At 63.5% G+C, this 45,111-nt stretch carries 35 protein-coding genes and 1 tRNA gene; 20 read left to right on the forward strand and 16 right to left on the reverse strand.

The window, feature by feature from the left end; all coding sequences use genetic code 11:
* Positions 1 to 125: 125 nt before the first annotated feature.
* The gene (locus tag F3H95_RS25535; protein ID WP_149748026.1) at positions 126 to 1,853 is read right to left on the reverse strand and encodes a hypothetical protein; all 1,728 of its coding nucleotides are present in this window, start codon (positions 1,851 to 1,853) and stop codon (positions 126 to 128) included.
* A 318-nt stretch (positions 1,854 to 2,171) separates the two neighbouring features.
* On the opposite strand from F3H95_RS25535, the gene F3H95_RS25540 reads away from it, so the two are divergent.
* The 11 genes from F3H95_RS25540 to F3H95_RS25590 all read left to right on the forward strand — a co-directional run bounded on the left by F3H95_RS25540 (position 2,172) and on the right by F3H95_RS25590 (position 14,387).
* Positions 2,172 to 2,495 (forward strand): STAS domain-containing protein, encoded by a 324-nt coding sequence (locus F3H95_RS25540; RefSeq protein WP_149748027.1) that lies wholly within the window; start codon positions 2,172 to 2,174, stop codon positions 2,493 to 2,495.
* Positions 2,496 to 2,497: 2 nt separating this feature from the next.
* Complete coding sequence (locus F3H95_RS25545) at positions 2,498 to 2,866, forward strand: response regulator (RefSeq protein ID WP_143125150.1); 369 nt, start codon at positions 2,498 to 2,500, stop codon at positions 2,864 to 2,866.
* On the forward strand, positions 2,863 to 4,956 hold the full coding sequence (locus F3H95_RS25550) for a chemotaxis protein CheA (protein WP_149748028.1): 2,094 nt from the start codon (positions 2,863 to 2,865) through the stop codon (positions 4,954 to 4,956). Before F3H95_RS25545 ends, F3H95_RS25550 begins: the two co-directional genes overlap by 4 nt.
* Positions 4,953 to 5,465: a chemotaxis protein CheW gene (locus F3H95_RS25555; protein ID WP_143125152.1), complete on the forward strand. Its 513-nt coding sequence runs from the start codon at positions 4,953 to 4,955 to the stop codon at positions 5,463 to 5,465. Before F3H95_RS25550 ends, F3H95_RS25555 begins: the two co-directional genes overlap by 4 nt.
* Positions 5,466 to 5,486: 21 nt before the next feature.
* Positions 5,487 to 7,163, forward strand: coding sequence for a methyl-accepting chemotaxis protein (locus tag F3H95_RS25560; RefSeq protein ID WP_149748029.1), 1,677 nt, complete (start codon positions 5,487 to 5,489; stop codon positions 7,161 to 7,163).
* A gap of 68 nt (positions 7,164 to 7,231) precedes the next feature.
* Positions 7,232 to 9,142 (forward strand): methyl-accepting chemotaxis protein, encoded by a 1,911-nt coding sequence (locus F3H95_RS25565; RefSeq protein ID WP_149748030.1) that lies wholly within the window; start codon positions 7,232 to 7,234, stop codon positions 9,140 to 9,142.
* Between the two features lie 155 nt (positions 9,143 to 9,297).
* Positions 9,298 to 11,112: a methyl-accepting chemotaxis protein gene (locus F3H95_RS25570; RefSeq protein ID WP_149748031.1), complete on the forward strand. Its 1,815-nt coding sequence runs from the start codon at positions 9,298 to 9,300 to the stop codon at positions 11,110 to 11,112.
* 2 nt (positions 11,113 to 11,114) lie between these two features.
* A complete protein-coding gene (locus F3H95_RS25575) occupies positions 11,115 to 11,603 on the forward strand; it encodes a chemotaxis protein CheW (protein ID WP_143125156.1) in 489 nt (162 codons plus the stop codon).
* A gap of 13 nt (positions 11,604 to 11,616) precedes the next feature.
* Entirely contained in the window at positions 11,617 to 12,471 is an 855-nt protein-coding gene (locus F3H95_RS25580; RefSeq protein ID WP_149748032.1) for a protein-glutamate O-methyltransferase CheR, read from the forward strand.
* Between the two features lie 3 nt (positions 12,472 to 12,474).
* Positions 12,475 to 13,554, forward strand: coding sequence for a chemotaxis response regulator protein-glutamate methylesterase (locus F3H95_RS25585; protein WP_149748033.1), 1,080 nt, complete (start codon positions 12,475 to 12,477; stop codon positions 13,552 to 13,554).
* A 140-nt stretch (positions 13,555 to 13,694) separates the two neighbouring features.
* The gene (locus F3H95_RS25590; RefSeq protein ID WP_149748034.1) at positions 13,695 to 14,387 is read left to right on the forward strand and encodes a ParA family protein; all 693 of its coding nucleotides are present in this window, start codon (positions 13,695 to 13,697) and stop codon (positions 14,385 to 14,387) included.
* Positions 14,388 to 14,424: 37 nt separating this feature from the next.
* On the opposite strand, the gene ccoS is transcribed toward F3H95_RS25590, so the two are convergent.
* The 4 genes from ccoS to ccoG are packed head-to-tail and all read right to left on the reverse strand — an operon-like array spanning position 14,425 to position 18,957.
* Positions 14,425 to 14,577: a cbb3-type cytochrome oxidase assembly protein CcoS gene (gene ccoS, locus F3H95_RS25595; RefSeq protein ID WP_143125160.1), complete on the reverse strand. Its 153-nt coding sequence runs from the start codon at positions 14,575 to 14,577 to the stop codon at positions 14,425 to 14,427.
* On the reverse strand, positions 14,574 to 16,874 hold the full coding sequence (locus F3H95_RS25600) for a cation-translocating P-type ATPase (RefSeq protein WP_149748035.1): 2,301 nt from the start codon (positions 16,872 to 16,874) through the stop codon (positions 14,574 to 14,576). The genes ccoS and F3H95_RS25600 overlap by 4 nt, the downstream gene beginning before the upstream one ends.
* A complete protein-coding gene (locus F3H95_RS25605; protein ID WP_149748036.1) occupies positions 16,871 to 17,365 on the reverse strand; it encodes a FixH family protein in 495 nt (164 codons plus the stop codon). Before F3H95_RS25605 ends, F3H95_RS25600 begins: the two co-directional genes overlap by 4 nt.
* A complete protein-coding gene (ccoG, locus tag F3H95_RS25610) occupies positions 17,365 to 18,957 on the reverse strand; it encodes a cytochrome c oxidase accessory protein CcoG (protein WP_149748037.1) in 1,593 nt (530 codons plus the stop codon). Before ccoG ends, F3H95_RS25605 begins: the two co-directional genes overlap by 1 nt.
* A 230-nt stretch (positions 18,958 to 19,187) precedes the next feature.
* Here ccoG and F3H95_RS25615 point away from each other — a divergent pair, with 230 nt between their 5' ends.
* Positions 19,188 to 19,409 (forward strand): hypothetical protein, encoded by a 222-nt coding sequence (locus tag F3H95_RS25615; protein ID WP_149748038.1) that lies wholly within the window; start codon positions 19,188 to 19,190, stop codon positions 19,407 to 19,409.
* 1 nt (position 19,410) lies between these two features.
* Here F3H95_RS25615 and ccoP read toward each other — a convergent pair whose 3' ends face one another.
* Genes ccoP through ccoN form a run of 4 tightly spaced genes read right to left on the reverse strand, consistent with a single transcriptional unit; the run spans position 19,411 to position 22,811 of the window.
* On the reverse strand, positions 19,411 to 20,274 hold the full coding sequence (gene ccoP, locus F3H95_RS25620) for a cytochrome-c oxidase, cbb3-type subunit III (protein ID WP_143125166.1): 864 nt from the start codon (positions 20,272 to 20,274) through the stop codon (positions 19,411 to 19,413).
* A 2-nt stretch (positions 20,275 to 20,276) separates the two neighbouring features.
* Positions 20,277 to 20,429, reverse strand: a complete 153-nt coding sequence (locus F3H95_RS25625; protein WP_143125167.1) for a cbb3-type cytochrome c oxidase subunit 3 — start codon at positions 20,427 to 20,429, stop codon at positions 20,277 to 20,279.
* A gap of 12 nt (positions 20,430 to 20,441) precedes the next feature.
* On the reverse strand, positions 20,442 to 21,173 hold the full coding sequence (ccoO, locus tag F3H95_RS25630) for a cytochrome-c oxidase, cbb3-type subunit II (protein WP_143125168.1): 732 nt from the start codon (positions 21,171 to 21,173) through the stop codon (positions 20,442 to 20,444).
* A 12-nt stretch (positions 21,174 to 21,185) separates the two neighbouring features.
* Complete coding sequence (gene ccoN / locus F3H95_RS25635) at positions 21,186 to 22,811, reverse strand: cytochrome-c oxidase, cbb3-type subunit I (protein ID WP_149748039.1); 1,626 nt, start codon at positions 22,809 to 22,811, stop codon at positions 21,186 to 21,188.
* A 259-nt stretch (positions 22,812 to 23,070) separates the two neighbouring features.
* Between ccoN and F3H95_RS25640 the strand changes: the two genes are divergently transcribed.
* Entirely contained in the window at positions 23,071 to 24,648 is a 1,578-nt protein-coding gene (locus tag F3H95_RS25640; RefSeq protein WP_244618142.1) for an EAL domain-containing protein, read from the forward strand.
* Positions 24,649 to 24,696: 48 nt separating this feature from the next.
* Here F3H95_RS25640 and F3H95_RS25645 read toward each other — a convergent pair.
* Positions 24,697 to 24,773: transfer RNA gene (locus tag F3H95_RS25645), tRNA-Pro, on the reverse strand.
* A 290-nt stretch (positions 24,774 to 25,063) separates the two neighbouring features.
* Here F3H95_RS25645 and F3H95_RS25650 point away from each other — a divergent pair.
* The 3 genes from F3H95_RS25650 (at position 25,064) to F3H95_RS25660 (ending at position 30,885) form a co-directional block, all read left to right on the forward strand.
* A complete protein-coding gene (locus F3H95_RS25650; RefSeq protein WP_149748040.1) occupies positions 25,064 to 26,254 on the forward strand; it encodes an AGE family epimerase/isomerase in 1,191 nt (396 codons plus the stop codon).
* 50 nt (positions 26,255 to 26,304) lie between these two features.
* Complete coding sequence (locus tag F3H95_RS25655; protein WP_149748041.1) at positions 26,305 to 27,723, forward strand: phosphomannomutase; 1,419 nt, start codon at positions 26,305 to 26,307, stop codon at positions 27,721 to 27,723.
* Between the two features lie 237 nt (positions 27,724 to 27,960).
* Positions 27,961 to 30,885 (forward strand): PAS domain S-box protein, encoded by a 2,925-nt coding sequence (locus F3H95_RS25660; RefSeq protein WP_143125171.1) that lies wholly within the window; start codon positions 27,961 to 27,963, stop codon positions 30,883 to 30,885.
* A 40-nt stretch (positions 30,886 to 30,925) separates the two neighbouring features.
* Here the strand turns inward: F3H95_RS25660 and F3H95_RS25665 are convergent, their stop codons facing one another.
* Together F3H95_RS25665 and F3H95_RS25670 are read right to left on the reverse strand one after the other, a co-directional pair.
* Positions 30,926 to 32,293 (reverse strand): sigma-54 dependent transcriptional regulator, encoded by a 1,368-nt coding sequence (locus F3H95_RS25665; protein WP_149748042.1) that lies wholly within the window; start codon positions 32,291 to 32,293, stop codon positions 30,926 to 30,928.
* Positions 32,290 to 34,107 carry an ATP-binding protein gene (locus tag F3H95_RS25670; protein ID WP_244618143.1) on the reverse strand — a complete coding sequence of 606 codons (1,818 nt, stop codon included), beginning with the start codon at positions 34,105 to 34,107 and terminating at the stop codon, positions 32,290 to 32,292. Before F3H95_RS25670 ends, F3H95_RS25665 begins: the two co-directional genes overlap by 4 nt.
* 258 nt (positions 34,108 to 34,365) lie before the next feature.
* Between F3H95_RS25670 and F3H95_RS25675 the strand changes: the two genes are divergently transcribed.
* Positions 34,366 to 35,694, forward strand: coding sequence for a dicarboxylate/amino acid:cation symporter (locus tag F3H95_RS25675; RefSeq protein ID WP_188134489.1), 1,329 nt, complete (start codon positions 34,366 to 34,368; stop codon positions 35,692 to 35,694).
* A gap of 99 nt (positions 35,695 to 35,793) precedes the next feature.
* Here F3H95_RS25675 and F3H95_RS25680 read toward each other — a convergent pair whose 3' ends face one another.
* Positions 35,794 to 36,366, reverse strand: coding sequence for a DUF922 domain-containing protein (locus F3H95_RS25680; protein WP_149748049.1), 573 nt, complete (start codon positions 36,364 to 36,366; stop codon positions 35,794 to 35,796).
* A 159-nt stretch (positions 36,367 to 36,525) separates the two neighbouring features.
* The gene (putA, locus tag F3H95_RS25685; RefSeq protein WP_149748044.1) at positions 36,526 to 40,218 is read right to left on the reverse strand and encodes a trifunctional transcriptional regulator/proline dehydrogenase/L-glutamate gamma-semialdehyde dehydrogenase; all 3,693 of its coding nucleotides are present in this window, start codon (positions 40,216 to 40,218) and stop codon (positions 36,526 to 36,528) included.
* A 133-nt stretch (positions 40,219 to 40,351) separates the two neighbouring features.
* Between putA and F3H95_RS25690 the strand changes: the two genes are divergently transcribed.
* A complete protein-coding gene (locus tag F3H95_RS25690; RefSeq protein ID WP_149748045.1) occupies positions 40,352 to 40,813 on the forward strand; it encodes an Lrp/AsnC ligand binding domain-containing protein in 462 nt (153 codons plus the stop codon).
* 297 nt (positions 40,814 to 41,110) lie between these two features.
* Here F3H95_RS25690 and F3H95_RS25695 read toward each other — a convergent pair whose 3' ends face one another.
* On the reverse strand, positions 41,111 to 41,284 hold the full coding sequence (locus F3H95_RS25695; protein WP_143125176.1) for a DUF1328 domain-containing protein: 174 nt from the start codon (positions 41,282 to 41,284) through the stop codon (positions 41,111 to 41,113).
* A 311-nt stretch (positions 41,285 to 41,595) separates the two neighbouring features.
* On the opposite strand from F3H95_RS25695, the gene F3H95_RS25700 reads away from it, so the two are divergent.
* Positions 41,596 to 42,516, forward strand: a complete 921-nt coding sequence (locus F3H95_RS25700; RefSeq protein WP_188134490.1) for a DMT family transporter — start codon at positions 41,596 to 41,598, stop codon at positions 42,514 to 42,516.
* A gap of 3 nt (positions 42,517 to 42,519) precedes the next feature.
* On the opposite strand, the gene F3H95_RS25705 is transcribed toward F3H95_RS25700, so the two are convergent.
* Positions 42,520 to 43,674: a fumarylacetoacetate hydrolase family protein gene (locus tag F3H95_RS25705; protein WP_149748050.1), complete on the reverse strand. Its 1,155-nt coding sequence runs from the start codon at positions 43,672 to 43,674 to the stop codon at positions 42,520 to 42,522.
* A gap of 408 nt (positions 43,675 to 44,082) precedes the next feature.
* On the opposite strand from F3H95_RS25705, the gene F3H95_RS25710 reads away from it, so the two are divergent.
* Entirely contained in the window at positions 44,083 to 44,835 is a 753-nt protein-coding gene (locus F3H95_RS25710) for a DUF4261 domain-containing protein (RefSeq protein ID WP_188134491.1), read from the forward strand.
* Positions 44,836 to 45,111: the final 276 nt, after the last annotated feature.

Consider the following 45,111-nt stretch of genomic DNA (forward strand, 5'->3'; position numbering starts at 1 on the left):
CTGCGAAGATCATCGCTGAAAGCGCGGGTCATATTGCCTCCGACCAAATCACCAGTCGGATCATGGAATCAGAAATTGCACCGTAACGGAATCCTTAATCCGATTCCGAGTTCAATGGACGTGCTCTAGAACAGCGCGGCGTCCAGATCATCGTCGGAGAGCACCGTCAGCGGTGCCTCTTCCGGCGGCGGCGTGCCGAGCACGCTGGCATGCAGCTCGCGCTCGGACACCATGGTGTAAACCCGGTTGATGCGCGGACCGATGACGGCAAGCGCTTCGTCCAGCCCGTCGAAGGAAATGGTGACATCGGGATCGAAGGCGATGTCATCGGCGCATTGGGCAAGCAGCGCGCCAAGTTCCGCGTGAAAATCCAGCCGGGCCAGAGAGGCATTCATCTGGTTCACGCCGGCCTGGCCATCGGCCGCCATGCCCTTCAGATCGGCCTCCATGCTGTCGCGGACGGCGCGGATGCGCTCCAGCGCGCGCTGCAGGCGGGCATCGAGATCATCGTCCTCGCCCGCCGCATCATCGCGCTCGGCCAGCAGAAGCCGGGCAGCACTTTCCAGCGTATGCAGTTCGGCAAGAATCTTCTCGGCCGCCTCGTCCAGATGGCCGGCGAAGATGCGCAGTTCCGCGGTCACAACATTGATGGCCTTGCCCTCCTCGCCGATCTTGCCGCAGCGCAGATTGGTGTTGAGTGCCATGTAATGGATGTCGCCGCGCACGACCTGCACGAGGCTGATGCCGTCCAGCAGGTCTCGCACGGTGGCGACCGTCGTCTCGCTCATGCGGGCCGCAGCGCGGGCGAGATCCTCGATCTCACTGACAGCCGCGCGGGCCTCGGCCACGCCCTCCTCCAGCTCCCGCAAGGCCGACTGGCCCTCGCCGCCGCCGGTCATAGAGCCCTGGATATCGTTGATATGCGCAAGGTCGGACTTGAAGCTTGCGATCGTCGCGACGATCCTGGCGGTGTCGCGTTCAAAATCGGTGCGCGTCGCCTCCAGCTGCATGGCAACGAGACGCTTGATGATCTCCTGCAGACGGCCGCGCTGCTCGGCGGAGAGGCCGGCACCCTCGGATGTCGCAAGATATTCGTCGAGGATCTGGAAGCTGGACTGGCAGTGCTCCACGCGCTGGCGGGTGATGTCACCGACCTGAAGGGCCGAAAGGGTCGAGGCAAGCTTGTTCTGGATCTCGCGGGCAATGCCCGAGACCTGCGCCGCCTTGTCCATCAGCAGCCGCCGCTGCGCGCCGATCTGGCCGGCGCCATGCGACAGGCCGGACACGATCTTCGGCACGGTCTGGCGGAAACGCTCCAGAATGGAATCGCCCTTGACGATGACCGGACCAAGTCCCGTTCCGAGCTCCTGCAGTTTGTCGGAAAAGCTGTTGACCTGCTGTGCACCTTCCTGAATGCGCTGCAGGATTTCCTCGGCAAAGCCGGCAAAATCGGCAATGCCCGCACCGGTGATCTTTGCCGTCACGGCGAAGGTGCGCAGATAGCGCAGGGTTTCCTGCATGCTGGCCACGTGCGGGCGCAGGACGCGCTCGGTCATTGCAATGTCGCGGAAGCGGGCCTGACGCGCGGCCTCCGTCTCGGTCAGCACAGTGATGGCCGCCACCGTCGTGTTGAGTTCATCCACCGTCTTGCTGGCGGTGCCCTCGTCCAGCGAGCCGGTGAGATTATCCAGCGACGTGATCATCTTGTTGAGGATGTCGAGGACAGACAACAGCACGGCACCGCCATCCAGAAAGCGCTGCTCGATGCGCGAGCGGGCATCCTCCATACGCCGCAACGAGGCGGACACCCCGTGAACCGCCGTTTCCTGTGCCACCCTCATTGCCAATGCCACGATGCCTGTCTCCATGCTGATTGACGTACCCGGCCACGGTTGGGCCTGATCCCGGCCGCCCGGACGGCCTGCAACTCCTAAGCGATCAGCGAACGTCGCGTCTTGCTGCCTTCTGTTGTGAAGACCTGGCGTTAATGTCGGAAAAACAATGTCTCACATTTGTTTCTTCTGGTTAATTTTCTCTCTCTTCTCGTCCTGTAGAAATACATGGTGATTCTTTCCACCTGAGAACTAGTCCCTGCGAATTAGGCCTTCCTTAAGCGCTGCATCACAGAGTTGCAGGAGTGTCCGCACATTCTGGGGGTTTCGAGGGTCATCATGCTAACCGACACGGCAGACACGTGCCGCATACGGCTTCCCGACACGTTGACGATCCGCACGATTTCCACGGTGCGGGACGATCTACTTCAAGCACTTCAAGACCGGAACCACGTCGAAGTCGACATCTCGACCGATGCCGAGGGTGATCTCAGCCTGCTCCAGCTTCTGGAATCGGCCCGCATCTATGCGGCAACCGCTGGCAAGACGCTGACCCTTGCCCGGCCAGCCGGCTCGCGTCTTGCCGACCTCCTGTCGGCAGGCGGTTTCAGCGAGGCGATGTCCGCCAACGACGCCAAGTTCTGGTTTCATCAGGGAGACTAACAATGACCGCCAGCATCCTGACCGTGGATGATTCCGCCAGCATTCGTCTGACCACGCGGGTGGCTCTGTCCAACGCCGGATACCAGGTGACCGAGGCCGTGGACGGCCTGGACGGCATCTCGAAACTGAAGGGCGGACGTTACGACCTGATCGTGACCGACCTCAACATGCCGGGCATGGACGGCCTGACCATGATCCGCGAGCTGCGCAAGCTGCCCGCACACATGGGCGTTCCGGTGATCTTCCTCACCACCGAGTCCGACGCCGGCATCAAGCAGGAAGCCAAGGCCGCCGGCGCGACCGGCTGGCTGACGAAGCCCTTCGACCCGGAAAGCCTGGTCAAGATCGTGAGAAAGGTCCTCGGCAAATGAGTTTTCCGGATCCGATTGCCGTCTTCCGCACAGAAGCGGCCGAGCTGCTGGAACAGATCGAAGCCGGCCTTCTGGATCTGAACCACGACCTTGCCGACAAGGAACAGGTCGATGCCGTCTTTCGCGGACTGCACACATTGAAGGGCTCCGGAGCCATGTTCGGCTTCGAGGCCCTTGCTGCATTTACGCATCATTGCGAAACCGCCTTCGATCAGGTGCGCAAGGGCATCGTGCCGGCAACCCATGATCTCGTCACCGCGGTCCTCAACGCCACCGACCACATGCGCGCGCTGATCGAGACGCCCGATGGCGATCACGAGGCGATGAGCGAAGCGCTGCTGTCGCGCCTGCGCGCTGCCGTTTCGGCGGCCGGCCTGCCGGCTGAAGCAGCAGCAAGCCATGCGGCACCCGCCGCAGCTGCCCCGGCGGCATCACCGGCCACCACAGCACCGACGGGTGCCACCACCTATCGCATCCGCTTCTCGCTGCCGGCCAATGCCATGGTCAACGGCACCAACCCGATCGGCCTTCTCAACGAACTGCGCGACCTCGGCACCTGCGCGATCCGCGCCGACCGCTCCCGCCTGCCCGCCCTCGATGATCTCGTGGCCACCGATCTCTATGTCCGCTGGGATGTGGACCTGGTGACGGAACAGCCGCGCGCCGCGATCGACGACGTCTTCATCTTCGTCATGGACGAGATGGAACTGTCCGTTGAAACGGTGGATGCCGTTCAGGCCGAAGCCCCCGCAGCCCAGCCATCGCCCCAGCCGGTAGCCGCATCCGTTGCCGCTCCGGCAGCAGCAACGCCGACCGCACGAGCAGAACCCGTTCATCCGGCACCGGCTGCCGTTGCCACACCGCCCGCGCCACGCACCACGCCAGCACCCGCCGCCGAGAGCAAGCAGGCAAAGTCGACAGAGAATGTCCGCGTTCCCGCCGAACGCCTGGACGAACTGATGGACCGCGTCGGCGAACTGGTCATTGCGCAGTCGCGTCTCAGCCAGCTGGCCAATGCCAGCGTGGACCTGCAGCTGCGCGCCGTCTCGGAAGACGTGGAACGCCTCTCCGGCGAACTGCGCGACACGATGATGGTCCTGCGCATGGTGCCGGTGGCACAGCTCTTCAGCCGTTTCCGCCGCCTGGTGCACGACCTCGCCATCGAAACCGGCAAGAAGATCGAGCTGATCACCGAGGGCGAAACCACCGAAGTGGACAAGAGCGTGGTGGAACGCCTTGCCGATCCGCTCGTGCATCTGGTGCGAAATTCCTGCGACCACGGCCTGGAAACGCCGGAAGAGCGGCTCGCGCAGGGCAAGCAGGCCGCCGGCCGCATCTTCCTCTCCGCGCGCCAGCAGGCCGGCGAAGTGATCATCACCATCAAGGATGACGGCCGTGGCATCAACCGCGACCGTGTGCGCGCCAAGGCGGAAAGTTCCGGCCTCATCGCCCCGAATGCCGTGCTGTCCGACCAGGATCTGTTGCAGCTGATCTTCCAGCCCGGCTTTTCGACGGCCCAGCAGGTCACGAACCTCTCCGGCCGCGGCGTCGGCATGGACGTGGTGAAGCGCACCATCGATGCGCTGCGCGGCACGATCAACGTCGTCAGCCATACCGGCCAGGGATCGGAAATCTCGCTCGCCATTCCGCTGACGCTTGCCATCATCGACGGGCTTCTGGTGCGCGTCGGCTCTGGCCGCTACGTCATCCCGCTGTCGGCGGTCGAGGAATGCCTCGAACTGTCGATCGAGGAAGACATGCGCTCGCGCGGCCGCAGCTTCATCTCGCTGCGCGACAGCCTGGTGCCGTTCATCCGCCTGCGCGATCTCTTCAAGACCGGCACCAAGCCGGACCCGTTCCAGAAGGTTGTCGTGATCTCGACCGGCGCCGAGCGGGTCGGGCTCGTCGTCGACCAGATCATCGGCGACCACCAGACCGTCATCAAGGGCATGTCCAAGCTGCATCATGACGTGGCGACCTTCTCCGGCGCGACGATCCTCGGTGATGGCGGCGTGGCCCTCATTCTCGATGTCGGTCACCTGGTCACCGCCGGCCAGCAACAGGAGGCGCAATTGCGCGCGGCAGGATGAGCGAAGCAGTGAGAAAGATACCGGAAGACCTGTGGAGCGGCCGCGAGGAACTGGAGGTGCTGACCTTCGACATCGCCGGCGAAATGTTTGCGCTGGAAGCCGTCAAGGTTCAGGAAATCCTGGACCTCCTGCCGGAGACCACCGTACCGGGCGCCAAGCGCTTCGTCGGCAGCGTGATCAACTTCCGCGGCAAGGTCATTCCGCTCGCCGATATCCGCGTCGCCTTCGGCATGGAGGCGACGAAGACCACCATCGACAGCCGCATCATCGTGATCGAGCTGGAGATCGAGGACGAACCGACGCTGATCGGCCTTCGCACCGACAAGGTGAACGAGGTGACCACCCTCCTGAAGGCTGCCGGCGAGCCACCGCCGAGCGTCGGCATGCGCTGGCGTCCCGATTTCATTGATTGCCTCGTCCGTCGCGACGGCGAATTCATCATTATTCCGAACCTGCAAACCATTTTCTCGGCCCAGCACGAGCGGCCGCACCAAGCAGTACAGGCTTAAGGCCGACAAGAGGGGACCATCATGCGCGCTACGATCAAACTCAAACTGGCACTGGCCTTCGGCTTCATCATCGTGATGCTCGTCGCCGTTGCCACGCTCGGCACCATCAGCCTTGCGAATCTGAATTCGACGCTGGAAAACGTGGTTGAGGGGCCCGCCGCGCGTCTGAATCTAGCGCAGAACATGAACAATGCGCAGCTGCAGCAGCTGCGCCAGCAGAAGAACATGCTGCTGGCAACCGACCAGAAACAGGTCCGGGATTATGCGGCCACGGCAGAAACCTACCGCAAGGAATTCGACACCGCCTACCAGGCCGTTCTTCTGCTCGCGACCGAACAGGGAAAGATCCTGTGGAACAAGCTGAACGCGCTGGAAAACGAGTACCGCAAGCAGGACGACCAGATCAGAAGCCTCATCCTGGCAGGTGATCGCGACGGTGCCCTGAAGATCTCCACCACGGAAAACCGTGCGACGGTCAACGAGATCGACAAGCTTCTGACGGAAATCGTCGACCTTGAGACGGCCCGCCTCAACGAAGCCAAGCTCGCTGCGGGCGACGACTATCGCCAGACCCGGCTCATCGTTCTGGCCGTCGCCGGCACCGCGCTCATCATTGCGGCCGTGGCGGCGGTCTGGATCGCACTGTCGATCAACCGCGGTCTGAAAAGCGCCGTCGTTGCCCTGCAGAACGTATCGGAAGGCGACCTTACCTCGACCGTTGCGATCAGCACGCGCGATGAAATCGGCGAACTCCTCGGCTATCTCAACACGATGATCGAACGCCTGCGCGGCGTCGTCGGCGATGCAATCTCTGCCGGTGACAACGTCTCGTCGGGCAGCCAGGAGCTGTCGGCGAGCGCCGAACAGCTGTCACAGGGCTCCACGGAGCAGGCTGCGGCTGCCGAGCAGGCGTCCGCCTCGATGGAAGAGATGGCCTCCAACATCAAGCAGAATGCCGACAATGCCGCCCAGACGGAAAAGATCGCACGCCAGTCCTCGCGCGATGCGGAGCTCTCCGGACAGGCCGTGTCGCGCGCGGTCGGCGCCATGCGCACGATCGCCGAGAAGATCTCCATCGTGCAGGAAATCGCCCGCCAGACCGATCTGCTCGCCCTGAACGCCGCCGTCGAGGCCGCGCGCGCCGGCGAACACGGCAAGGGTTTTGCCGTCGTCGCTTCCGAAGTGCGCAAGCTTGCCGAACGCAGCCAGGCGGCCGCCGCCGAAATCTCCTCGCTGTCCGGCGAGACCGTGCAGGTCGCGACCGAAGCCGGCGAGATGCTGAACCGTCTGGTGCCGGATATCCAGAAGACCGCCGAACTGGTCTCGGAAATCTCCGCTGCCTGCCGCGAACAGGATATTGGCGCCAGCCAGATCAATGACGCGATCCAGCAGCTCGACAAGGTGACCCAGCAGAATGCCGGCGCCTCGGAAGAGATGTCGGCCACCTCGGAAGAGCTGGCCGCCCAGGCGGAGGAACTGCAGGCCTCCATCGCCTTCTTCAAGGTGGAGCGTTCAACGCAGCGGGCAAGCCGTACCGAGACCCGCACCGAGGCAAAGCCTACCCGGCCAGCCGCCCGCGCGGCCCATCCCCAGAAACAGACAGTTGCCGCCCAGCAGGCCCGCGTCAAGGGCTTCGCCCTCGACATGTCCGCCGGCGGTCCCGACGAGGAAGACAAGTATTTCCGCCAGAGCGCCTGAGGCGCATGGCGACCAGATGACATTGCCGCAACCGACACGGATCTGACCAACGGACGAAAGAACGAGACATGCGCTTTACGATCAAACTGAAATTGGGTCTTGCCTTTGGCCTCGTCATTGCGCTGTCGGGAGCCATGTCGGCCGTCGCGATCAGCAACCTCAGCACGCTGAACAGCGCCATCACCGATATCGTGCAGGGTCCCGCCGCCAATCTGAGGGATTCCAGCCGGCTGACCAAGGCGGTGCTGGGCAGCATCCGTTTCGAGAAGAACGCAATCATCAACACGGATCCGGCGCAGATCGCCGGCTTCGTGCGCAATGCCAATGCCGAGCGCGCCAATGTCGGCCGCGCGCTGGAAGCCCTTTCCGACGAAAAGGATCCCGGCATCCAGCAGAGCCTGCGGGATTTCCGCCTGACCTTCGAACGCTTCGAGCGGAATCAGGACACCATTCTGAAGCTTGCGACGGAAAATACGGAGGAAAGCAACCGCAAGGCCGGCGAGCTGTCGATGTCGGAAGGGGCGCTTGCCGTTAATGCCATGCTGCAGGCTACGGATTCCATCGAAAAGATGGTGTCGGACAACCTTACCAAGATCGATGGCCAGACGAACGACCAGTATGCAACCTCGCGCAACATCCTTCTGGGTGGCAGCGTCTTCCTCTTCCTGTTCTCCTCCGTCGTTGCCCTCTGGCTGGCGCTCACCATCAATCGCGGCCTGCGCAATGTCGCCGATGTCGCAAGCGCGGTCGCGATCGGTGACCTCAACCGCGAGGTGAAGGTCAAGACCGATGACGAGATCAAGGACGTCATCGATACGGTCAACACGATGACCGCCAATCTGCGCCAAACGGCATCCGCTGCGGAACGCATCGCCCAGGGCGATGTGGCCGTTGCCGTGAAGCCGCTGTCGGACAAGGATACGCTCGGCATCGCCATGGAACGCATGGTGGCCTATCTGCAGCAGACTGCCGGCCTTGCCCGCAGCATCGCCGAAGGCGATCTCACCGTACAGGCCCGCCGCCTGTCGGATCAGGATGCGCTGGGCACATCGCTCGAAACCATGATCGAGCGCCTGCGCAGCGTGGTCGGCGATGCGGTGATGGCGGCAGACAACGTGACGGGCGGCAGCCAGGAACTGTCCGCCAGCGCCGAACAGCTGTCGCAGGGTGCCACGGAACAGGCTGCGGCTGCCGAACAGGCGTCGGCTTCGATGGAAGAGATGGCCTCCAACATCAAGCAGAACGCCGACAACGCCGCCCAGACGGAAAAGATCGCCCGCCAGTCCTCGCGCGATGCCGAAAGCTCCGGCCAGGCGGTCGCCCGTGCCGTCGGCGCCATGCGCACCATCGCCGAGAAGATCTCCATCGTACAGGAAATCGCCCGCCAGACCGACCTGCTCGCCCTGAACGCCGCCGTCGAGGCCGCGCGTGCCGGCGAACACGGCAAGGGTTTTGCCGTCGTCGCTTCAGAAGTGCGCAAGCTTGCCGAACGCAGCCAGGCGGCTGCCGCTGAAATCTCAGCGCTCTCCGGGGAAACGGTACAGGTTGCGACGGAAGCCGGCGAGATGCTGAACCGTCTGGTGCCGGATATCCAGAAGACCGCCGAACTGATCTCGGAGATTTCCGCCGCCTGCCGCGAACAGGATATTGGCGCCAGCCAGATCAATGACGCGATCCAGCAGCTCGACAAGGTGACCCAGCAGAATGCCGGCGCCTCGGAAGAGATGTCGGCCACCTCGGAAGAACTGGCTGCCCAGGCGGAAGAGCTGCAGGCCTCCATCGCCTTCTTCAAGGTGGAAACGGCCAAGAATGCCCGCCGCTCGCGCACGGGCGCCGAACGCGCGGTGCCGGCCCGCCAGGAGATTGCCCCCCGCAAGCAGTCGGTGCGCGCCCAGCAGGCACGCGCCAAGGGCTTCGCTCTCGACATGTCGGCGGGCGGGCCGGACGAGGAAGACCAGGATTTCAGACAGATGGCTTAACCCTTGCTTTCACAATTCCGGCTACACTGAGCAAACTCAAGCGGCCCGATGCAGGGGCCGCATCCGACCGGTCAACCGGTGCGCACAAGGGTGAATGTCATCGTTCCTGGTGCGGAAAGTTGAAGTGAAATCTCTCTTTCCTGTGGGACATAACAATGCGTTTCACCATCAAGCTCAAGCTGGCGATTGCCTTCGGAATGATGATTCTTCTGCTCATCGCCATGGCTGTCTATGGCACGACAAGCCTCTCCACGCTCAATGACTCGTCGTCGGCCATGATCGATGGGCCAGTCAAACGCCTGGAATATGCGCTGAACATTTCCGGCTCTATGTCGGAAGCCGTGCGGGCCCAGAAGAACGGCCTTCTGGAAAAGGACGATGCCAAGGCGGCGGAATACTTCAAAAACTCCGATAAACTTGTCACCGAGCTTCTCAAGATCGCTGAAGCCGGAAGTTTGATCGCGACGGTCGAAGGAAAGCCGTACTGGGCAGCGGTGGCGGACAATGCCGCCAAGTTCCAGAGCACCTCCGCCTCGCTGCCGACGCTGAGGGCAAACGGACAACTCGATCAGGCGATCGACCTCTCGAACGGATCGATCCGGCAACTTGCTGCCAACGTGAATGATGCGATCATCAAGCTCAAGGACATCCAGAAGCAGGGGCTGGCCAAGGCGGATGCGTCCAATGACGAGCTCTTTGCAACGACGCGCCTGACTCTGGTGTCGGTTGCGGTGGGCGCGACGATCATTGCCCTGATCGCCGCCCTTTGGATCGCGCTCGGCATCAGCTCCGGGCTGCGCAAGATCATGACGGTCGCCGATGCGGTGTCCATAGGCGATCTCGACCAGGATGTCGTGATCAAGTCCAATGACGAAATCCGCGATCTCGTCGAAAAGATCAATGTCATGACCGCCAATCTGCGCGAGACGGCACGGCTGGCTGGCGATATCGCCAACGGCGACCTGACCGTATCCCCGAAGCCGCTGTCCGACAAGGACACGCTGGGCAAGGCGCTCGAAAACATGGTGCAGCGCCTGCGCGGCGTGGTGGGCGATGCGATTGCCGCCGGCGACAACGTCTCGTCCGGCAGCCAGGAGCTGTCGGCCAGCGCCGAACAGCTGTCGCAGGGCTCGACGGAGCAGGCCTCCGCCGCCGAACAGGCCTCTGCCGCCATGGAAGAAATGGCCGCCAACATCAAGCAGAATGCCGATAACGCCGCCCAGACGGAAAAGATCGCCCGCCAGTCCTCGCGCGATGCCGAAGCCTCCGGCCAGGCCGTCGGCCGTGCCGTCGGCGCCATGCGCACGATCGCCGAGAAGATCTCGATCGTGCAGGAAATCGCCCGCCAGACCGATCTCCTCGCCCTGAACGCCGCGGTCGAGGCCGCACGTGCCGGCGAACACGGCAAGGGTTTTGCCGTCGTGGCTTCCGAAGTGCGCAAGCTTGCCGAACGCAGCCAGGCGGCCGCCGCCGAAATCTCCTCGCTCTCGGGCGACACTGTCCAGGTGGCAACCGAAGCCGGCGAGATGCTGAACCGTCTGGTGCCGGATATCCAGAAGACCGCCGAACTGGTCTCGGAAATCTCCGCCGCCTGCCGCGAACAGGACATCGGTGCAAGCCAGATCAACGAGGCGATCCAGCAGCTCGACAAGGTGACGCAGCAGAACTCGAGCGCGTCGGAGCAGATGTCGGCCACCTCGGAAGAACTGGCCGCCCAGGCGGAAGAACTGCAGGCCTCGATCTCCTTCTTCAAGGTGGAGCAGACCAATGGCAACCGTCGGGCTGCGGGTCGCCCCTCCGCGTCGCGGCCTGCCGCCTCCGCCGCACGGCCGAAGGTTCAGGCGCGTCCGGCCTCTTCGGGCGGCACGCAGTCGGTCGCGGCCCAGCAGGCGCGCGCCCGCGGCTTTGCCCTCGACATGTCGTCGGGCGGCCCCGATGCAGACGATGCCGATTTCCGGGAGAGCGCGTAACCATGGCCGTCAACTCAGAAGCCCAGTTCGTCACCTTCAGTCTCGGCGAGGAAATCTTCGCCGTGCCGGTCGAAGTGGTCCGGGAAATCCTGGACCACGAGGAGGCCTTCAAGATCCCGCACGGGCCCGACTATCTGCTGGGCCTGCGCGATGTGCGCGGACAGGGCGTGCCGGTGATCGATCTTCGCCTGCGGCTGGGTCTCAGCCGCACGACAAAGACGCCGCACACCCGCATTCTGGTGCTGGACGTGCCGGTGGAGCAGCGCATGCTGGCGCTGGGCCTGGTTGCCGACCGCGTCTATGAAGTGGTGCCCTTCCAGCCGTCGCAGATCGAGCCGGCGCCGGATATCGGGATCCGCTGGAAAAGCGATTACATTGCCGGCGTCGTCCGTCGCGATGGCGGCTTCGTGGTGATCATCGATCTGGCGCGGCTGTTCTCCGATTCCGGCACGGCACTGGCAGGCGTCGTCGCCTCCCAGCGCGTCGCCTGACGGGAGCATCGATTTGTCCGCAGCATCGCTTCAGAGACAGCCGGTCGACGACCGGTTGAGCCAGCGCAACTTCGATCGGCTGTCCAAGTACATCTACGAGTACAGCGGCATCAAGATGCCGATCACCAAGATCACCATGCTGGAGGGGCGCCTGCGCCGTCGCCTGCGCGTGACCGGGATCGCGACCTTCGATGAATATTGCGACTATCTGTTCAAGCATGACGGCATGGCGCGCGAACAGGTCTACCTGATCGACGCCGTGACCACCAACAAGACGGACTTCTTCCGCGAGCCGAAGCACTTCGAGTTCATGGCGAAGACGGCGGTGCCGGAACTGCTGGCGGGCGGCGTGTCACAGCTCAGAATCTGGAGTTCCGCCTGCTCCACCGGCGCCGAGCCCTATACCATGGCCATGGTTCTGGCCGACCTGATGACGGATCGCCGGGATGCGGACTACCGGGTGATCGCGACGGACCTGTCGACGGAAGTGCTGCAGGTGGCCCGCAAGGCCATCTATCCCATGGACATGCTCTCGCCGATCCCCGCGGATCTGGCGCGCCGCTACGTCATGCAGCCGCGCGATCCCTCGCGCGGCGAGGGACGCATCGTTCCCGCGCTTCGCCAGAAGGTGGCCTTCGGACGCCTGAACCTGATGGACGAAAGCTATTCGGTGCCGGAGCAGCAGCACATCATCTTCTGCCGCAACGTGCTGATCTATTTCGACAAACCGACGCAGCTGCATGTGCTGGGCCGGCTGTGCGACTGCCTGATTCCAGGCGGTTTTCTGTTCATTGGTCATTCGGAAACGGCAACGGGATTCAACCTGCCGATAAAGCAGGTTGCCAACACAGTGTTCAAACGGGTGTAAGCCATGGCCGCCAAGACGCGCGTTCTCATCGTCGACGATTCCGCCAGCATTCGCCAGGCGCTGACCATGCTGCTCTCCGAGGATCCGGAGATCGAGGTGATCGGTGTCGCGCCGGACCCGTTCGTGGCGGCGCGCAAGATCCGCGAGGAAATCCCAGACGTCATCACACTCGACGTGGAAATGCCGCAGATGGACGGCATCACCTTCCTGCGCAAGGTGATGTCGCAGCATCCCATTCCCGTTGTGATGTGTTCCTCGCTGACCGAGGAAGGGTCCGAGACGCTGATGCAGGCGCTGGAAGCCGGCGCCGTCGACATCATCCAGAAGCCGAAGATCGGTGCGGCCGACCATCTGGCCGAAAGCGCCGAGCGCGTACGCAGCGTGGTGAAGGCCGCCGCCAAGGCGAGACTCGGCAAGATGCGCCGCTTCCGCCCGAAGGATTCCCCGCCCGCCAAGCTGACGGCCGATGCCGTGCTGCCGCCGCCAAAGGTGGGCGCCATGGCCAAGACGACGGAAATGGTGGTCTGCATCGGCGCGTCGACCGGCGGCACCGAGGCACTGCGCGAATTTCTCGAGGCCCTGCCCGCCAATGCGCCGGGCATCGTCATTGTCCAGCACATGCCGGAAAAGTTCACGGCCGCCTTCGCCAAGCGCCTGAACGGCCTGTGCGAGGTGGAGGTGAAGGAGGCGGAGGACGGCGACCCCGTGCTGCGCGGCCATGTGCTGATCGCCCCCGGCGACCGTCACATGCTGCTGGAGCGCCGCGGCGCGCGCTATCACGTCTCGGTCCGCAGCGGGCCTCTGGTCAGCCGCCATCGTCCGTCCGTGGACGTGCTGTTCCGCTCGGCCGCCCGATCGGCCGGCTCCAACGCCATGGGCGTGATCATGACCGGCATGGGCGATGACGGTGCGCGCGGCATGCTGGAAATGCACGAGGCCGGCGCCTTTACCGTGGCGCAGGACGAGGCGAGCTCCATCGTGTTCGGCATGCCGAAGGAGGCGATCGCCCGCGGCGGTGTCGATCGTATTGTGCCCCTCGACCATATCGCGCTCGAAGTGATGGCGGCCGATCGTCGCCGCTGACCGGCGGCAACCGTCTGCCGGTCAGTTTCCGCCCTGCATGGTTGGCGCTTTCTTAACCATGTTCGGCGACACTGGTGTTGCACGATGACTGTGCCTCGACGAGCGATTCCGGCTCACGAACCTTCTCTCCAGGATCGACGATGCCCGTCATTACCTTCGCCAACACCAAGGGCGGGGCCGGCAAGACCACGGCCGTGCTGCTGCTTGCCAGCGAACTTGCCCATATGGGTCACCGCGTCACCGTTCTCGATACGGATCCGCAGCACTGGATGTCCCGCTGGTTTGACCTGTCGCCGCCGATGCCGCGCCTCACCGTCACGCCTTATGTGACGCAGGCTTCGCTTGACCGGCACGTGGAAGAGGCCCGCGCCACCGCCGATTACGTGCTGATCGACCTGCCCGGCGTGCGCAGCCCCCTGCTCGCCAAGGCGATCGGCATGTCCGACCATGTGCTGATCCCCATCCAGGGATGCGCCATGGATGCGCAGGGCGGCGCCCATGTGCTGGAACTGCTGCAGTATCTGGAAACCAAGCTCGGCATGCGCGTACCCCATTCGGTGGTGCTCACCCGCGTCAACTCCATGGTGACGACCCGCGCCCTTCTCGCCGTGAAGGGCCTGCTCGCGCAGCGCAATGTCGATGTGCTGAACACGCCGATCATCGAGCGCTCGGCCTTCCGCGATGTCTTCGATTGCGGCGGCACGCTGCATATGCTGGATCCCGCCCGCATCAGCAATCTCGACAAGGCGCTGGAGAATGTCCGGCTTTATGCGGAGGAGATCCTACGCCGGGTGCCGGCCGCACGCTCTGCCGCAGGCCGCAGCGCGGCCTGACTTTTCTTTTTTGCAGACACCTCTGACGCCCCGGCCATCAGGCGCGGGGCGTTTCGTCGTCGTCGAGGACGCGCCAGGCAGCCCCGTCGAGATCCTCGTACTGCCCGTTGCGCAGCGACCAGAGGAAGGCGCCGAGCCCCAGCCCGCCGAGCAGCAGCGCAACGGGAATGAGGTAGATCAGCATGTTCATGCCAGTTTCGCCTCCCGTGTCACCGGTCCGGCCGGTGCCTGTCCTGCCCGGCCGCTCGTCGCGACTGGGCGGCGAAACCGGTTGAGCCGCAGTGCGTTGACGATCACGATCAGCGAAGAGGTGGACATGGCGACGGAAGCGAGCAGCGGTGTTGCATAGCCCGCCATGGCAAAGGGAACGGCGATCATGTTGTAGCCGATGGCGAGACCGAAATTCTCGCGGATCAACCGGCCGGCGCGGCGCGAAATGGCGAGCGCCGTCGGCACCGCATCGAGCCCATCATGCAGGAAAACGATATCGGCGGCCTGCCGGCCGATATCGGCCGCCGTCGCCGGTGCCATGGAGACATGCGCGGCACTCAAGGCCGGGGCATCGTTGATGCCATCGCCCACCATCAACGCACGATGGCCGGCAGCGGCAAGGTCGTTGCAGGCCTCCACCTTGCCCTGCGGGGAAAGTTCGGCCTTCCAGCCATCGAGAGTAAGGTGTTCGGCCATGGCGGCAACCGTCGTCCGGCGATCGCCGGACAGCATCAGCGTCGCGAGGCCCTCCGCCTTCAGCGCCGCGACGGCCTCTTCCGCGCCGGGACGCGGCGTATCTTCCAGCAGGAAGCGGGCCAGTTCATCGCCGTTCAGCGAGAGCACCACCTCGGACGCGCCGCTATCGGCCTGCGCCACCGTCTCCGGACAGGCAAAGGCGCGGCTGCCGAGGCGATACGTTCCCTCCGGCATCTCGGCCAGAAGCCCCTGCCCCGGCAGCTCGCGCACCGTCTCAATGAGCGGCACCGGGCCGGCATGGGCCGCATGGAGGGCGCGCGACAGCGGGTGGCGCGAATGGGCCGCGATGGCGGCGGCCATCGCCCGCGACGACGGTTTTCCGCGCGCCTCGATCAGTCGCGGGCGGCCGAGCGTCAGCGTGCCGGTCTTGTCGAAGATCACGGTGTCGATTTCGGCAAGCCGTTCCATGGCAGATCCGTCGCGCACCATGATCCCGTGCTGAAAGAGGCGACCGGCAGCGACCACCTGCACCACCGGCACCGCCAGACCAAGCGCACAGGGACAGGTGATGATGAGGACGGCAATCGCGATCAGCAACGCCTGCTTCCAGTCACCGCCGAGAATGCCCCAGCCGAGAAAGGTGAGGATCGCCAGGAGGTGGACGGCCGGCGCATAGATGGACGCGGCGCGATCGGCAATGCGGCGATACTGCGCCCGTCCGCCTTCGGCCGCTTCCATCAGCGCAATGATTTCGGCAAGGAAGGACTGGCGCGCGGTGGCTGTTGCGGTGACGATCAGCGAGCCGGTGAGGCTGACGGTGCCCGCCTGCACGGCAACACCCGGACGCACCGCGACGGGCACGCTTTCGCCCGTCGCAATCGACACGTCGAGATCGCTTTCGCCGGACAGCACGATGCCATCGACGGGGACGCGGTCGCCGGCGGCAATCGCAATGCGATCGCCCGGCACCACCTCGGACACCGGCCGATAGTCGCGGCTCCCGTCCGGCTGCACGACCAGCGCGCCGCGCGGGGCAAGCCGCGCAAGGCCGGTGATGGCGGAGCGGGCGCGGTCCCGCATGATGTGATCGAGCGTGCGGCCGATCAGCAGGAAGAACAGCAGCGAGGCGGTGGCATCGAACCAGGCATGCTCGCCATGGTGCAGGGTTTCCCAGAGCGAGACGGCATAGGAGAGCGTGATCGCCAGCGCGATCGGCACATCCATATTGGTGCGCCCGTGCTTCAGCACCGACCAGGCGGAGCGATAGAAGAAGCGTCCGCCATAGACGAGCGCCGGAGCAGCGATCATCGCCGAGATCCAGTGGAAAAGGTCACGGGTGGAGGCATCCGCCCCGGACCAGACGGAGACCGAGAGAAGCATGATGTTGGCAGCGGCAAAACCGGTAACGGCAACGCCGCGGATGAGGTCCGCCCGCAGCCGGTCGCTCGCCTCGAGATCCTCGCCGAACAGGTGCGAATCATAACCGGTGGCGCGCTGGATGGCTTCGGCGAAACGCACCGGATCGGCAGCCTCTCCCGTCCCTTCGGCACGCCAGACGATCGAGACGCGCTTTGTCGACAGGTTGACACGCGCCTTCACCACGCCTTCGACGCCCCGCAGTGCCCCTTCGATCGCCGTGATACAGGCTCCGCAATGAACACCGGGCACGCTGAGATCCGTCTGCCGCCGGCCCTCGCCGAGATCCCGGGCGGACAGCATCAGCTCTTCGCGGGAGGGAAGCGCATGGGCTGCGCCGTCCAGTTCCAGCGCGCCTTCGGTTCCGGGCGCACAGCAGCTCATTTCACCTCTCCCAGCACAGCAATGCGACGCGAATGGTGCAGGATCCGCTTGCCGTCCTTGAAAGCACTGACATCGGCAATCCAGTAGCCCTGGGCCACCGCATGGGAGACCTCATAGGCGCCCTTGCCCGCATCCGTCAGTGCCACTTCGAAATCCTGGTGGTCGCCCACCGGCCGCTTGAAGATGGCGGTGACCTGATCGGCGAAGACCGGCCGACCTGCCTCGTCGGAAATCACATAGCGGATCAGACCATCGCGTGCGGTCAGGGTACCGGAAATGCCGCTGGCGTTCAGCGCCTTCGCCTCGGCCACCTTGCCGTTGAACTGCTGGCTGGCGACATAGGTGTTGTCCACCACCAGCCCGCTCCAGCTGTGCACCGCCTGATAGGCCATGTAGAAATTGACGGAGATGATCGTGCCGAAGAAGAGGCAGACCACGGCCAGCATATGCCAGCCGGTGAAGACGAATTCCTTGAGCTGACGGGTGGTCATCACTTGCCTCCGGGCGAGTTGAAGGTGGCGTTGTAGACATCGCGCTCATGGCTGGCGCGGTCCTCGGCGATGAAGCGGAAGCCTTCGCGCGCATCGGCAATGGCCTCCTTCGGCAGGGTCACGAAGACCTTCAGCGTGGTGGCCTTGTCCGGTTCCACGGGCACGACGAAGACGCGGTCCGAATAGTCGCTCGACAGTTGCGGGATCTTCATTTCCGCCTTGCTGAGTCCCTGCAGCGACAGAAGAACCGTGCGGCGTTCCGGGATCATGTTGAGCAGCCGGATCGTGTAACCGTTGCGGATCGAGCCGTCCGATTCGAGCACATATTGCGGGTTGCGGTCATGGATAACGTTGACCTCCAGCCGGTCGCGGCTGAGAAGCGCCACCAGAAGGCCGATGCCGACCGCGCTCCACACGCCGAGATAGATCAGCGTGCGGGGCCGGAAGATGATCCGCCAGTTGAAGTGGCGCACCTGATCGGAGAAGGTGCCGTCAGCGGTGCGGACGCGGGCCGGATCGATCGTGCTGCGGCCATTGTCGGTGGCAAGCGCCATATTGGTTTCGTATTCGTTGAGCGTCGCATAGGCGATCAGCCCGCGTTCGCGGCCGAGCTTGTCCATCACCCCGTCGCAGGCATCGATGCACAGCGCGCAGGTGATGCAGGCCAGTTGCTGCCCGTCGCGAATGTCGATCCCCATGGGACAGACGGCCACGCAAGCATTGCAATCCACGCAATCACCCAGGACCTGATTGGCGGCAGCCGCCTTCTTGGCATGCTTGCCGCGGGGTTCGCCGCGCCAGTCGTTATAGGTCACGACGAGCGACTGCTCGTCCAGCATGGCGCCCTGGATGCGCGGCCATGGGCACATGTAGATGCAGACCTGTTCGCGCATCAGGCCGCCCAGCACATAGGTGGTGGCGGTCAGGATGGCCACGGTCGAATAGGCGACGTAATTTGCCTGGCCGGTGACGAAATCGAAGGCAAGGGCCGGCGCATCGGCAAAATAGAAGATCCAGGCACCGCCGGTCGCCACCGCGATCGCCAGCCAGATGGCGTGCTTGACCGTGCGTTTCCAGAGCTTGGACGCGCTCCAGGGCGCGGCATCGAGCTTCATGCGGGCGTTGCGATCCCCTTCGACGAAACGTTCGACCACCAGAAACAGATCGACCCAGACCGTCTGCGGACAGGTATAGCCGCACCAGGCGCGCCCGACGGCGGAGGTGACGAGAAACAGGCCGAACCCGGCCATTACGAGAAGCCCCGCCACGAAGAAGAATTCCTGCGGCCAGATCTCGATGAAGAAGAAATAGAAGCGCCGGCTCGCCAGATCGATCAGTACGGCCTGATCCGGCGCATACGGACCCCGGTCCCAGCGGATCCAGGGCGTCAGATAGTAGATGCCGAGTGTCACCAGCATCACCAGCCACTTGAATCGCCGGAAACGACCCTCTGCCCGCTTGGGAAAGATCTTCTGCCGCGCGGCATAAAGCGGCTCCGGCACCGGCTGGCCCGAGCTGGCCGGACCTGCGTCAGGCTGTCGATCGCCCGCCTCATCTGCGGGATGTTCTGGTCGTGCGGTTTGGAAAGACATGGGCCCCATCCTTTGTCGACGAGACCCTGCCGTCAAAGCGGCCGCCATTCCTTGACCGAAATCAATAGGCGGGGTGCGACCTTTGCGCCCAATGGGGCGAAGATCAGCATTTGTGCGTATACTCGGCAAAACAGGAGGTGGCTGATGGGCAAGCACAGACTGGAAATCGAACGGACGGATGACCTTCTGTCCCGCATCGACAGCGTCTCGGCCCGCACCAGCATTCCCGCATGGGTGTGGTGGTCGAAACACTGCGGGAGCACCTGCCGGAGGTCGATGGGGCGGATGCAGGGTCGGGAAACCTGCAAACCCCGCCGTTCTTGATGAGGCTCATCGAGGTACTACGCCTCAAGGTTTACCGATCGGATCGCGATCTCCAACTCTTCACGACGAACGGCCGGGGCATGCGCGCCCCGGCCGGTCTTGCCTTGCAGTCTCTGTCGGAAGCGTGACTTATTCGCCGCCGCCGAGAGAATGGATGTAAACGGCCAGTTCCTTGACGGTGCTGTCGCCGAGGCGGGCCTGCCAGGCCGGCATCACGCCATGCTTTGGCTGGCGCACCTGCTGGGCGATCTCCGCCTCGCCCTTCACCTTCAGCCAGATGGCATCCGAAAGGTTCGGCGCGCCGAACTCGCGGTTGCCCTTGGCGTCCTCGCCATGGCAGGAGGCACAGTTGTCGATGAACACCTGCTTGCCGGGGCCGACCATGGCCGCATCGCGCGGCTTGCCGGTGAGGCTGACCACATAGGCGGCCACCTGACGGATTTCATCGGGCTTCAGGATCTCGCCGAAGGCCGGCATTTCCGAAACGCGCGTCTCCGGGTCATCTGCATAGCGGATACCGTGGGCAATCGTCTGGTGAATGGCCTCGGCGCTACCGCCCCACAGCCAGTCGTCGTCATTGAGGTTCGGATAGCCGGCACCGCCGGCGGCACCCGAACCATGGCACTGGACGCAGTTGACCTTGAAAGCTGCGGCACCGGCCGCCGTCGCGAACTGGGTCATCTGCGGGTCAGCCAGGATCTCGCCGAGCGACGAGGCCGCGATCTTGTCGGTAATGGCGCTCTGTGCCGCCTTGGCGGTCGCGACCTCCCTGGCGAGTTCATTGCGGCTCGAATAGCCGAACATGCCGCGCGTCGCATCCGTCAGCATCGGCCATGCCGGGTACACGACGGTATAGGCAATGGCCCAGAGGATGGTCGCGTAGAAGGTCCACAGCCACCAGCGTGGCAGCGGATTGTTCAGCTCGCGGATGCCGTCCCACTCATGGCCGGTGGTTTCGACGCCGCTGATGTCATCAATATGTCTGTCCGCCATGATCAATCCTCCTTCAGAGGGATTTGTGCGGCGTCATTCGCCGAGGACTTCGCGCCGGGGCGCAGGGTGGAGACCACCACGCCGACAAAGAAGAGAGCCATCACCAGAAGACCCCAGCTGTCGGCGAAGTGGCGCATTGCAGTATAGACTTCCATGGCCTGTCCTCCTCAGCGGTAGCCGGTGGCATCGTCATAGGTCGAGAAATCGACCAGCGTGCCAAGCATCTGCAGATAGGCGACCAGCGCATCCATTTCGGTGAGCTTGGTCGGATCGCCGTCGAAATCGCCGACTTTGGCCTTCGGATAGCGGGCGAGAAGCGCGGAGGTGTCCGCGTTCGGATCGGCCTGTGCGACGAGATCGGCGCGGGCGCTGTCGATCATCTCCTGCGTGTAGGGCACGCCGACCAGCGCGTTGGCCTTCAGTTCCATGCCGACATCGGTCACCTTCAGAGGCGTTTCCTTGAGGAAGGCGTAGCTCGGCATGATCGATTCCGGCACCACGTCGCGCGGGCGGATCAGGTGCTGGACGTGCCATTCGTTCGAATAGCGGTCGCCGACACGGGCCAGATCCGGCCCGGTGCGCTTGGAGCCCCACTGGAAGGGGTGGTCGTACATGCTTTCGGCAGCCAGGCTGTAATGACCGTAGCGTTCCACCTCGTCACGGAACGGTCGGATCATCTGGCTGTGGCAGACATAGCAGCCTTCGCGGATGTAGATGTTGCGCCCGGCCAGCTCCAGCGGCGAATAGGGCCGCATGCCTTCCACCTTCTCGATGGTGTTCTCGAGATAGAAGAGCGGGGCGATCTCGACGATGCCGCCGATCGAAACCACGAGCAGCGAGCCGACCAGAAGCAGCGTCGCATTGCGCTCGATGAACTGGTGTTTGTCCATAAGAGACATGGGATCCGCTCCTTATTCGGCAGGCTGGAGACCGGCAGGAACGGCGCCCGGAAGCGTTTCCTGTCTCTCGTAGCCGAGGATGGTCATGGTGATGTTGAAGGCCATGATGAGCGAGCCCGCCAGATACATCAGGCCGCCGACGGCGCGCAGGACGTAGTAGGGGAACATCGCGGCAACGGCTTCGGCGAAGGAATAGACCAGGAAGCCCTGGCTGTCGTATTCGCGCCACATCAGGCCCTGCTGGACGCCGGCCACCCACATGACGGCGGCGTAGACGACGATGCCGAGCGTTGCGAGCCAAAAGTGCCAGTTGACCATGGCAAGGCTGTAGAGGCGATTGCGGTGCCACAGCTTCGGCACGAGGAAGTAGACAGCGCCGAAGGAGATCATGCCGACCCAGCCGAGCGCGCCGGAATGCACGTGACCGATGGTCCATTCGGTGTAATGGCTGAGCGAGTTGACCGCCTTGACGGACATCATCGGACCTTCGAAGGTCGACATGCCGTAGAAGGCAATCGCAATCACCATCATGCGGATGATCGGGTCGGTGCGGATCTTGTCCCAGGCGCCCGAAAGCGTCATCAGGCCGTTGATCATACCGCCCCAGGAAGGCATCCACAGCATGATCGAGAAGACCATGCCGAGCGTCTGCGCCCAGTCCGGCAGCGCCGTGTAATGCAGATGGTGCGGGCCGGCCCAGATATACATGAAGATCAGGGCCCAGAAGTGGATGATCGACAGGCGGTAGGAATAGACCGGGCGCCCGGCCTGCTTGGGCACGAAATAATACATCATGCCGAGGAAGCCGGCCGTCAGGAAGAAGCCGACGGCGTTATGGCCGTACCACCACTGCGTCAACGCATCCTGCACGCCCGAAAAAGCCGAATAGCTCTTCACGCCGAGGAAGGAGACCGGCACCGCCAGGTTGTTGACCACATGCAGCATGGCGATCGTGACGATGAAGGCGAGATAGAACCAGTTGGCCACATAGATATGCGGCTCCTTGCGCATCAGGATCGTGCCGAGGAAGGCAACCAGGTAGGCAACCCAGACGACGGTCAGCCAGAGGTCGACATACCATTCGGGCTCTGCGTATTCGCGCCCCTGGGTGATGCCGAGCAGATAGCCGGTGGCGGCCATGACGATGAACAGCTGATAGCCCCAGAACACAAACCAGCCGAGGCCGTCACCGCCGAACAGGCGCACGCGACAGGTCCGCTGCACCACGTAGAACGAGGTGCAGATCAGCGCATTGCCGCCAAAGGCGAAGATAACGGCGGAGGTATGAAGGGGACGCACGCGGCCGAAATTGAACCACGGCCCGAAATTCAGGTCCGGGAAGGCCAGCTGAAGGGCAATCACCACGCCGACGAGAAAACCCACCACGCCCCAGAACGTGGTCGCGATGGTTCCATATTTGATGACCTCGTCGAAATAGCCGGAGCGATCCACCCGAACGGCGGCCTCACCCGCAGGCGCGAACCTGACACGACGCAGCAGGACGATCATGCTGGCGGCAAGCGTAAAGAAGAGCACCCACATATGGGCGGCAAACAGATCATCGTGGGCAAAGCCGGCACCGAGAAGCGCCAGGAACGCCCCCGCGGTCAGCGCCACGATTGGTACGGTATTGTTCATCTTGAACATCCCCCAAAGGCGAACAATGAAAGGGGGGCGATCGCTGCGACCGATCAGACACCCCGCCTGATGGGCACAACTCTCATTTTCGTGAAGACGAGGCCTTGATCTGAATCAACAGCCCGTTGCGCTGCGGGAAAGGCGCGAATGGACAGCCCGCCGGGATTGGATTAGGACGTATTTAAGCAATTGATCAGATGATGCTCTTTCGATGGCTTCAGGGTCAGATGCGCTTGGCACGAGGTGGCACGGTCGTTCGATGGAAATGTTGAAGCAGAGGGCGATCTGGCAGGCCTGCGCACTGGCGGTGATCGGCGGTATCGTCATCGCCATGTGCGTCGCATTCGATGTCGCAGAGGCGATCGCCGTCTGGATCAGCCAGCACGAGGATTACCAGGCCGATGAGGTGATGCTCTCGCTCTATGTTATCGGCGTTCTCGGCATCCTCTACGGCGCGCTGCGGATCGTTGACCTGAAGCAGGAGCGCAAGCGGCGCGAACAGGCGGAACGGCGCGCCGACTGGATGGCCGTCCATGACAGCCTGACCGGCCTGCACAACCGTCACAGCCTTGAGGACAAGCTGAACCAGATGGGCCGGCGCAACGGCGGCCGCTTCGCCATGCTGATCATCGATCTGGACGGTTTCAAGCGGATCAACGATCTGGTGGGGCATCAGGCCGGTGACGCCGTGCTGCAGGCCGTCGCGGACAGGCTGCGCGAGCATGTGGCAAGCGACTCGGTCTTTCGGCTCGGCGGCGACGAGTTCGTCGTCTTCGTGGACAAGGCCGCTGCAGCACCACAGCTGGCGCGCACGCTGCTGCAGGCGCTGAACCGGCCGGTCGTTTTCCGGGACACCTCGCTGGATGTCGGCGCCAGCATCGGCATGGCGAGCTGCCCGGACAATGCGTCCGATGCGCGCGAATGCCTCCGATGCGCCGATGCCGCGATGTATGCGGCCAAGGCCGCCGGCCGCGGCGCGCTGCGCGCCTTCGACAACAGCATGCGCGAGCAGATGCTGCTGCGCGACCGTGACGAACGCGCCTTGCGTGACGCCATCACTGCCGGCCGCATCAAGCCCTTCTACCAGCCGATCATCGACCTCTCGGACAACAGAATTTGCGGCTTCGAGGCCCTGGCCCGCTGGGAGCGGGAGGACGGGATTGTGGTATCTCCCGGCGATTTCATTCCTCTTGCGGAGGAAACCGGGCTGATCCTGGAACTGACGGAGAGCCTGCTGACCACCGCCTGCCAAGATGCCATGACATGGCCGGGTGACATTCTTCTCTCCTTCAACATATCGCCGATCCAGCTGCAGGATCCGCTTCTCGGCGTGCGCATTCTCAGGATCCTGTCCGCCGCCGGGCTGCCGCCGAGCCGGCTGGAAATCGAGATCACCGAAACGGCGCTTATCCAGGACGTGCGCACGGCCGCAACGATCCTCGGCGATCTGCGCACCGCCGGCATCACCATCGCGCTCGATGATTTCGGCACCGGCTATTCCAGCCTTGCACATCTGTCGAACCTGAGTTTCGACAAGATCAAGATCGATCGCAGCTTCGTATCGTCCTTCCAGGACCAGGAACGGCAGGAAAAGATCGTCAAGGCCATTGTCGGCCTCGGCATCGGCCTCGACGTGCCGACGACGGCGGAAGGGATCGAGACAGCGAACCAGTTGGCCTCGCTGACCGGCATGGGCTGTACCTATGGACAGGGCTATCTGTTCGGCCGTGCCGTCCCGGCTGCGGAGGCTGCCATCATGCTCTCTTCACCGCACTGGCAAGATCTTGCCTCAGAGCAGGACACGACAGCAACGACGCGGCGCGCGCAAAACCAGTAATGTTCTTTCAAGTGGCTTTGAAATCAGCGCTTTCGGGAGAAGCTGAACTGGTCGGAGTGGAGTGATTCGAACACTCGACCCCCACGTCCCGAACGTGGTGCGCTACCAGACTGCGCTACACTCCGTGACCAGTGGCGCCTCTATAGACGAGGAGATTTTAATGCACAAGCACCCTTTTCATTTTTTTGTCGCAGAAATTTCGGACCTCGCACGCCACCGCGGCCGGGCAAAGCAGCAACGGACATCGTGATTTCGCCGCATTGCAAAAACTCAATACTTTTCATCTGCATGATAAGGAAATAAGCTTTCCTTGAGAGTGAAGCCCTTGCGGAAACCTGGGGCGTTGCGCGCAAGCCGGAGCAAAGGTGCCTTGTCGCCCGAGGTACCGGACAGAACATTTTGAATGACGAGACAGATGACATACGAAAAGCTTTCCGCGGCCTCGAAAGAACTCTCACGATGGCTTGATGAGGACGCGCTACCGCTATGGCGCGACAGGGGCTTCCATGGCGAGGCGGGCGGCTTTTCGGAAACCGTGACGCTTGGGGGACAGCCGACGGATGCGCACCGGCGTGCGCGCGTGCACCCGCGGCAGGTCTACTGTTTCGCAGAGGCCGGCGTGCGCGGCTGGACGGGAGACTGGCAAACGCCCGTTCAGGCAGGACTTGCCTTCTTCGACCGGGTCTACCGTCTGGACAGCGGTTTCTACGCCGCGCTGGCCGACAAGGACGGTCAATTGCTGGATACCAGCTTCGACCTCTACAACCAGGCCTTCGCCATCCTCTCATTCGTCTACACGGCCAGGGTTTATCCGGAGAGACAGGCGGAAATGGCGGCGCGGACCTCGGCCATGCTGGCGTCGCTGAAGGCTGGCTACGCGCATCCGGAAGCGGGTTTCGAGGAGGACAATCCCGCCCGCCTTCCGCTCTGTTCCAATCCGCACATGCATCTCTTCGAGGCGAGCCTTGCCTGCGAGGCGGCAGAAGGATTCGATGCGACCGCCTGGACCGCCTTTTCCGACGAGATCGCTGCACTGTGCATGCGCCGCTTCATCGATGGCGAAAATGGTGGCCTGCGCGAATTTTTCAATCACGACTGGAGCCCCTTCGACGGCGAGAAGGGCCGCATCATGGAGCCCGGCCATCAGTTCGAATGGGCCTGGCTGCTGGCGCGCTGGGGAGAACGTCGCGGGAATGCGGAGGCACTGGCAAAGGCCCGTCGCCTGTTCGAAATCGGCGAGACGCACGGCATCTGCGCGACGCGCAAGGTCGCCGTCATGACGCTGCTCGACGACTTTTCGGTTGCAGACCCGCTGGCCCGGCTCTGGCCCCAGACGGAATGGATCAAGAGCGCGGCACGCCTCGCCGTCTTGTCGCAGGGCCTCGAGCGGGAACGCTATGTTCAATCGGCGCTTGCCGCCTGCGCGGCGCTGTCATTGTTCCTCGACACGCCACTGGCGGGCCTCTGGCGCGACAAGATGAAGGGTGACGGCAGCTTCATCGAGGAGGCGGCACCGGCCAGTTCCTTCTATCACATCCTTTGCGCGATCTACGAACTCGAGGACTGCCTCGCCGCACTCGACAGAGCCTCCGGTGTGGCTGTCTGATCGCAGCCGCTGTCCGATCTCAACCCGTCCCAAGACCCAAGGAAGCATCCATGAAATTCGGCACCAGCGGCCTGCGCGGCCTCGTCACGGAACTGGAAGGGCATGCCTCGGCGCTCTATGCAACCGCCTTCGCCCGCTATCTGCTGGAGAGCGGCAAGGCAAAGCCCGGTGACCCGATCTATGTCGCCGGCGATTTCCGCCCCTCAAGCCCGGATATTGCGGCGACCTGCATTGGCGCGCTGTCGCGTGCCGGCCTCAGCCCGGTCGACTGCGGCGCGATCCCGACACCGGCGCTCGCCCTCTATGCCATGTCGAAGGGCGCCGCCTCCCTGATGATCACCGGCTCGCATATTCCGGCCGACCGCAACGGCATCAAGTTCTACCGCCCCGATGGTGAAATCGACAAGCAGGACGAACTGGCGATCACCACGCTGGCAGACTCCATGGCCAGTGACCTTCTCGACCTTGCACCCGGTTCTGCGCCAAAGGAGGAAGCGGTAGCCGCGGCCCTGTTTGCCGCGCGCAATGCGGCCATCCTGCCGGAGAACGGTCTGGCAGGCCTGAAGATCGGCGTCTACCAGCACAGCACCGTCGCACGTGACCAGCTGGTCGACGTGCTTGCCGGCTATGGCGCAGACGTTTTGCCGCTCGGCCGCTCCGAAACCTTCATTCCCGTTGATACCGAAGCCGTCTCCGAGCAGTCGATCGTGCTGTTCCGGGCCTGGACCGCCGAGCACAGCCTCGATGCCGTGGTCTCCGCGGATGGTGACGGCGACCGCCCGCTGGTGACAGACGAGACCGGCACGCCATTGCGCGGCGACCTGCTCGGCCTGATCGTCGCCAACTTTCTCGGTGCCCGCGTGGCCGTCACACCCGTCACCTCCAATTCCGGCATCGAAGCCTCGGGAGATTTCCGCGTCGTGCGCACCAGGGTCGGCTCGCCCTTCGTCATCGAGGGCATGCTTTCAGCCCTTGCCGCGGGCGATGGGGCCGTGATGGGCTTCGAAGCGAATGGCGGCCTGCTGACCGCCTCCGATTTCACGCTGAACGGCACGACACTGTCGGCCCTGCCGACGCGTGACAGCTTCCTGCCCGTGCTGGCCACCCTTTATCTGGCAAGACAGCAGGGCAAGACCCTGTCCGCGACGGCGGCAGACTTCCGCCTGCCAATCGCTGCCGCCGACCGGCTGGAGAATTTTCCGGTTGCGACCAGTTCCGCCCTGATGGCGCATCTGCGCGCCACGCCGGACAATCTGGCGGGGTTCCTCGCGCCGCTTGGCCGTGTCAGATCATCGACCGACGTGGATGGCCTGCGCACGACGCTGGAGGATGGCCGCATCATTCATCTGCGCCCTTCCGGCAATGCGCCGGAAATGCGCTGCTATGTGGAGGCCGCTACGGAAGAGGACGCAGCTTCCCTTCTGCGGCAGGGTCTTGACCTGATCCGCGCCTGGGCTGCCCGCAGCTGAGCAGACCGCTCGCAAAAGTGGAACAACGCCAGCCTCCAGCGCCCTGACGGGCCGCGGTGCCCGTGCCGACGAGAAGGTGGCGTGCACACCATTGACCTTGCGCGGTCTGCGCGAAATATCATGCGAAAGCATGCGTTTCGAGCGAAGGCTCGCCGTGTCGAGCGCTTGCAACTGAGAATGGTTGACGGACGGAAGGCGACATGGGACCACAGTGCCGAACAAGGAACCAGGTGACCCATGGCGGCTGATGGCATGACGGGCAGCGGATTTTCCTTTCCGGCGGGGGGCGGCCAGATGGGCGCGCTGATCCGCGGCTTCGATTGGGTGGCGACCAGTCTCGGCCCCATCGAGCAATGGCCGCAAAGCCTGAAATCCGTCACCAGCATGCTGCTGCTCTCTCCCGTACCGATCGTCCTCCTGTGGGGTGAGGACGGCGTGATGATCTACAATGACGCCTATTCGGTGTTTGCAGGAGACCGCCATCCGCAACTGCTCGGTTCGAAGGTCCGTGAAGGCTGGGCGGAGGTCGCGGAATTCAACGACAACGTGATGCGCGTCGGCCTTTCCGGCGGCACGCTTGCCTATCGCAACCAGGAACTGACACTTATCCGCAATGGTCGGCCGGAACCGGTCTGGATGAATCTGGACTACTCGCCGGTTGTCGACGAGAGCGGAAAGCCGGCCGGCGTCATCGCCATCGTGGTGGAAACCACACAGAACGTGATCGCCGAGCGGCGCCTGCGCGAAAGCGAGAACCGTTTCCGGGCGCTGACGCTCGCCACTTCCGATGCGGTCTATCGGCTGAGCGCCGACTGGGTCGAGATGCGCCAGCTGGACGGACGCGGCTTTCTTGCCAATCTCTACCGGCCGAGCTCCCGCTGGATCGAGGAATACCTGCCGGTGGAGGACCGGCCGGCTATCGGCGCGGCGATTGCCCGCTCGATCCGCACGCGGCGCCCCTTCCAGATGGAACATCGCATCCGCAAGGCCGATGGCTCGATCGGCTGGGTTCTGTCTCGCGCCGTGCCGGTGGCCGATGGCAGCGGCGAAATTGTCGAATGGTTTGGCGCCGCCACCGATGTCACCGAACGCCACCGCGCCGAGGCGCGCCGCGAGGCACTCATCCGTCTGACACGCGAGATCCAGTCGCTCTGGGATGCCGAAGAGATCGCGCTTTCGGCCGCCCGCATCATCGGCGAGACTCTGGAGGCAAGCCGCGCCGGCTATGGAACGGTCGACGAGGCACTCGAATCCTTTACCATCGTGAAGGCCTGGAATGCGGAAGGCATCACCGATGTGCGGGAAAACCTGAACCTGAAGCTGCTGCCGGGCATCGTCCAGGACGTGCTCAACGATCGCATCGCTGTCGTCAACGACGTGCTGGAGGATCCGCGCGTGCAGCCGGCGGTCGAGCATCTGCTGAGCCGCAGCGCCCGGGCGCTGGTCAATGTCGGCATCGTGGAGAAGGGACGGATCGTGGCCGTCTTCTTCGTCAATTCCAACAGCGTGCGCCAATGGTCCGGCGAGGATACCGAGTTCATCCGCGAGGTTGCCTCGCGCGCCCATACCGCCATCGAGCGCGTGCGCGCCGAGCATGCGCTGCAGAAACTCGCCAGCTCATTGGAAGCCGATGTCGAGCAGCGCACCCGCGAGCGCGACCGGATCTGGCATAACACGCAGGATCTGAACGTCGTCGTGGACAAGAACGGTATCTTCCACGCCGTCAATCCGGCCGTGACCAAGCTGCTGGGCTGGACGGAGGCGGAGGTGCTCGGACGGCATCTGTTCGACTTCATCATTCCGGAAGATCACGAGGCCACTCTATCCACCTTTGCCATCAATCTCACGGGCGAATTCCCCCCCTTCGAAAACCGCTACCGGCACAAGGAGGGCGGTCATCGCTGGATTTCCTGGGTGGCGGGTGCCGATGGGGATCTCATTTATGGCAGCGGCCGCGACGTGACGCGGGAAAAGGAGGCCGCCGCCGCACTGGCCGCCTCGGAAGAGGCATTGCGTCAGGCGCAGAAGATGGAGGCGGTCGGCCAGCTGACCGGCGGTCTTGCCCATGACTTCAACAACATTCTCGCTGGCATCAGCGGCAGCCTCGAACTGATCCTGCTGCGCCTGACGCAGGGCCGCATTTCGGACGCCGAGCGCTATGTGGGCGCTGCACAGGGGGCCACGAAACGCGCGGCAGCACTGACACATCGTCTCCTTGCCTTCTCCCGCCGGCAAACGCTCGACCCGCGCCCCACCGATCCGAATGCGCTGGTGGCGGGAATGGAGGAATTGATCCGCCGTTCCGTCGGCCCGGAAATTTCAGTGGAGACGGAGTTGCAGCCGGATCTGTGGCACACGCTAGTCGATCCGGGTCAGCTCGAGAACGCGCTTCTCAACCTCAGCATCAATGCGCGCGACGCCATCGTCGGCAGCGGAAGGTTGATCATCCGCACCCGTAACCAGCAGCTCTCCGCGCAGGCAGCGGCCGAGCGGAACCTGAAGCCCGGCGACTACGTGGTCCTGTCGGTCAGTGACAATGGAACCGGAATGACGCCGGATGTGGCAAGCCGCGCCTTCGATCCCTTCTTCACCACCAAGCCCATCGGTCAGGGAACCGGGCTTGGTCTGTCGATGATCTATGGCTTTGCCCGACAGTCGGGTGGTCATGCACTGATCGTCACCGAACCCGGGCGCGGAACGGAGGTGTTCATCTACCTGCCGCGTCACGGTATCGATGCGGTTGCCGCGGATGCACCGCAGACCACGATGGAAAAGGTGCCGCTCGCGCAGGGAGCCGGCGAAACCGTGCTGGTGGTGGATGACGAACCGCTGGTGCGCATCCTGATTACCGAGGTGCTGGAGGAACTCGGCTACAAGGCGCTAGAGGCGGGCGAAGCCTCAGAAGCGCTGCCACATCTGGAATCCGGCGAACGCATCGATCTGATGGTCACCGATGTCGGACTGCCGAACGGCATCAACGGCCGGCAGCTGGCCGACGCGGCCCGAACGCTGCGCCCAGGCCTGAAGATCCTGTTCATCACCGGCTATGCGGAAAACGCCGTGCTGAACCAGAACAATCTGGAACCCGGCATGTATGTGATGACCAAGCCCTTTGCCATGGACGCGCTGGCAAACCGGATCCGCCAGCTGATCCGGGAGTGATCACTTCGGATCTGGCTCGGCATTCGTCCTTCTGAGGAAGTTATCCCTCATCTCGATCGGCAAAGGTCCCGCGCACGATGCCGTGGCGCTGGAGTTTGTCGTAGAAAGTCTTGCGCGGAATGCCGAGCGCCTCGATGCTGCGGCGAACGTCGCCGCCATGATCCTTCAACGTCTGGCGGATGATGTCTGCCTCCAGCCTTGCAAGACGATCGGGCAGCGTTCCGCCCTCCGCCGCAACAGACACCGGCAGCGCAGGCGGATCCTCTTCCTGAGCCGGCTCAAGACCAAGCACGAAGCGTTCTGCGAAATGGCTGAGTTCGCGGACATTGCCCGGCCAGTCATGCATGGACAGATGGCGGGTGACGGCTGCCGTGAGATCCGGCACGGTACGACGAAAGCGGGTCGCGGCGCGCTGGGTGAAATAACGGAAGAGAAGCGGCACATCCTCGCGCCGCTCGCGCAACGGCGGAATGAAGAGAGAAACCACGTTCAGCCGATAATAGAGATCCTCGCGAAAATCCCGCCGTTCGGCCGGATCGCCAAGATCGACCTTGGCGGCGGCGACGACGCGGATATCCACCGGGCGCACCTCATTGGTGCCGAGCGGCGTCACCTCGCGCATTTCCAGGACGCGCAGCATCTGAACCTGCGTGCCGGGCGGCATGCTTTCAATCTCGTCCAGAAACAGCGTGCCGCCGCTCGAATGCTCGATGCGACCCACGCGCCGCTTCTGCGCACCGGTAAAGGCCCCCTGTTCGTGGCCGAACAGCTCGCTTTCCATGATCTGTTCTGGCAGCGCGCCACAGTTCAGCGCCACGAAATGGCCCTTGGCGCGGCGGCTCCAGCGGTGCAGAAGGCTTGCCACCACCTCCTTGCCGGTGCCCGTCTCGCCCGTCAGCAGCACATCGACATCGGTATCGGCGATCTGGCGCAACGTGTGCCGCAGCCGCTGCATCACCGGGGTCTGGCCGATGAGAGGCAGTCCCTCCTCCTCCGTCAACTGCGCCTCGCGCAGCCGGCGGTTGTCGAGCACGAGACTGCGTTTTTCGCCCGCCCGCCCCACGCATTGCACCAGCCGGTCGGCAGCAAAGGGTTTGGCAAGGAAATCGTAAGCGCCGTCCCTGATCGCACCGACCGCCATGGGAATATCACCATGACCGGTCACGAGAATGACGGGCAGATCCGCGTCAATGGCGCGAATGCGTGCCAGAAGCTGCAGACCGTCCAGCCGCGGCATACGAATGTCGGAGACGACAACGCCGGAAAAATCCCTGTCGATGGTCTGCAGGGCGTCCAGCGGCGAGGCGAAAGGCCGGACGGCAAAGCCGGCAAGCTCCAGCGTCTGTGCGGTTGCCTTGAGAAGATCCCGGTCATCGTCGATCAGGATGACAGGTATGTGTGAGGTCATGGCCGGGCCCTCCTCAGTTCCACGGTAAATCGGGTGGCGCCAGCCGTGCTTTCCACAGTGATCTGGCCGGCATAATCGCTGACGATGTCCTTGGCGATGACGAGACCAAGGCCGAGGCCAGCCTCCTTGGAGCTGTTGAAGGGCGTGAACAGCTGCTCAAGAATGTCAGGCGGAATGCCCGGACCATTGTCTTCCACCAAAAGCCGCACGGTCTCGTCATCCGCGACGGCGCTGACCCGTACCTGCCCGTCCGGTTGCGTGCCGATCGCTTCCAGCGCGTTCTGGAGGAGATTGATCATCACCTGCTCCAGCCTGAGCCGGCTGCCCACCACGGCAATATCGGGCGATGGAAGGGTAATCGCCAGTGCCTCCATCCGGCCGGCAAACCGGCTTTTCAGCAGCATCACCGCACCGCTGATGACATCCTGCAGGGCCACCGGTCCTGCTGCCGCACGCCCACGCCGTGCCAGCGCCTTCAGATTGTCGGTGATCGCGCCGATCCGCTCGGTCAGGCCGGCGATCTCGCGCAGATTGTCGTCGGCCGGCGCGGTCTGACGGCGCTCCAGAAAGGTCCGCGCATTGTCGGCATAGGCGCGGATCGTGGCCACCGGCTGGTTGATTTCATGCGCGACGCCGGCGGCGACCTGGCCAAGGATCGCCAACCGGTTGGCCTGCACCAGTTGCTGCTGCACCCCCTGCAGGCGCGCTTCGGTGGTCTTGTGATCGGCAATCTCGGCTTCCAGCCGGTCACGGGCACGCGTGAGGTCCAGCGTGCGTTCGGCAACGCGTCGCTCCAGCTCCAGTCGTGCAGCCTGGCCGGCCGCGATGCGCGCCAGCGTCGTCTGCCGCCGCCAGATCCAGAAGGCGACAAGCGCCAGAAGCGGAATGAAGCCGAGCAGGGCGGCAAATTCGGCCTGCCGCAGGCCGGACGCGAGCGCCTGCTCCACCGGCACAAGGTAATGCAGCTGCCATTCGGTGGACGGCACCGGCAACACGAGTTCGATATAGCGCTCCAGCCCCCGGCCGGGCAGCAGCACATCCATCAGCCGGGCGTCAGGGCTCAGCTGCTCCATCGGGATCGTCGGGAGCGGCACCAGCGGCGCCTCGCCGAACTGCAGGCTGGCGCGAATGCCATCGCGCACCGCCGGCGCCAGCGGACCGAGCGTCATGAAACGCCAGGACGGAATGCTGGTGATCAGCACCACCTGCTGGCGGTCGGTAACGAAGGAGGGCCGCGCGGCGCTGATCCAGTCGTTCTCAAGCTGATCGAACTCGGCTTTCACCACCACGACACCGAGCGGATTGCTGGCAGGCCCAACACGGTTGGAGATATAGAGGCCCGGTCGCCGGCTGACGCTGCCCATGGCGAAATGCTCTGCCCTGCCTTCCGCGATGGCGCGGGAGAAATAGGCGCGAAAGCCGTAATCGCTACCGACAAAGCTGGTGGGGTCGCGCCAGTTGCTGGAGGCAACCGCCACCCCATGGCGATCCAGGACATAGAGAACGGAGGCGTTGGTTCCGACGACGAGATCCTCGAGCTTCCGGTTGAGCGCATCGAGGCGGCCGGCTTCGGGGTCACGCAAGGCCTCGGTCACATCACGGTCGCGTGCGAGAATCAGAGGCAGCGAGCGCGGCCGCTCCATCACGGCTCTCAGCAATGCCACCTTCAGACCGGCGTCCACCCGCCCCTGCTGCGTGAGGTCCGCCAGCACACTGCGGGTGGCGTAGTGGCGCGACAGAAAAAGCGTGAGCCCCAGGAGAAGGCAGGCGCAGAGCGCAAAGAGGAACCAGGGACTGCGCAACCCTTGCGCCATCCCCCGCCGCTCTCCTGCACTCTCCAACCCGATTGTCATATCCCACCATGTGCGAAATTCCGCCATGAAGGCAAGGCGAGAATGTGCGAAAAACCGCACATTCTCGCCCTGAACGCATCAAAAGCTATAATTTCTCCTTTTATTTCAAAACCATAGTGGAAATCTGAAACTTGGCACGTCGATTGCTGAAAGGTGTCCATCGTCAAATACCGCCCCGGGAGAGCCATGTTGGTTGGGGCGCGATGGAGGACCCGTAGCATGGACATTCATATGGATGCCGCAACACCGCGCGGCAGGATTCCGCTTTATCGGCAGCTTTACGTGCAGGTTCTGGTGGCGATCGCTGCCGGCATCCTGCTCGGTCACTTCTATCCGGATATCGGCGCAGCACTGAAACCGCTCGGTGACGCCTTCATCCGTCTCGTCAAGATGATCATCGCACCAGTGATCTTCCTGACGGTCGCCACCGGCATTGCCGGCATGTCCGACCTGAAGAAGGTCGGTCGCGTCGCCGGAAAGGCGATGATCTACTTCCTGACCTTCTCGACGCTGGCGCTTGCCGTCGGCATGCTGGTTGCCAATGTGGTGCAGCCGGGTTCCGGCATGCATATCGATCCGGCATCGCTCGATGCCAAGGCCGTTTCGACCTATGCCACCAAGGCGCATGAAACCTCCGTCGTCGGCTTCCTGATGAACATCATCCCGGAAACCATCGTCGGTGCCTTCGCGCAGGGCGATATCCTGCAGGTGCTGTTCTTCTCGGTGCTGTTCGGTATCTCGCTCGCCATGGTCGGCGATCGCGGCAAGCCGGTCACCGATTTCCTGAATGCCGTCACCGCCCCGATCTTCAAGCTGGTCGCGATCCTGATGAAGGCGGCGCCTATCGGCGCCTTCGGCGCCATGGCCTTTACCATCGGCAAATACGGCATCGGCTCGATCGCCAATCTCGCGATGCTGATCGGTACCTTCTACATCACCTCGCTGCTGTTCGTCTTCGTGGTGCTGGGTGCGGTTGCCCGCTACAACGGCTTCTCCATCCTGGCGCTGATCCGCTACATCAAGGAGGAACTGCTGCTGGTTCTCGGCACCTCCTCCTCGGAAGCGGCCCTGCCCGGCCTGATGCAGAAGATGGAACGGGCCGGCTGCAAGCGCTCGGTCGTCGGCCTCGTCATTCCGACCGGCTATTCGTTCAACCTGGACGGCACCAACATCTACATGACGCTGGCCGCCCTGTTCATCGCCCAGGCCACGGATATCCATCTGTCGCTCGGTGACCAGATCCTGCTGCTGCTGGTGGCGATGCTGAGCTCCAAGGGTGCCGCCGGCATCACCGGCGCCGGCTTCATCACGCTGGCAGCGACGCTGTCGGTCGTTCCCTCGGTTCCGGTCGCCGGCATGGCGCTGATCCTCGGCATCGACCGCTTCATGTCGGAATGCCGCGCGCTGACCAATTTCGTCGGCAATGCGGTTGCCACCATCGTCGTCGCCCGCTGGGAAAACGAACTGGATCAGGCAAAGCTTGCCGAGGCTCTAACCGGCCGCCTGCCGGCCGACGCCGCAACCGGTGCGCTGCAGCCGGCGGAGTGAGTTTCCTCCCAGGGAAAGAGGCCGCAAGGTCTCATTCGAAAGGCCCGTCATCAGCCGATGGCGGGCCTTTCGCTTGCGTGCCGGCAACGCTGCGCATCGTCAGGGACCGTTGACCAGCGCCAGGATCAGCTGGTGCACATTGCCGCCGGGGCTAAGCTCCACCCGGTCGAATTCGACATTTTTGGCGCGTTCCACCTTCGACAGGACGCCGAGTTTTGCAGTCAATTGCTGACGGATCTTCTGGCAGTTCGGGTCGTTTTCGACCCTGAGGCCAAGGCTCACATCCTGGATCTGCTGCACCAGAGTCTTGATGAAGCCGCCATGCACCCGCTCATGTGCCTCGACGCCGGCAATGAAGCGCGACCAGCTGGCGGCAACCGCAGGCGGAAGCCGGCTCTCCGGCCGCGGCAGCGTATAGGTGATGACGACCTTCGGCTTTGCCACGGTGATCACGCAGGCATTGCCCTCAACAGCATAGGTGCGCGTCCAGGTCAGCTTGAAGCCGGTATGGGCAATGGCAAGGCCTCCGCCCGCCTTCGGCGCCCGGTCACCGATCGATTCGTAAAGCTTAGCGCCGGTCTGGCCGCTGATGGCATAGGTCTTCACCTGCTCCACCGCCTGCCAGTCCGCAGGCAGCGCCGCTGACGGAAAGGCCAGGAGGAGCGGTGCCAGAAGGTCCAGCCCGCGACGACGTATCCAGACGATCAAACCGAAGCCTCCTGAAGCAACCGACCCCGCTGGACCTTCTCCACTGGTCGGCGGCGCGCATCATAGGAAAGCGGAGCCGGGTGGCAAGGGCATCCAGGCGTATCACCACGGTATCCGGGAGGCTCAGCCGATCGCCATCAGGCTGGCATTGCCACCGGCAGCTGCCGTGTTGATCGAGGTGGACACTTCCTCCAGCAGCCAGTGCAGGCAATAGGCATCCGGTCGGCCCATGGCGTCGGAGGCGGCCGCCTGCGCCAGCACCAGGGGGCCGGGCAAAGCGGCGATGCGCACCATCGCCTGCCGCACGGTATCTGCCTCTCCCTCGATCAATGCGCCGGCAAAAGGCGCATCGGCCGCCCAGTCGCGGGTGAAATCAATCCGCGCCGCAACGGAAGCCGGCAAGGCGGTGAAATCGATCATCCCGGACGCGTGGTCATCCACGACCGCCATGTTTCCCGTGGCGAGCACGGCGGCGAGTTGTGTCATCAGTCCGGCCTCTGTCTTTGGCACGAGCAGGATGCGGCCGCGCGGATGCAGCGCATAGAGGTTCCGCTCTCCGACCGGCCCCGGCAAAGTTCGTTCAAGACCGAGCGCCGACTGACCGCCGATGCTGCGGGCAAGCTCGGCCAGGGCGCCCTGCTGGCGATCCTCCAGCCAGCGCGCCAGCGCAGAGAGGGCCGGATCGACATGCACGGAACTCGTCTGCGGCGGCTCCGGCGCCACCTCGACCAGGCGGCCGAGATAGAGCGGCCCGCCCGCCTTCGGCCCGGTGCCCGAAAGCCCGCGCCCGCCAAAGGGCTGCACGCCGACCACCGCACCAATGACATTGCGGTTCACATAGCGATTGCCGACCTTTATCCGGCTCAGCACATGCGCGATGGTTTCGTCGAGTCGCGTGTGCAGGCCAAAGGTCAGGCCATAGCCGGAGGCGTTGATCTCCTCGATCAGACGATCGAGGCCGGTGCGGCGATAGCGCAGCACATGCAGCACCGGGCCGAACACCTCGCGGGTCAGCGCCTGCAGCGAATCCACCTCGACAATGGCCGGGGCAACGAAGGTGCCGGCGCGCGTCTCCTCCGGCAGCGCCGTGCGATGCACCGGGTAGCCGAGGGCCGCCATGCGCTCAACATGCGCCTCGATGATGTCTCGGGCCTCGGCGGTAATGACCGGGCCGATATCGGTGCTCAGCCGGTCGGTGCGGCCAATCGACAGCTCCAGAAGCGCGCCCTTCAGCATGGTCAGCACCCGATCCGCCACCTCCTCCTGCAGGCAGAGGATGCGCAGCGCCGAGCAGCGCTGGCCGGCGCTGTCGAAGGCCGAGGCGATCACATCGGCGACCACCTGTTCGGCGAGCGCCGAGGAATCGACGATCATGGCGTTCTGGCCGCCGGTTTCGGCAATCAGCGGCACGGGCTTGCCGGATGGCAGCAGTCGCTCTGCGAGAGAGGCCTGGATCAGGCGGGCAACCTCCGTCGAGCCGGTGAACATCACGGCCGAGGTCTGCGGCGCCGAGACCAGCGCCGCGCCGATCCGCCCGTCGCCCGGCAAAAGCTGCAGGGCGGCCCGCGGCACACCGGCCTCATGCAGGATGCGCACGGCCTCGGCAGCAATCAGCGGCGTTTCCTCGGCGGGCTTTGCCAGCACCGGATTGCCGGCAACCAGCGCCGCCGCCACCTGGCCGGTGAAGATCGCCAGCGGAAAATTCCAGGGACTGATGCAGGTGACGGGGCCGAGCGGCCGGTGCACCGGCCCCAGCGTGCGGCGCGCCTGTTCGGCATAATAGCGCAGGAAATCGACAGCCTCGCGCACCTCGGCCACCGCATTGGCGGCCGATTTTCCGGCCTCGCGGATGATGAGCCCGAGCAGATGCGGCATCCGGCCTTCCAGAAGATCCGCCGCCCGGTCCAGGCAGGCGGCCCGCTCGACCGGTGAGACGCCCCCCCAGGCCATGCCGTCTGCGGCAGCCACGGCCACGGCCTGCCGCGCCATGTCTTCGCTGGCCGCCGTGACGGTGCCGACGCGATCGCCATGATCGGCAGGATTGAGCACCGGCGCACTGTCGCCCGATATACCGCCAACGGCAACCAGCGGCGCGGCCTGCCAATCAACAGCAACACTTTCCCGCAGCGCCACCGATAGATCGGCAAGCAGGGCCTCGCTGGCGAGATCGAGCCCGGCAGAATTGCGGCGTCCCGCGCCGAAAAGGTTTTTCGGACGGTCGATCCGGTCATGCGGCGCGCCGGGGGATGCCATGGCCTCCGCGACATCGACCGGATCGGCCACCAGATCCTCCACCGGCACGCTGGCATCGCCGATGCGGTTGACGAAGGAGGAGTTGGCCCCGTTTTCCAGCAGGCGACGCACCAGATAGGCGAGCAATGTTTCATGCGTGCCGACCGGCGCATAGATGCGGCACGGACGGTTCAGGTTGGCCTTGCCGACAACCTCTTCATAGAGCGGCTCGCCCATGCCATGCAGGCACTGGAACTCGTAGGAACCCGGCGTGAAATCCGGCCCGGCCAGATGGTAGATGGTGGCAAGCGTCTGCGCATTGTGGGTGGCGAATTGCGGGAAGATCACATCGCGGGCAGCCAGCAGCTTGCGGGCACAGGCAATATAGGACACATCCGTGTGGACCTTGCGGGTGAAGACGGGAAAATCCTCAAGCCCATCGATCTGCGCCCGCTTGATTTCCGCATCCCAATAGGCGCCCTTGACAAGGCGCACCATCAGCCGATGGCCGGAGCGGCGAGCGATATCGATCACGAAATCGAGGACGAAGGGGCAGCGCTTGCCATAGGCCTGCACCACGAGGCCGATGCCGTTCCAGCCCACCAGCTGTGGATCGAACGCCAGATGCTCGAGCAGGTCGAGCGACAGTTCCAGCCGGTCCGCCTCCTCCGCATCGATGTTGAGCCCGATGTCATAGGTTTTGGCAAGCAGCGCCAGCGCCGCGACGCGCGGCAGAAGCTCTGCCATCACCCGTTCGGCCTGCGCCCGGCTGTAGCGCGGATGCAGCGCCGAAAGCTTGATGGAAATGCCCGGCCCGGCATGGACGCCCCGTCCGCCGGCGGCGCGGCCGATGGCATGGATCGCCGTCTCATAATCGCGGTAGTAGCGTTCCGCATCCGCCCTGGTGGTGGCTGCCTCCCCCAGCATGTCATAGGAGTAGCCGAAGCCCTTGTCTTCCATCGCCTTGGCGCGGCCAAGCGCCTCCTCGATGGTTTCGCCGGTCACAAACTGCTCCCCCATCATCCGCATCGCCATGTCGACGCCGCGGCGGATCACCGGTTCGCCGCAGCGGGCAATCAGCCGCGTGAGCGCCGTCGCAAGGCTGCGATCGTTGACGGTGGCCGTCAGATGCCCGGTCACGACCAGCCCCCAGGTGGCCGCATTGACGAACAGCGAACGACCGCCGCCCAGATGCGACTTCCAGTCACCGGCAGCAATCTTGTCGCGGATCAGCGCATCCCGGGTTGCGGTATCGGGAATGCGCAGCAGTGCCTCCGCCAGACACATCAGGGCGACGCCTTCCTGGCTGGAGAGCGCATATTCGTGCACCAGACCTTCCACTCCGCCGCCACGCGGCTTCTGACGCAGCGCCGTTACCAGCCGGCGCGCCGTCTCCCGGACCGCCGCCTTGTCGTTCTGCGCCAATCGCGCCGCCGATAGCAGCGGCTGCAGGCATTCCGCCTCCGGTCGGCGGCAGGCGGCGGTGATCGCCGCACGCAGGGTCGAGGCCTGCCCCACCGGTGGGGCAAATCGGGCAAAGGGAGCAGAGGAAGCAACGGAGGACGGAGCGCTTTGCAGGGTCATCGCCGGGATCTCGTTCACGACAAGGGGGAATGATGAGATCATACGACAAAAGTCTGATTTCAGCTGTTCTGAATTCATGGTCAAAGCTAGACGAATTCATTATTCTTTGCCGATAAAACCGGAGAAATTGACCATGGATGCAGAGAAAATCGAAGATATCGACGCCTTCGACCTGAAGATTCTCGATGCCGTGGCCGATAATGGCCGCATCTCGGTGACCGATCTGGCCAGCCGGATCGGCCTGTCGAAAACCCCGTGCAATGCCCGCCTGCGGAGGTTGATCGAGGATGGCTACATCCTGGGCTTCCGGGCCATCATCAACCCGCGCAAGCTGGGGCTCGATCACGTCGCCTTTGCCGAGGTGAAGCTGTCGGACACCCGGGAACAGGCGCTGAGTGAATTCAACGCTGCAGTCCACAAGATCAAGGAGGTGGAGGAATGCCACATGATCGCTGGCCGCTTCGATTACCTCCTGAAGGTGCGCACCCAGAATATCCGTCGTTACCGGGAGGTGTTGGGTGAAAAGATCTCCAGCCTGCCGCATGTCGCCAGCACCTCGACCTCTGTCGCGATGCAATCCGTGAAGGAGCGGTAGGGAGCGGAAATTGATCTTTACCAGTTAGGATCGGAATGACGTCGCTTTGGACAAGATTATTGTCCTTTTTCCGACAGATCGTACCATTTTAGGGTAAACTGCCCTCGCCGTTTCCGCGCAAGTCTGGCTGAATATGACGGCTCGCTCCTGGAGGAGTCGAGTTTTCCCCCAGATTGCCCTGCCTTTGGCGGGGCTTTTTTGTTTTCAGCGCCCGCCGTGCACGGTGGGCTGCTGTCGGCGCTGCTCCTTGGAACCGCGACCGACCATGCAGGTCGCGGTCCTTTTCGAATGGTCTCGTCAGAGCACGGCACTGCCGGCCATGAAGGCAAGCACCAGGAAAATGAGGAAGACAACGATGGCGATGAAGAACAGAATCCGCGCCACGGTGGCTGTCGCGGCCGAAATCCCGGAAAAGCCGAGAAAGCCGGAGATCAGCGAGATGACGAAGAAGATGAGTGCCCATTTCAGCATGGTATGATCCTGATCGTTCGGTGAATATATCGCTCAACGTCAGCGACCGCGCCCGGGTTCCACAGGGTCCCTCTCTGAAATCATGGGGAAGGAAGGCGGGCCATCTCGTCGGCTGCGGGATCGAGGCGATGGAACAGCCCGTTTTGTGGTACCCGCAGGATATCTAGCGAAGCACGGTTTTTCCATGCTAGGCACGACCGATGGATGCAATCTGACCTCGGGACGGTTGATTGCTGCATGACATCCCGTCCCGCCGCTGCCCGGCCTTCCTCGCGGGGGAGAGCATGCCGCCAGAATCCGGAGACTTGCCCATGACCTTACATACCGGCGCGCCTGCAGGCACCCGTGGCCTGCTCTTCAGCGGACCTGGCCTCATGCTGTTCGGCATGCTGATGTTTGCCTTGAACGATGCCATGGGGAAATGGCTGGTGGCGAGCTATGGCCTTGGCCAGGTGATCCTGCTGCGCAGCGTGGCAGCGCTGGTGATTCTCGTCCCGTTTCTCTGGAAGGATGGCTGGACGACGCTCCGCGCGGTCGAGCGGCCACGCCTACAGGCTGCCCGGGTCTTCTTCTCGACGCTTGAAATCTTCTGCTTCTACTATGCCGTCATGTCCATGCCGCTCGCCGACGTGATGACCTACTGGCTAGCAGCGCCGATCTATGTCGCAGCACTTTCCCCGCTCCTGCTCGGAGAGAAGGTGGGCTGGCGGCGCTGGAGCGCCATCGCCGTCGGCTTTGTCGGGGTGGTCATCACACTCGAACCCTCGAGCGCGATGTTCACTACGCCTGCCCTGATTTCCATCCTGGGCACTGGCGCCTTCGCCTTCATGCTGCTCTCCGGCCGCAGCCTGCGCAACACGCCGGACAAGGTACTGGTCTTCTTCCAGATTTCCGGCGCGGGGCTGGTCGGGCTGGTGATGGCACCGTTCGACTGGGCACCGCTTGGCAGTCCGGCGGCGCTGATCATGCTCTGCCTGCTCGGCATCATCGCCATGGGCGCGCATATCCTGGTCAACCGTGCGCTGAAAACCTCGGATGCCGCGAGCGTTGCGCCGCTGCAGTATACGCTGCTGATCTGGGCCGTTGTCTTCGGCTTCGTCCTGTTCGGGGAAGTGCCGCGCCTGACCATGGTGATCGGCGCGACGCTGATTGTCGGTTCCGGCCTCTTCATCTTCTTCCGCGAGCAGCAGTTGAAGCGGCGCGACAGGGTGCTGCCCGCAGTTCCCGAATAGGCTTCAGCCCTGCAGGAGACCGCGCCGCGCCAGGTTCTGCATCAAGGCACCGGTGCCGAACTGCCATTCCGGGCAGGCATCGCTGCGATCGACCCAGTTGACAAGACGCCCAAGCTTCGGCGTGGCGATCTCCACACGATCGCCCACCTCATGGGTGAACCCCTGGCCTTGGCCGCGGCGATCCTTCACGGGCGCGAACATGGTGCCAAGGAACAGCATGGCCCCATCCGGATACTGGTGGTTCCTGTTGAGAAGCTGGCGGGAAAGATTGGACGGGGCACGGCTGATCGCCGACATCGCGCTTTCGCCGGTCATCACGAAACCATCGCGCCCCTCGACCAGCAGGGACACCCTTGCGACCTCGAGATCCGACAGCGTAAACGCATCGTCGAACAGGCGGATAAAGGGACCGATCGCCGAGGAGGCATTGTTGTCCTTGGCCTTGCCGAGCAGCAGGGCCGAGCGCCCCTCGACATCGCGCAGGTTGACGTCATTGCCAAGTGTGGCGCCGACGATCACACCGTCGGAGCGGATGGCAAGCACCACTTCCGGCTCCGGATTGTTCCACTCGGACATCGGGTGAATGCCCACGCGCTGGCCGCAGCCGACTGAAGACATCGGCTGCGCCTTGGTAAAGATTTCCGCATCCGGACCGATTCCGACCTCAAGATATTGCGACCATAGGCCCATGTCCTGCAGCAGTGCCTTCACCTTGGCAGCCTGCTCGGACCCGGCAACGACGCCGCGCAGGCTGTCGCCGATCACAGGAGCAAGCTTGGCGCGCACTGCGTCGGCGCGCGAGGCATCGCCACGGGCCTGCTCCTCGATGACGCGCTCCAACATGCTGTCGGCGAAGGTCACGCCCGCAGCCTTCACGGCCTGGAGATCGCAAGGGGCCAGAAGATCGCCCGCCGAACCGTCAAGATAGGCCTCGAGCGGTCCAAGATCCTCATAAGCCTTACCGTGCAGATGCTTGGGGAGATCAGGCAGTTCGAGCAGCATGGACACGGTCGGAGCAAGCGTGTTGAGATCAACCAGCCGTCCATCCCGCACGAGAACGACGCAAGGCCCATCCTTCTGCTTCGACCAGACCCGGCCAATCAGAAGGGCCTCCTCATCCTCCGGCAGAATATCCGCCGCCCGCACGCGCATGTCCATATTCAACACGACCTCCCTTGATGTCAGACCACACCCTCCACGGCGCGGCTTTCTGGATCTAGGACAGATTTGCGGGGATTTCCACGCTGAAGTGGTTTTAGGGAACAGATGTCGATAGGGCGCAATCCGTTCGCCAGGCACCGTCAGGAGCGCCGATGTCAGACCAGAAGCCACTCACGAATACCTCTATGCACTGTGCTGCGCTGTCTATCCCAACAGAAGGGAAATAGACGGCTTGCCACCGTTTCCACACGGGTACAGACTATCGGTCTATTCAAAGCTGCGGTTTTTCATTTCACAAAGGCCAGACTTTTGTCGCCGCAAATGGAAAAATTCATCGATACATTTGATTGAGAGGCTTGTTCGTCTATGGTTCCTGATCGATCTGTCGTAGATCAAAGCAATGGAATGACCGTCCTGGTCTTTCTGAAAAGCCTGGACCTATCGGATGCCGGCGCGCTGAAACACGGGCTTCAGGCGATCTTTCCGGACGCCACCATTGGCACGGATGATCTCATGCCGCCCTATCTGTTCAGAGAGGGCGAGTGTCTCTGCGTCATCATGCACGTCGGCGCGCCCGCGCCGCTGCAACCCTCTGATCCGGAAATCAAGAATGCGCGGCTTTGGCCGAGTGCCTGGGGTGATATCAGAGCACACCGGTCACATCTGATCGTCACGGTGGCTGGCGGTAGTGATCCGGTAAAGCGGGCCTTGCTGGTGCAGCGGCTGCTTGCTGCAATCTTCCAGTCTGGCGATGATGCGATCGGCACGGTGTGCCCCCAGTCAGGCGCTCTTCTTCCGCGAAAAGCTGTTTTGGATCTTGTCGTGCAATCCGACCAGGTCGGCATACCGCTCTTCATCTCCTGCTTCTTTGCCAACGAAAAGAGGAGACTTTTTTCAAAGTCGGGCATCCTGTGCTCCACGAAAGGCCTCTCACAGTTCAACCTCACGGAGGTTGAAGCGCGCCGGTTCGCAGGAACGGTCGCGAATCTGCATCTGTTCGTGTTCGGCTTCTGCAGTTACTTGATCACATCGCGGCCTGACATCCGTGACGGTCATACGATTGGCATCAGCGCAACACAGAAGATACCGGTGAAGATTGAACGATCCCTGTTCTACCCGGATCAGATCTATTCCCTGCAGTTCGCGACCAGGGCTTAGTACGCCACCTCGCAGGGCCAGCAGTCTGAATAGGATGTGCAACAGAACGCTGCGCCATGCGGATCGTTCACATTTTCTCAAGGCTCCGGGTCCAATCGCAATCCCCGCCGATCAACTCGACGAGCTCGAAGTGATGCGCGAGAAGCTCGCTTGCGGAACTCGCCATGACACGAAGAACCCGTGACCTTGCCCCCAAGTTTTATCCAGTTTTGAGTTCGCTCCAGCGGTTTTGTGACGTGCTCCCCGATTTTGGGCCACCGGGAGCTGGAATTTTCC

Origin of the sequence: Rhizobium sp. RU35A (genome assembly GCF_900156005.1) — a bacterium.
GTDB lineage: Bacteria > Pseudomonadota > Alphaproteobacteria > Rhizobiales > Rhizobiaceae > Neorhizobium > Neorhizobium straminoryzae.

Bases quoted from the DNA above. Each gene is read 5' to 3' on its own strand.
- F3H95_RS25540 (WP_149748027.1), top strand. From the start codon at position 2,172: ATGCTAACCGACACGGCAGACACGTGCCGCATACGGCTTCCCGACACG.
- F3H95_RS25545 (WP_143125150.1), top strand. From the start codon at position 2,498: ATGACCGCCAGCATCCTGACCGTGGATGATTCCGCCAGCATTCGTCTG.
- F3H95_RS25550 (WP_149748028.1), top strand. From the start codon at position 2,863: ATGAGTTTTCCGGATCCGATTGCCGTCTTCCGCACAGAAGCGGCCGAG.
- F3H95_RS25555 (WP_143125152.1), top strand. From the start codon at position 4,953: ATGAGCGAAGCAGTGAGAAAGATACCGGAAGACCTGTGGAGCGGCCGC.
- F3H95_RS25560 (WP_149748029.1), top strand. From the start codon at position 5,487: ATGCGCGCTACGATCAAACTCAAACTGGCACTGGCCTTCGGCTTCATC.
- F3H95_RS25565 (WP_149748030.1), top strand. From the start codon at position 7,232: ATGCGCTTTACGATCAAACTGAAATTGGGTCTTGCCTTTGGCCTCGTC.
- F3H95_RS25570 (WP_149748031.1), top strand. From the start codon at position 9,298: ATGCGTTTCACCATCAAGCTCAAGCTGGCGATTGCCTTCGGAATGATG.
- F3H95_RS25575 (WP_143125156.1), top strand. From the start codon at position 11,115: ATGGCCGTCAACTCAGAAGCCCAGTTCGTCACCTTCAGTCTCGGCGAG.
- F3H95_RS25585 (WP_149748033.1), top strand. From the start codon at position 12,475: ATGGCCGCCAAGACGCGCGTTCTCATCGTCGACGATTCCGCCAGCATT.
- F3H95_RS25590 (WP_149748034.1), top strand. From the start codon at position 13,695: ATGCCCGTCATTACCTTCGCCAACACCAAGGGCGGGGCCGGCAAGACC.
- ccoS (WP_143125160.1), bottom strand. From the start codon at position 14,577: ATGAACATGCTGATCTACCTCATTCCCGTTGCGCTGCTGCTCGGCGGG.
- F3H95_RS25600 (WP_149748035.1), bottom strand. From the start codon at position 16,874: ATGAGCTGCTGTGCGCCCGGAACCGAAGGCGCGCTGGAACTGGACGGC.
- F3H95_RS25605 (WP_149748036.1), bottom strand. From the start codon at position 17,365: ATGACCACCCGTCAGCTCAAGGAATTCGTCTTCACCGGCTGGCATATG.
- ccoG (WP_149748037.1), bottom strand. From the start codon at position 18,957: ATGTCTTTCCAAACCGCACGACCAGAACATCCCGCAGATGAGGCGGGC.
- F3H95_RS25615 (WP_149748038.1), top strand. From the start codon at position 19,188: ATGGGTGTGGTGGTCGAAACACTGCGGGAGCACCTGCCGGAGGTCGAT.
- ccoP (WP_143125166.1), bottom strand. From the start codon at position 20,274: ATGGCGGACAGACATATTGATGACATCAGCGGCGTCGAAACCACCGGC.
- F3H95_RS25625 (WP_143125167.1), bottom strand. From the start codon at position 20,429: ATGGAAGTCTATACTGCAATGCGCCACTTCGCCGACAGCTGGGGTCTT.
- ccoO (WP_143125168.1), bottom strand. From the start codon at position 21,173: ATGTCTCTTATGGACAAACACCAGTTCATCGAGCGCAATGCGACGCTG.
- ccoN (WP_149748039.1), bottom strand. From the start codon at position 22,811: ATGAACAATACCGTACCAATCGTGGCGCTGACCGCGGGGGCGTTCCTG.
- F3H95_RS25640 (WP_244618142.1), top strand. From the start codon at position 23,071: ATGGAAATGTTGAAGCAGAGGGCGATCTGGCAGGCCTGCGCACTGGCG.
- F3H95_RS25650 (WP_149748040.1), top strand. From the start codon at position 25,064: ATGACATACGAAAAGCTTTCCGCGGCCTCGAAAGAACTCTCACGATGG.
- F3H95_RS25655 (WP_149748041.1), top strand. From the start codon at position 26,305: ATGAAATTCGGCACCAGCGGCCTGCGCGGCCTCGTCACGGAACTGGAA.
- F3H95_RS25660 (WP_143125171.1), top strand. From the start codon at position 27,961: ATGGCGGCTGATGGCATGACGGGCAGCGGATTTTCCTTTCCGGCGGGG.
- F3H95_RS25665 (WP_149748042.1), bottom strand. From the start codon at position 32,293: ATGACCTCACACATACCTGTCATCCTGATCGACGATGACCGGGATCTT.
- F3H95_RS25670 (WP_244618143.1), bottom strand. From the start codon at position 34,107: ATGGCGCAAGGGTTGCGCAGTCCCTGGTTCCTCTTTGCGCTCTGCGCC.
- F3H95_RS25675 (WP_188134489.1), top strand. From the start codon at position 34,366: ATGGACATTCATATGGATGCCGCAACACCGCGCGGCAGGATTCCGCTT.
- putA (WP_149748044.1), bottom strand. From the start codon at position 40,218: ATGACCCTGCAAAGCGCTCCGTCCTCCGTTGCTTCCTCTGCTCCCTTT.
- F3H95_RS25690 (WP_149748045.1), top strand. From the start codon at position 40,352: ATGGATGCAGAGAAAATCGAAGATATCGACGCCTTCGACCTGAAGATT.
- F3H95_RS25695 (WP_143125176.1), bottom strand. From the start codon at position 41,284: ATGCTGAAATGGGCACTCATCTTCTTCGTCATCTCGCTGATCTCCGGC.
- F3H95_RS25700 (WP_188134490.1), top strand. From the start codon at position 41,596: ATGACCTTACATACCGGCGCGCCTGCAGGCACCCGTGGCCTGCTCTTC.
- F3H95_RS25705 (WP_149748050.1), bottom strand. From the start codon at position 43,674: ATGGACATGCGCGTGCGGGCGGCGGATATTCTGCCGGAGGATGAGGAG.
- F3H95_RS25710 (WP_188134491.1), top strand. From the start codon at position 44,083: ATGACCGTCCTGGTCTTTCTGAAAAGCCTGGACCTATCGGATGCCGGC.